At 56.1% G+C, this 54,462-nt stretch carries 57 protein-coding genes and 2 tRNA genes (2 of these 59 only partly in view); 26 read left to right on the top strand and 33 right to left on the bottom strand.

The genetic code is table 11. The features are described from left to right. Both AAC622_RS10405 and AAC622_RS10400 read right to left on the bottom strand, forming a co-directional pair. Positions 1-988: the 5' portion of a tetratricopeptide repeat protein gene (locus tag AAC622_RS10405; RefSeq protein WP_340262294.1), read on the bottom strand. 704 nt of this gene lie to the left of the window's left edge; only the first 988 of its 1,692 coding nucleotides appear in the window; the start codon lies at positions 986-988; its stop codon lies beyond the left edge, outside the window. A 110-nt stretch (positions 989-1,098) separates the two neighbouring features. Further along, entirely contained in the window at positions 1,099-2,751 is a 1,653-nt protein-coding gene (locus AAC622_RS10400) for an electron transfer flavoprotein-ubiquinone oxidoreductase (protein WP_340262291.1), read from the bottom strand. Positions 2,752-2,932: 181 nt separating this feature from the next. On the opposite strand from AAC622_RS10400, the gene AAC622_RS10395 reads away from it, so the two are divergent. After that, on the top strand, positions 2,933-3,250 hold the full coding sequence (locus tag AAC622_RS10395; RefSeq protein ID WP_340262289.1) for a DUF2834 domain-containing protein: 318 nt from the start codon (positions 2,933-2,935) through the stop codon (positions 3,248-3,250). Between the two features lie 3 nt (positions 3,251-3,253). Here the strand turns inward: AAC622_RS10395 and AAC622_RS10390 are convergent, their stop codons facing one another. After that, positions 3,254-4,240, bottom strand: a complete 987-nt coding sequence (locus tag AAC622_RS10390; RefSeq protein ID WP_340262286.1) for a quinone oxidoreductase family protein — start codon at positions 4,238-4,240, stop codon at positions 3,254-3,256. 137 nt (positions 4,241-4,377) lie between these two features. Here AAC622_RS10390 and lysA point away from each other — a divergent pair, with 137 nt between their 5' ends. Together lysA and AAC622_RS10380 are read left to right on the top strand one after the other, a co-directional pair. Further along, positions 4,378-5,643, top strand: a complete 1,266-nt coding sequence (gene lysA, locus AAC622_RS10385) for a diaminopimelate decarboxylase (protein WP_340262283.1) — start codon at positions 4,378-4,380, stop codon at positions 5,641-5,643. 39 nt (positions 5,644-5,682) lie between these two features. After that, complete coding sequence (locus AAC622_RS10380; protein ID WP_340262280.1) at positions 5,683-8,127, top strand: DUF4175 domain-containing protein; 2,445 nt, start codon at positions 5,683-5,685, stop codon at positions 8,125-8,127. On the opposite strand, the gene AAC622_RS10375 is transcribed toward AAC622_RS10380, so the two are convergent. Next, the gene (locus AAC622_RS10375; protein WP_340262277.1) at positions 8,121-8,831 is read right to left on the bottom strand and encodes a zinc-ribbon domain-containing protein; all 711 of its coding nucleotides are present in this window, start codon (positions 8,829-8,831) and stop codon (positions 8,121-8,123) included. The genes AAC622_RS10380 and AAC622_RS10375 overlap by 7 nt on opposite strands. A gap of 182 nt (positions 8,832-9,013) precedes the next feature. Here AAC622_RS10375 and AAC622_RS10370 point away from each other — a divergent pair, with 182 nt between their 5' ends. Then, positions 9,014-9,196: a hypothetical protein gene (locus AAC622_RS10370; RefSeq protein WP_340262275.1), complete on the top strand. Its 183-nt coding sequence runs from the start codon at positions 9,014-9,016 to the stop codon at positions 9,194-9,196. After that, a complete protein-coding gene (locus AAC622_RS10365; protein ID WP_340262273.1) occupies positions 9,193-9,906 on the top strand; it encodes a lysophospholipid acyltransferase family protein in 714 nt (237 codons plus the stop codon). Before AAC622_RS10370 ends, AAC622_RS10365 begins: the two co-directional genes overlap by 4 nt. On the opposite strand, the gene AAC622_RS10360 is transcribed toward AAC622_RS10365, so the two are convergent. Together AAC622_RS10360 and AAC622_RS10355 are read right to left on the bottom strand one after the other, a co-directional pair. Continuing rightward, positions 9,903-10,862: an acetyl-CoA carboxylase carboxyltransferase subunit alpha gene (locus AAC622_RS10360; protein ID WP_340262271.1), complete on the bottom strand. Its 960-nt coding sequence runs from the start codon at positions 10,860-10,862 to the stop codon at positions 9,903-9,905. The genes AAC622_RS10365 and AAC622_RS10360 overlap by 4 nt on opposite strands. Positions 10,863-10,964: 102 nt before the next feature. Beyond that, positions 10,965-11,924, bottom strand: coding sequence for an L-malyl-CoA/beta-methylmalyl-CoA lyase (locus tag AAC622_RS10355; RefSeq protein ID WP_340262268.1), 960 nt, complete (start codon positions 11,922-11,924; stop codon positions 10,965-10,967). A 212-nt stretch (positions 11,925-12,136) separates the two neighbouring features. Between AAC622_RS10355 and AAC622_RS10350 the strand changes: the two genes are divergently transcribed. Beyond that, complete coding sequence (locus AAC622_RS10350) at positions 12,137-13,033, top strand: DMT family transporter (protein WP_340262266.1); 897 nt, start codon at positions 12,137-12,139, stop codon at positions 13,031-13,033. Here AAC622_RS10350 and AAC622_RS10345 read toward each other — a convergent pair whose 3' ends face one another. Beyond that, positions 13,034-14,203: a MalY/PatB family protein gene (locus tag AAC622_RS10345; protein ID WP_340262264.1), complete on the bottom strand. Its 1,170-nt coding sequence runs from the start codon at positions 14,201-14,203 to the stop codon at positions 13,034-13,036. Between the two features lie 238 nt (positions 14,204-14,441). Between AAC622_RS10345 and def the strand changes: the two genes are divergently transcribed. Next, on the top strand, positions 14,442-14,966 hold the full coding sequence (gene def, locus AAC622_RS10340) for a peptide deformylase (protein WP_317657294.1): 525 nt from the start codon (positions 14,442-14,444) through the stop codon (positions 14,964-14,966). A 2-nt stretch (positions 14,967-14,968) separates the two neighbouring features. Next, positions 14,969-15,886: a methionyl-tRNA formyltransferase gene (gene fmt, locus AAC622_RS10335; RefSeq protein ID WP_340262262.1), complete on the top strand. Its 918-nt coding sequence runs from the start codon at positions 14,969-14,971 to the stop codon at positions 15,884-15,886. Here fmt and rnhA read toward each other — a convergent pair whose 3' ends face one another. Beyond that, the gene (gene rnhA / locus AAC622_RS10330; protein ID WP_340262259.1) at positions 15,887-16,336 is read right to left on the bottom strand and encodes a ribonuclease HI; all 450 of its coding nucleotides are present in this window, start codon (positions 16,334-16,336) and stop codon (positions 15,887-15,889) included. Next, the gene (locus tag AAC622_RS10325; RefSeq protein WP_340262257.1) at positions 16,329-16,793 is read right to left on the bottom strand and encodes a DUF3429 domain-containing protein; all 465 of its coding nucleotides are present in this window, start codon (positions 16,791-16,793) and stop codon (positions 16,329-16,331) included. The genes rnhA and AAC622_RS10325 overlap by 8 nt, the downstream gene beginning before the upstream one ends. A 241-nt stretch (positions 16,794-17,034) precedes the next feature. Between AAC622_RS10325 and mscL the strand changes: the two genes are divergently transcribed. Together mscL and AAC622_RS10315 are read left to right on the top strand one after the other, a co-directional pair. Continuing rightward, positions 17,035-17,460 (top strand): large conductance mechanosensitive channel protein MscL, encoded by a 426-nt coding sequence (gene mscL / locus AAC622_RS10320; protein ID WP_317656822.1) that lies wholly within the window; start codon positions 17,035-17,037, stop codon positions 17,458-17,460. A 64-nt stretch (positions 17,461-17,524) separates the two neighbouring features. Continuing rightward, positions 17,525-17,989, top strand: a complete 465-nt coding sequence (locus AAC622_RS10315) for an Lrp/AsnC family transcriptional regulator (RefSeq protein ID WP_340262255.1) — start codon at positions 17,525-17,527, stop codon at positions 17,987-17,989. Here the strand turns inward: AAC622_RS10315 and AAC622_RS10310 are convergent. Together AAC622_RS10310 and AAC622_RS10305 are read right to left on the bottom strand one after the other, a co-directional pair. Then, entirely contained in the window at positions 17,986-18,318 is a 333-nt protein-coding gene (locus AAC622_RS10310) for an AzlD domain-containing protein (RefSeq protein ID WP_340262253.1), read from the bottom strand. The two genes, AAC622_RS10315 and AAC622_RS10310, sit on opposite strands and share 4 nt — an antisense overlap. After that, complete coding sequence (locus AAC622_RS10305; protein ID WP_340262251.1) at positions 18,315-19,034, bottom strand: AzlC family ABC transporter permease; 720 nt, start codon at positions 19,032-19,034, stop codon at positions 18,315-18,317. The genes AAC622_RS10310 and AAC622_RS10305 overlap by 4 nt, the downstream gene beginning before the upstream one ends. 66 nt (positions 19,035-19,100) lie before the next feature. On the opposite strand from AAC622_RS10305, the gene mobA reads away from it, so the two are divergent. Together mobA and AAC622_RS10295 are read left to right on the top strand one after the other, a co-directional pair. Further along, entirely contained in the window at positions 19,101-19,703 is a 603-nt protein-coding gene (mobA, locus tag AAC622_RS10300; protein WP_340262249.1) for a molybdenum cofactor guanylyltransferase MobA, read from the top strand. Further along, the gene (locus tag AAC622_RS10295) at positions 19,700-20,575 is read left to right on the top strand and encodes a molybdopterin guanine dinucleotide synthesis (protein ID WP_340262247.1); all 876 of its coding nucleotides are present in this window, start codon (positions 19,700-19,702) and stop codon (positions 20,573-20,575) included. The genes mobA and AAC622_RS10295 overlap by 4 nt, the downstream gene beginning before the upstream one ends. Here the strand turns inward: AAC622_RS10295 and AAC622_RS10290 are convergent. The 4 genes from AAC622_RS10290 to argH form a co-directional block, all read right to left on the bottom strand. Then, entirely contained in the window at positions 20,572-21,633 is a 1,062-nt protein-coding gene (locus AAC622_RS10290) for a hypothetical protein (protein WP_340262245.1), read from the bottom strand. The two genes, AAC622_RS10295 and AAC622_RS10290, sit on opposite strands and share 4 nt — an antisense overlap. Next, positions 21,633-22,103 carry a transcription elongation factor GreA gene (gene greA / locus AAC622_RS10285; RefSeq protein ID WP_317656815.1) on the bottom strand — a complete coding sequence of 157 codons (471 nt, stop codon included), beginning with the start codon at positions 22,101-22,103 and terminating at the stop codon, positions 21,633-21,635. The genes AAC622_RS10290 and greA overlap by 1 nt, the downstream gene beginning before the upstream one ends. A 157-nt stretch (positions 22,104-22,260) precedes the next feature. Continuing rightward, entirely contained in the window at positions 22,261-22,386 is a 126-nt protein-coding gene (locus AAC622_RS10280) for a hypothetical protein (protein ID WP_340262243.1), read from the bottom strand. Further along, entirely contained in the window at positions 22,386-23,777 is a 1,392-nt protein-coding gene (gene argH, locus AAC622_RS10275; protein WP_340262241.1) for an argininosuccinate lyase, read from the bottom strand. The genes AAC622_RS10280 and argH overlap by 1 nt, the downstream gene beginning before the upstream one ends. Before the next feature lie 41 nt (positions 23,778-23,818). On the opposite strand from argH, the gene AAC622_RS10270 reads away from it, so the two are divergent. Beyond that, entirely contained in the window at positions 23,819-24,379 is a 561-nt protein-coding gene (locus tag AAC622_RS10270) for a TlpA disulfide reductase family protein (protein WP_340262239.1), read from the top strand. Here the strand turns inward: AAC622_RS10270 and mtaB are convergent. The 4 genes from mtaB to AAC622_RS10250 form a co-directional block, all read right to left on the bottom strand. Next, entirely contained in the window at positions 24,376-25,635 is a 1,260-nt protein-coding gene (gene mtaB / locus AAC622_RS10265; RefSeq protein ID WP_340262237.1) for a tRNA (N(6)-L-threonylcarbamoyladenosine(37)-C(2))-methylthiotransferase MtaB, read from the bottom strand. The two genes, AAC622_RS10270 and mtaB, sit on opposite strands and share 4 nt — an antisense overlap. Further along, positions 25,632-26,477 (bottom strand): diaminopimelate epimerase, encoded by an 846-nt coding sequence (dapF, locus tag AAC622_RS10260; RefSeq protein ID WP_340262235.1) that lies wholly within the window; start codon positions 26,475-26,477, stop codon positions 25,632-25,634. The genes mtaB and dapF overlap by 4 nt, the downstream gene beginning before the upstream one ends. A 53-nt stretch (positions 26,478-26,530) precedes the next feature. Then, positions 26,531-27,004 (bottom strand): acyloxyacyl hydrolase, encoded by a 474-nt coding sequence (locus AAC622_RS10255; protein ID WP_340262233.1) that lies wholly within the window; start codon positions 27,002-27,004, stop codon positions 26,531-26,533. A 92-nt stretch (positions 27,005-27,096) separates the two neighbouring features. Then, positions 27,097-27,954: a porin gene (locus tag AAC622_RS10250; protein ID WP_340262231.1), complete on the bottom strand. Its 858-nt coding sequence runs from the start codon at positions 27,952-27,954 to the stop codon at positions 27,097-27,099. 306 nt (positions 27,955-28,260) lie between these two features. On the opposite strand from AAC622_RS10250, the gene AAC622_RS10245 reads away from it, so the two are divergent. The 3 genes from AAC622_RS10245 to holA all read left to right on the top strand — a co-directional run bounded on the left by AAC622_RS10245 (position 28,261) and on the right by holA (position 32,457). Then, a complete protein-coding gene (locus tag AAC622_RS10245; RefSeq protein WP_340262229.1) occupies positions 28,261-28,749 on the top strand; it encodes a DUF3576 domain-containing protein in 489 nt (162 codons plus the stop codon). 109 nt (positions 28,750-28,858) lie between these two features. Next, the gene (leuS, locus tag AAC622_RS10240) at positions 28,859-31,417 is read left to right on the top strand and encodes a leucine--tRNA ligase (RefSeq protein ID WP_340262226.1); all 2,559 of its coding nucleotides are present in this window, start codon (positions 28,859-28,861) and stop codon (positions 31,415-31,417) included. Between the two features lie 14 nt (positions 31,418-31,431). After that, positions 31,432-32,457, top strand: coding sequence for a DNA polymerase III subunit delta (gene holA, locus AAC622_RS10235; RefSeq protein ID WP_340262224.1), 1,026 nt, complete (start codon positions 31,432-31,434; stop codon positions 32,455-32,457). Here the strand turns inward: holA and AAC622_RS10230 are convergent. Genes AAC622_RS10230 through AAC622_RS10220 form a run of 3 tightly spaced genes read right to left on the bottom strand, consistent with a single transcriptional unit; the run spans position 32,454 to position 35,090 of the window. After that, positions 32,454-33,650 carry a TIGR03862 family flavoprotein gene (locus tag AAC622_RS10230; RefSeq protein WP_340262222.1) on the bottom strand — a complete coding sequence of 399 codons (1,197 nt, stop codon included), beginning with the start codon at positions 33,648-33,650 and terminating at the stop codon, positions 32,454-32,456. The two genes, holA and AAC622_RS10230, sit on opposite strands and share 4 nt — an antisense overlap. Next, complete coding sequence (locus AAC622_RS10225; RefSeq protein ID WP_340262220.1) at positions 33,647-34,303, bottom strand: enoyl-CoA hydratase/isomerase family protein; 657 nt, start codon at positions 34,301-34,303, stop codon at positions 33,647-33,649. The genes AAC622_RS10230 and AAC622_RS10225 overlap by 4 nt, the downstream gene beginning before the upstream one ends. Positions 34,304-34,322: 19 nt before the next feature. Further along, positions 34,323-35,090, bottom strand: a complete 768-nt coding sequence (locus tag AAC622_RS10220; protein ID WP_340262218.1) for an SDR family oxidoreductase — start codon at positions 35,088-35,090, stop codon at positions 34,323-34,325. Positions 35,091-35,240: 150 nt separating this feature from the next. Between AAC622_RS10220 and AAC622_RS10215 the strand changes: the two genes are divergently transcribed. The 6 genes from AAC622_RS10215 (at position 35,241) to lpxK (ending at position 41,445) form a co-directional block, all read left to right on the top strand. Beyond that, positions 35,241-36,596, top strand: coding sequence for a hypothetical protein (locus tag AAC622_RS10215; RefSeq protein WP_340262217.1), 1,356 nt, complete (start codon positions 35,241-35,243; stop codon positions 36,594-36,596). 89 nt (positions 36,597-36,685) lie between these two features. Further along, on the top strand, positions 36,686-38,050 hold the full coding sequence (locus AAC622_RS10210) for a TldD/PmbA family protein (protein ID WP_340262215.1): 1,365 nt from the start codon (positions 36,686-36,688) through the stop codon (positions 38,048-38,050). Then, a complete protein-coding gene (locus AAC622_RS10205; RefSeq protein ID WP_340262213.1) occupies positions 38,037-38,849 on the top strand; it encodes a 3'(2'),5'-bisphosphate nucleotidase CysQ in 813 nt (270 codons plus the stop codon). Before AAC622_RS10210 ends, AAC622_RS10205 begins: the two co-directional genes overlap by 14 nt. Before the next feature lie 56 nt (positions 38,850-38,905). Then, positions 38,906-39,142 (top strand): DUF4170 domain-containing protein, encoded by a 237-nt coding sequence (locus tag AAC622_RS10200; protein ID WP_317656784.1) that lies wholly within the window; start codon positions 38,906-38,908, stop codon positions 39,140-39,142. Between the two features lie 13 nt (positions 39,143-39,155). After that, a complete protein-coding gene (locus AAC622_RS10195; RefSeq protein ID WP_340262211.1) occupies positions 39,156-40,466 on the top strand; it encodes a 3-deoxy-D-manno-octulosonic acid transferase in 1,311 nt (436 codons plus the stop codon). Beyond that, positions 40,453-41,445: a tetraacyldisaccharide 4'-kinase gene (gene lpxK / locus AAC622_RS10190; RefSeq protein WP_340262208.1), complete on the top strand. Its 993-nt coding sequence runs from the start codon at positions 40,453-40,455 to the stop codon at positions 41,443-41,445. Before AAC622_RS10195 ends, lpxK begins: the two co-directional genes overlap by 14 nt. Here lpxK and AAC622_RS10185 read toward each other — a convergent pair. The 3 genes from AAC622_RS10185 to AAC622_RS10175 are packed head-to-tail and all read right to left on the bottom strand — an operon-like array spanning position 41,417 to position 43,732. Further along, entirely contained in the window at positions 41,417-42,562 is a 1,146-nt protein-coding gene (locus AAC622_RS10185; RefSeq protein WP_340262205.1) for a CaiB/BaiF CoA transferase family protein, read from the bottom strand. The two genes, lpxK and AAC622_RS10185, sit on opposite strands and share 29 nt — an antisense overlap. Beyond that, positions 42,559-43,182: a DsbA family protein gene (locus tag AAC622_RS10180; RefSeq protein ID WP_340262202.1), complete on the bottom strand. Its 624-nt coding sequence runs from the start codon at positions 43,180-43,182 to the stop codon at positions 42,559-42,561. The genes AAC622_RS10185 and AAC622_RS10180 overlap by 4 nt, the downstream gene beginning before the upstream one ends. 19 nt (positions 43,183-43,201) lie before the next feature. Continuing rightward, on the bottom strand, positions 43,202-43,732 hold the full coding sequence (locus AAC622_RS10175; RefSeq protein WP_340262199.1) for a DUF721 domain-containing protein: 531 nt from the start codon (positions 43,730-43,732) through the stop codon (positions 43,202-43,204). 66 nt (positions 43,733-43,798) lie between these two features. Between AAC622_RS10175 and mutY the strand changes: the two genes are divergently transcribed. Both mutY and AAC622_RS10165 read left to right on the top strand, forming a co-directional pair. Further along, a complete protein-coding gene (gene mutY / locus AAC622_RS10170; RefSeq protein WP_340262197.1) occupies positions 43,799-44,899 on the top strand; it encodes an A/G-specific adenine glycosylase in 1,101 nt (366 codons plus the stop codon). A 96-nt stretch (positions 44,900-44,995) separates the two neighbouring features. Further along, the gene (locus AAC622_RS10165; RefSeq protein WP_340262195.1) at positions 44,996-46,111 is read left to right on the top strand and encodes an alkane 1-monooxygenase; all 1,116 of its coding nucleotides are present in this window, start codon (positions 44,996-44,998) and stop codon (positions 46,109-46,111) included. Between the two features lie 95 nt (positions 46,112-46,206). Here the strand turns inward: AAC622_RS10165 and AAC622_RS10160 are convergent, their stop codons facing one another. From AAC622_RS10160 to AAC622_RS10145, 4 genes are all read right to left on the bottom strand, one after another. Further along, positions 46,207-47,313, bottom strand: a complete 1,107-nt coding sequence (locus tag AAC622_RS10160) for a site-specific DNA-methyltransferase (protein ID WP_340262192.1) — start codon at positions 47,311-47,313, stop codon at positions 46,207-46,209. A gap of 100 nt (positions 47,314-47,413) precedes the next feature. Continuing rightward, positions 47,414-48,046, bottom strand: coding sequence for a ribonuclease HII (locus AAC622_RS10155; RefSeq protein ID WP_340262190.1), 633 nt, complete (start codon positions 48,044-48,046; stop codon positions 47,414-47,416). A gap of 10 nt (positions 48,047-48,056) precedes the next feature. Next, complete coding sequence (locus AAC622_RS10150) at positions 48,057-49,298, bottom strand: Coenzyme F420 hydrogenase/dehydrogenase, beta subunit C-terminal domain (RefSeq protein ID WP_340263041.1); 1,242 nt, start codon at positions 49,296-49,298, stop codon at positions 48,057-48,059. 81 nt (positions 49,299-49,379) lie between these two features. Further along, positions 49,380-49,456 (bottom strand) — tRNA-Arg (locus AAC622_RS10145). 160 nt (positions 49,457-49,616) lie between these two features. Between AAC622_RS10145 and AAC622_RS10140 the strand changes: the two genes are divergently transcribed. After that, positions 49,617-50,606 (top strand): LacI family DNA-binding transcriptional regulator, encoded by a 990-nt coding sequence (locus AAC622_RS10140; protein WP_340263039.1) that lies wholly within the window; start codon positions 49,617-49,619, stop codon positions 50,604-50,606. A 6-nt stretch (positions 50,607-50,612) separates the two neighbouring features. On the opposite strand, the gene AAC622_RS10135 is transcribed toward AAC622_RS10140, so the two are convergent. Both AAC622_RS10135 and AAC622_RS10130 read right to left on the bottom strand, forming a co-directional pair. Then, on the bottom strand, positions 50,613-52,025 hold the full coding sequence (locus tag AAC622_RS10135; protein WP_340262187.1) for an L-serine ammonia-lyase: 1,413 nt from the start codon (positions 52,023-52,025) through the stop codon (positions 50,613-50,615). Positions 52,026-52,409: 384 nt separating this feature from the next. Next, positions 52,410-52,484: transfer RNA gene (locus tag AAC622_RS10130), tRNA-Lys, on the bottom strand. A gap of 254 nt (positions 52,485-52,738) precedes the next feature. Here AAC622_RS10130 and AAC622_RS10125 point away from each other — a divergent pair. Continuing rightward, positions 52,739-53,398, top strand: coding sequence for a YggS family pyridoxal phosphate-dependent enzyme (locus tag AAC622_RS10125; protein WP_340263037.1), 660 nt, complete (start codon positions 52,739-52,741; stop codon positions 53,396-53,398). On the opposite strand, the gene AAC622_RS10120 is transcribed toward AAC622_RS10125, so the two are convergent. Together AAC622_RS10120 and ribA are read right to left on the bottom strand one after the other, a co-directional pair. Then, positions 53,389-53,856, bottom strand: a complete 468-nt coding sequence (locus tag AAC622_RS10120; RefSeq protein WP_340263035.1) for a L,D-transpeptidase family protein — start codon at positions 53,854-53,856, stop codon at positions 53,389-53,391. The two genes, AAC622_RS10125 and AAC622_RS10120, sit on opposite strands and share 10 nt — an antisense overlap. Before the next feature lie 50 nt (positions 53,857-53,906). Further along, a protein-coding gene (gene ribA / locus AAC622_RS10115; protein WP_340262184.1) for a GTP cyclohydrolase II crosses the window boundary here: on the bottom strand, positions 53,907-54,462 show its 3' portion. The gene runs 542 nt beyond the window's last position; only the last 556 of its 1,098 coding nucleotides appear in the window; its start codon lies beyond the right edge, outside the window; its stop codon occupies positions 53,907-53,909.

Below are 54,462 nucleotides of genomic sequence, written 5' to 3'. Positions count from 1 at the left end.
GGGCTAAGGGGTGATCTGCAGGCACGGCACCATAGATCTCAACCGCCAGCTCGAACTGGCCCGTTTCCACCAACAGATCACTGCTTAAAAGCGCAGCCTCCAGATTATTGGGGTCGATGTGATAGGCCGCTCGTGCGTAAATCAGCGGCAGGGTCGGCCCGCTCTCGCGCCCTAAGGCCTCGGCCAATGTGAAGAAAACCTCCGCCAAACCTTGCTGCGGGGTGACCACAAAATCATAGCTCCGGGTTGGATTGGTCGCGATGTCATCCCGCAGGGCCGCAAGGCTGAGATCACGATTTTGGGACAAGACGTCGTCCAACATCGCCACAGCGTCATCCGCGCGGTCAAGTTGCACCAAGGTTTGCGCATAGGCCCGCAGGATGCGTGATCCTGCTGCGCCCAGATTGAATTCCACGCCCTCATAAATCTGTGCGGCACCCTCGAAATCGCCGACCGCACCACGGGCGAGGGCCAAGTGGTAATAGGCGAGATCGGCAAGGCCCTGATCCCCCGCAAGCCCATTAAAACTGTCGCTTGCGAGATCCATTTGGCCCTGTGCAAGGTAAAGCCAGCCCGCAATCAGATCATCCACCAATAGACCCGCGCCCCGCTCAGCGCGGATGCGGGTGAATGCGGCCTCAACATCGCCTCTCTGCAAAAGGTCGACCAAGATCGCCAAATCTGCCAATTCACGGCTTGGATTGTCGTCCTTGATGGTGGTTGAAATCTCGGCGGCTCGTGACCAATCTCCCAAGGCCGCATGGGAAAGGATCGCATTGATGGCCAAATCCCCGTTCGTGCGATCTAAGGCCAGCAATTGATCCAGATAATTCGCTGCAACCCGATAGTTGCTTTCGTTCAGAGCATGCCGCGCAGCGAGATAGGCCCCCGCGCTTGTGTCACGGTTCACAATCTGCGCCTCGGCCTTGTGTATTTGCCCGCCGAAAGACAGGGCAAGGATCAAGGCTGAGGCTGTCAGGTGACGCATAGGGTGGCTCCCGTTTATATGTGACTGAGATTAGGGGCTTGATCGGATGAAAACAATGGCGCGACACCCGATAAAGATGCCGCGCCCTGCTGAATTAATCCGATTTTCAATCACATATTCGGGTAATTTGGCCCATCCCCACCTTGCGGTGTGACCCAAGTGATATTTTGCGAGGGGTCTTTGATGTCGCATGTTTTGCAATGCACGCAGTTTTGGAAATTGATCACAAAGCGCGCGTCTTTACCCGCTTCCTCCACAACTTCGTAAACCCCTGCGGGGCAGTAGCGTTGTGCAGGTTCGGCATATTCGGGCAGATTAATTGAAATCGGCACGGAGGCATCCGCAAGACGCAGATGCGCGGGTTGGCTTTCTTCGTGATTGGTCATTGAGAAACTGACATTGGTCAGGCGGTCAAAGGACAAAACCCCATCTGGTTTTGGATAATCGATTGGCGCGAAATCCTTGGCTTTGCCCGTTGCGGCGGCATCGGTTTCGCCGTGACGCATTGTGCCAAAAAGATTGAACCCCGTCAGGTTCGCAACCCACATGTCCAAACCACCAAAGCTCAGGCCGCCCAAAAGGCCAAATTTTGACCAGAGCGGTTTGACGTTGCGCACGCGCTTTAGGTCTTTGCCAATCGGGCCATCGGTGAGTGCCGTGGCGTAATCGTCCAGCCTGTCACTTGAGCGGCCCGCCTTGATCGCGCTATGCGCCGCTTCGGCGGCCGCAATGCCCGAGAGCATTGCGTTATGGTTGCCCTTGATACGCGGCACGTTCACAAGGCCCACGCCACAGCCCAAAATCGCAACACCTGGCGCGACAGGGTTTGGCATAGATTGATAGCCGCCTTCGGAAATCGCGCGCGCGCCATAGGCAACACGTTTTCCACCCTTCAACAACTCAGCAATCATCGGATGATGTTTGAAGCGTTGGAATTCCATGTAGGGGTAGAGATGCGGGTTCTCATAGTTCAAATGCACCACGAAACCCACATAAACTTGATTGTTATCAAGATGATATACAAAGCTGCCGCCGCCTGCATTATTCCCAAGCGGCCAACCCATCGTATGGGTCACAGTCCCCTCGCGGTGCTTAGCGGGGTCAATTTCCCAAATCTCTTTCATCCCAAGGCCGAATTTCTGCGGTTCTTTGCCCTCGGAAAGGGCGAATTTTGAAATGACCTCTTTGGTCAGCGAGCCGCGCACGCCTTCGCCCAAGAAGACATATTTGCCGTGCAGTTCCATACCCGGTTCAAAGCCGTCTGAAGGGGTGCCATCCGCATTCAGACCAAACACGCCCGCAACGACCCCTTTAACAGACCCGTCATCCGCATAAACCAATTCAGAACAGGCCATGCCCGGGAAAATCTCAACGCCCAAGCCTTCGGCCTGCTCGGCCAACCAACGGCAGACATTGCCCATCGAAACGATGTAATTGCCGTGATTGTTCATCAAGGGTGGCATCAGCATATTGGGCAGACGAATGCCGCCCGCTTCGCCGAGCATGTAGAAATTATCTTCGTGCACAGGCACGGTAACAGGCGCACCTTTGGCTTTCCAATCAGGGATCAGCGCGTCAAGCCCTGCGGGGTCAAGCACCGCACCTGACAGAATATGCGCCCCAACCTCTGACCCTTTTTCAAGCACGACCACACTGAGATCGGGGTCAAGTTGCTTGAGACGGATCGCGGCAGATAGGCCTGATGGGCCTGCGCCAACGATGACGACATCATATTCTACGGATTCGCGTTCTATATCCGCCATGGGTCTCGTTCCTTCCGACAGTCGGGTGGTCTGGGCGTAAATTGTCAGGAACAGGTAGCGCGATCTGGGTCAGGGGGTCAATTGATACGCGACAATATATTGTCGCGTTACGACTGAATAATTTGCAAAACTTGCGCGCGTGCTATCTGCTGCGCAGAAGATGGGCAAAAGGGGAAGCCGAATGTCGAAACTGCGAATGATCTACCTAGGCTTGGCTATTTTGGGAACGATTTTGCCAATGCAATATTTCCTGCCTTGGTTGGCCGCGAATGACTGGTCGATTATGGCGATGGTGGATGCGTGGCACGCCAATGATGCTTCATCGGGTTTGGTCTGGGATTTGACCATTGCCGCTGTCACCCTGACCGTTTGGATATTGTTTGAGGGGATTGCGCGGCGCGATTGGGTGTCGCTTTTGGCAATCCCCGCTATTTACGGGATCGGGGTCAGCTGCGGCCTGCCGCTTTATTTGTTCTTGCGCTCCCGCCACGAAGTCTGAGGCTTAATCCAACGTCAGGATGGTTGATCCTGTGGTGGCCCGCGCTTCTAGCGCATCATGGGCTTTGGAAATCTCCTCAAGCGCAAATCGCTGATCAATGCGGATTGTCACGTCCCCTGCCGTGACTTTTTCGAACAACTCGCGCGCCATGGTTTGGCAGGTATCGTGATCCGCGATATGGGTGAACAATGTGGGGCGTGTGATCTTGAGCGATCCTTTGCCCGCCAATGTCGCCAGGGATACGGGCGGCACAGGGCCCGAGGCATTGCCGAAGGATATCATCATCCCCAAGGGTCGCAAGCAGTCAAGCGAGCCTTCAAATGTGGCGGCGCCTATGGAATCCATCACAACATCAACGCCTGTCCCACCAGTGATCTCGCGGGTGCGTGCGGTGAAGTCCTCGGTGCTGTAGTTGATGCAATGGGTCGCGCCATGTGCAAGCGCCAGCGCACATTTTGCGTCAGACCCTGCAGTTCCAATCAATTCGATCCCTTCGGAACGCGCCCATTGGCAGGCAATCAAACCAACACCGCCTGCCGCCGCGTGGAACAACACCCGATCCCCGCGCTTGATCTCGGTGGTGCGGCGAAACAGGTAATGCGCGGTCAGACCTTTCAGCATCATTGCCGCGCCCTCCTCGAAGGAAATCGCATCTGGCAGAAGGCAGACTTGCGCGGCAGGCATGACGCGGGCCTCGGCATAGGCCCCGGGCGGTTGCGCCGCATAGGCCACGCGGTCGCCTTCTTTGAGATGGGTTACACCTGCGCCAACCGCCTCGACAATCCCTGCGGCTTCCATACCCAAAGCACGGGGCAGCGCCATTGGATACAGGCCAGAGCGTTGATAAACATCAATGAAATTCAGCCCAACGGCTTTGTGGCGGATTTTAACCTCGCCCGCCTGTGGGTCACCCACGGGCCGTTCAACCAATTTCAAGACCTCAGATCCACCATGTGCCTCGATGATGATGGTTTTTGCCTGATCGCTCATATGCGTTTCCCTTTGGAGAAATATCGTTGCACGGAACCTAGGGCGCAGACCCCTACCTGTCCAGAGAGGGTTTGAAACCGCGCGCAAGGGTGATAAGCGCGAGGCGCACCCAAAAGATGCCGTGCGGAGGTCGAGCAATGGATCATTTTCTTTATAAGAACGGCGAGCTTTATGCCGAGGATGTTGCCGTGCGCGAAATCGCCGCTCAGGTTGGCACGCCGTTCTACCTCTATTCTACCGCCACGCTGACCCGCCATTATAGTTTGTTCAAAGACGCGCTTGCAGGCTTGGACAATCTTGTTTGTTTCGCCGTGAAATCCAACTCAAACCAAGCGGTATTGCGCCATTTGGGCAATTTGGGCGCAGGTATGGATGTTGTGTCTGGCGGCGAATACGCCCGCGCACGTGCTGCGGGTGTTGATGGATCGAAAATCGTGTTTTCTGGCGTGGGTAAGACCCGCGCAGAGATGCGCACCGTTCTCGAAGGTGGCATTCGGCAATTCAACGTGGAATCGGAGCCTGAATTGGCGGTTTTGTCCGAGGTCGCACAAAGCCTTGGCGTGACGGCACCGATTACCATTCGTGTTAATCCCGATGTTGATGCGAAAACGCACGAAAAGATCGCCACAGGCAAATCTGAAAATAAATTTGGTATCCCCATCGCCCGCGCCCGTGAGGTCTACGCCTATGCGGCAAGCCTGCCTGCGATAGATGTGATCGGGGTTGATGTGCATATTGGCAGCCAGCTTACCGACCTTGCCCCGTTCGAGTTGGCCTATAACAAAGTGGCCGATTTAACGCGCGCTTTACGTGCAGACGGGCACAATATTCGCCGTCTAGATTTGGGGGGTGGGTTGGGTATCCCCTATGAGCGGTCAAATTCTGCGCTGCCTTTGCCCGTTGAATACGGAGATTTGATCAAGCGCTGTGTTGGGGATTTGGGTGTTGAGGTTGAAATCGAACCTGGCCGCTTGATTTCAGGAAATGCAGGGATTTTGGTGTCCGAGGTGATCTATGTGAAATCGGGCGAGGGGCGCGATTTCTTGATCTTGGATGCGGCAATGAATGATCTGATCCGCCCTGCGATGTATGGCGCGTGGCATGACATCATCCCCGTGATTGAGGCAGAAGCCGCCGCCGAGCAGCGCCCCTATGACGTGGTTGGCCCTGTCTGCGAGACAGGCGACACATTCGCCAAAGCCCGCAATCTGCCGAAACTTGCCGCGGGGGATCTTGTGGCCTTTCGGTCGGCAGGGGCCTATGGCGCGGTTATGTCGAGCGAGTATAACACGCGGCCTCTGATCCCAGAGGTTTTGGTGAAAGACGATCAATTCAGCGTCATCCGCAAACGTCCAGAGTTTGACGAAATCATCAACCGCGATATCGTTCCTGAATGGATATAATGCCAGAACCCGCCTGATTGGGTTGGAATCAGGCCGCAGATGATGGGGCTGATGGACGAGATCGACAAAACCGCACAGGTGATACAGCAGATCCGCTGGCCTCTGCGCCTGACATGGGCCGCCATGATCTGGGAGCGCGGCTTGGGTGCCTTTTGGCCGTTTTTGTCCCTTGTTGCGCTGTGCTATGCGGTTTGGGTTTTCGCGGGGGCGGCTCTTTTGCACGCTGCGATTTGGATTGTTTTGGCGGGCTTACTTGTCACAACGCTGTGGCGCGGGGTTGCCGCATTTCAATGGCCCCGCCGTGATGCAGCCCTTGCATGGCTTGACCACAGCCACCCTCATCGCCCGATTAGCGCATATTTGGATGAGATATCGGTCGGCCGTGGTCAAATCCGCACTGCGGCCCTGTGGGAGGCGCATTTGGCGCGGATGCAGCGTGATCTTGCGGGGCTTGAGGCGATTAAACCTGATCCACACTTGGCCCGCCGTGATCCTTATGCGCTGCGCTTAATTGCGCTGACCGCTTTGGCGATGGCGCTGATTTTTGGCAACGCCGCGCGTGAGGTGCAACCGTCTCAAGGATCAGAGATTGCTGCAGGCCCCAGTTGGGAAGCATGGGTTGAGCCGCCGCGTTACACAGGGCTGCCCACGCTTTACCTGCAGGATTTACCACATGCGGATGCAAGCGCGATTGAAGTTGTCACGGGCACGCGTCTGATTTTGCGCATATATGACAGTGCAGATGCGATGGAGGTCAACCATAGCTTTGGCGATCAGGCAGGTGCTTTAGCCGATGATCTGATCATCTCGCAATCAGGGGATGTCGCGATTGGTGACGCAGCATGGCGTTTTATCGTGACCCCTGATGCGCCCCCAAGCGTCACGATATTAGGGGCGCCGCAGCTTGAGGCACCTGATCAAACGGCGATTGCCTATCGCGCGGAAGATGATTTTGCGATTTTAGGCGGGGCGGCCACCCTATTGCTTGATCTAGAGGCTGTGACGCGGCGCTATGGGTTGAGCGTTCCGCCTGAACCCCGCGATGATTTGGTTTTTGATTTGCCGATGCCGTTTTCGGGGGATCGGGCGGCTTTTTCGGAAACCTTGATCGAAGATCTCTCCAAATCTGTTTTGGCGAACTTACCCGTGACCCTCACTGTCACAGTTGAAGATGGTTTGGGCCAAACGGGTCGGGCGACCTTGCAGGTGGCACGTTTGCCATCCCGAAGGTTTTTTGACCCGCTCGCGGCGAGCCTCATTGAACAGCGCCGTGACCTTTTGTGGTCGGTTGAAAATGCGCCGCGCGTGGCGCAGGTTTTGCGCGCCATCACCTATGCACCGCAGACCTATTTAGAGGATGAGGCAACCTATTTGCCCCTGCGCAGTGTTATTCGCCGCATAGAGGCGGCCCCTGCGCCCCTGGCTCGTGAAACCCGTAATGAATTGGCGGAAATCCTCTGGCAGGTGGCGGTAGATCTCGAGGAGATTGATTTAGATGATGCTTTGGCGGCCCTTCGCCAAGCGCAAGAACGCTTATCCGAGGCGATGCGGCGCGGGGCCAGTGACGAAGAGATCGCTCAGCTGATGGAAGATTTACAGCGTGCCATGGATGATTACATCCGTGAATTGGCGCAATCTGCCGAACCCAGTGACACCCCCACGGACAGCCCCGATCAAGGACAAGAGGGGATGGAGTTGTCGATGAATGATCTGTCCCAGATGATGGATCAAATTCAGGAGTTGATGGAGCAAGGGCGCATGGCCGAGGCGCAGGCGATGCTGGATGCCTTGTCACAAATGCTTGAAAATATGGAAGTGACCCAAGGGCAGGGGCAGGGTTCCGCGGGCGAACGCGCGATGGAAGATCTGCGCGACACGTTGCGTGAACAGCAGGGTTTGGCGGATGACAGTTTTCGGTCTTTCCAAGATAGTTTTGGTCAGGGCGAGCCTTCTGACCAAGATGAGGAACAATCCCTTGCCGATCGCCAAGAGGCATTGCGCGACAGCTTGCGCGAGCAGGCAGAAAACTTGCCGGGCCAAGGGCGTGAAGAAGGCCAAGCGGCGCGGGATCGCTTAGACGAGGCGGAACGCGCGATGCGTGATGCGGCGCGCGCTTTGGAAGAGGGCGATATGGCGGGTGCTTTAGATCGTCAGGCGGACGCTATGGATGCATTGCGCGAGGGTATGGATCAGTTGGGGCGCGCTTTTGCCGATGAGGGCGGCACCCCACGCGAGGATGATGCGCCGCAGATGGGTGAGACGCAGCAAGGTGGGCAGCAGCAAGGATCTGCGCGCCCATTGACCGACCCGCTTGGGCGCGCCACAGGGGGCGAAGGGGCAGGTGTGGCAGGCGGGCCATTGTCCCGCCAAGAGGCCGCGCGGCGTGCAGAGGAATTGCTTGAGGAACTGCGCCGCCGCTCGGGTGAAACCACGCGCCCAGATCAAGAGCGTGATTATCTCAGACGTTTGATTGAGCCTTACTGAGTGAAAGAGGCGATCAAGGCTGTAATCTGTGCCTGAAGCGCAGGCAAAGTTTCGCGCAGCCAGTCTAGGATTTGGTCACGCAGTGCATCTACACCGTTGGCATATTGGGTTAGATAAGGCGCGGCGGTGGGCACAGCTTCGCCCAACTGGGCGGCATTGCTGTAAACCCCTATTGCAATCATGCCCAATCCCAAGCTCAGCAATAGACCTGCATTGCGACCCTTGCGGCGTGCTGCGTCAGGTGCCGTTGCTTGGCTTGCGCTTTGCTGTTTCGGCGCGGGGCGTGGCGCAGCCTTTTGCGGCTGAAGCGAGGCGTTGATTTCCTCAATATCTGGCAACAGCGTTGCGCGATCTTTGGTTTGCGGTTCTGGAGTTCGCGGCTCTGGCGCGGCGGTATTGGTCGGCGCAGGGTCATGCAGCGCCATTTCATCCTGCCGCTCCAAACCTTCGGCTTCTTCGCGGCGCAGGCGCTCTTCGCGCTCCGCCTCTTCGCGCAGGAGTGCCCGCAAGCTTGGGTCAAGCTCACGGCGTGGGGCCTCTGGCGCGGGGCTTGCAGGTTCTGCGCTCAACGGGTCAACCGCAACCGCACCAGACTGGAACCAATTGGTCGAACAATTGGAACATTGCACATCCCGCCCTTCAGCAGGGATTAGCGCGTCATCAATCTCGTAACGCGCGCCGCAATTTGGACAAGTTAGGCGCATATGGGTGGTATAATCCCTTTGAGTTCAATCTTTGCACGGGGACCGCGTAACGCCTCTATATGGCGGCATTCTTCCCCATTTAGCAATGCTGCATGGGCAATCCAAGGCCGTGATGCGCAAGTATTTGTTGCAGTGCGATTGCAACAGAACACAGCATCGGGCATCAAAGGAAGGTGCTGGCTGTGCTTGGGATAGGCGCGCTGTTGGTTTTTCCAAATCAAGCAAGCGCGCAAAGCTTTATGGTGGGTCTCAGCTTTTCGGGTCTTGAGTGGTTCTTGCCCTTGATTATTCCCGTGATGATCGCTTTTGTGTCTTTCCAAGCGACCAAGGCTGCGGCCTTCCGAACTTTGCGAGGCATGCCATGATCCAATGGGTAAGATCCCTGATCTTTGTTGGTCAGATGTATCTGATGATCCCGTTTGTCGCGCTGGCCTTCGCCCCATGGGCGATTGTCTCGCGCCAAGGCGCTGTGGCAGGCGTGCGGTTTTATGCGCGTTATGTGCGGTGGACGGCGGCGCTATTGGTTGGTCTGCGCTCAGAGGTGCGGGGGGATGTGCCTCAGGGTGAGGTGATTGTGGCCTCAAAGCATCAAAGCTTTTTTGATATTATCATCCTGACCTCGGTGCTTCCGCGCCCGCGATTCATCATGAAGAAATCCCTCAAAAACGCGCCTTTTTTGGGCTGGTATGCAGCGCGGCTTGGCTGTGTCGCGGTTGACCGCGGCAAGCGGGGGCAGGCCATTCAAGCTATGGTCGATGGTGTGCTGGCGGGCATGGGCGATGAGGGGCAGTTGATCATATTCCCGCAAGGCACCCGCGTGGCCCCACGTGTCAGTAAGCCCTATAAGGTTGGGGTGGGCGTATTGGTTGAACGCACAAAAATGCCATGTGTGCCTGCGGCCACCAATGTCGGCCTGTTCTGGCCTCGCATCGGCATTGCACGCAAATCTGGTCTTGCGGTGGTTGAGTTTTTGCCACTGATCCCCGCAGGGCAAGATGTGCAGCAGGTGATGGCGCATCTCGAACGCGAAATTGAGGCCGCCTCAGATGCACTGATGGATGAAACGGGGCTTTAAGCCGCCAAGCCCTTCGAGCCCAAATCAAGGTATTTCTTGCGCCGTGCAGAAATGAGCTTTTTGCGATCCATGCCCTTTGTTGCGGAAAGCATTGCCTCGATGGTCTGACCAACTGCCGCGATGGTTGCCACCTTGTCGCGCTGCGCGCCGCCCATTGGTTCGGGGATGATGCGGTCGCAGACGCCCAATTTTTGCAAATCCTGTGCAGTTAGGCGCAAGGCCACTGCGGCTTCGCGCATCCGTTCGGCGTCTTTCCAGAGGATTGAGGCGCAGCCCTCGGGGCTGATGACCGAGTAAATCGAATGTTCCAACATGGCGAGGTGATCTGCGGTGGCAAAGGCCACGGCACCGCCTGATCCGCCTTCGCCAATAATCACGCTGATCAAAGGCACACCAATTTCGAGGCATTTCTGCGTTGACCGCGCAATGGCCTCAGATTGGCCGCGTTCCTCAGCCCCTTTTCCAGGATAGGCGCCAGGGGTGTCGACCAAAGTAACAACCGGCAGGCCAAATCGATCAGCCATATCCATCAAACGCACGGCTTTGCGATAGCCTTCGGGCCGCGCCATGCCAAAGTTATGTTCAATGCGTGATTTGGTGTCATTGCCCTTTTCGTGACCAATCACCACAACGGGGCGATCATTGAATCGTGCAATCCCCCCCATCACGGCGTGGTCATCGGCAAAGTTCCGATCCCCGGCAAGCGGGGTATATTCGGTGAACAGCGCGTTGATGTAATCGCGGCAATGTGGCCTGTCGGGGTGACGCGCAACTTGGCATTTGCGCCAAGGGGTGAGGTTTTTATAGAGATCCTTCAGGATATCTTTCGCCTTTTTATCCAGCGCTTTTGCCTCTGCCTCGACATCCATTTCAGAATTGCCACGCGCCATTGCGCGCAACTCTTCTGCCTTGCCTTCAATCTCGGCCAAGGGTTTTTCGAAATCGAGATAGTTCATCACACCTCCGCAGGGCATGGCCGCGTATGCGGCATGGGTCGTTACTGGCTTATGCCTATATGGCTAAGCCTGACCAAAGATGCAACGAACAAGCGCGCTTGATTAGCCTTGAGCGATCATCTGTGCTTGTTTGACAATCACCTCAGCCTGTTTGATCGAAGCGATATCGACCAAGCGGCCCTTATAGACAGTCGCCCCTGCGCCGCTGCGCTTAGCGTCTTCCATAGCGGCCAGAATTTCCTGCGCTTCGGTCACCGCTGCCTCTGACGGGGTGAACACCTCATTGGCGAGTGCGATTTGCTTGGGATGGATGGCCCATTTTCCAACCATACCCAAAGTGGCCGAGCGGCGGGCCTGCGCGCGATAGCCTTCATCATCCGAGAAATCGCCAAATGGCCCATCTACGGGCAAGACGCCATAGGTGCGGCAGGCGGCGACAATCGTGGTCTGTGCCCAATGCCATGGATCAGAATAATGCCGCGCCCCATCGTGCAGCATATAGTAATTTTCCTGCGTGCCGCCGATGCCCGTGGTCTGCATGCCCATTGAGGCCGCGAAATCCGCAGCCCCTAGGCTCATGGCGACAAGGCGGGGCGATGCGGCGGCGATTTCTTCAACATGGGCAATGCCTGCCGCAGATTCGATAATGACCTCGAAATTTATCCGCTTTTGGCGGCCTTTGGCGGCTTCAATCGCTGAAACAAGCGCATCGACCGTGTAAATATCAGCGGCATTTCCCACCTTTGGGATCATGATCTGATCCAGACGGTCGGACGCGTTTTCCAGCAGATCAACCACATCCCGATACCAATAGGGCGTATCAAGCCCGTTGATCCGCACGCTGAGGGTCTTTTTGCCCCAATCAACTGCACCGATGGCCTCGATCACATTCGCGCGGGCCGCTTCTTTGTCACTGGGGGCAACGGAGTCTTCGAGATCTAAGTTGATGACATCCGCTGCTGAGGCCGCCATTTTCTCAAAAAGTTTCACATTCGAGCCAGGCCCGAAAAGCTGACAACGGTTTGGGCGGGCCACAGGTTGGGGCTGGAGGCGGAAGCTCATCAGATGTTCCTTCGGCGGATGATGCGCTAGGGTCGCGCAAGGAAGTTTCGTTTTTTGCTGATCTTTGGGTATGATATTACGCGGAGTTTCGCAAGTGCTGCACTGCGGCAAAATAGAAATTTCTGGAAACTAGACCCCGTTTACCACCGTGCCGTTGCCGCTGATCCCGATCAGGCCTATAGCGGCGAAGTAAAGATTTTGCGGAGCCACCTATGAAACAGCATCCTGCATATGGCTTATTGCTTGCACTGACGGGCGCGTTGATCATCGCGCCTGATACTTTGTTGATGCGCTTGTCTGGTATGGGCGGGTTCGAGATGTTGGGCTGGCGCGGCACGGCGATGGGTTTGGTGCTGATTGCGGCTTGGCTTATAGCCGCGCGTGGGCGGCATCTTGTTGAAGTGTCAGTCCTTGCCACGGGCGCAGGCGCTTTGTTGGTTTTGTGTCAGGCGCTGAATGGGGCGCTTTTCAGCGTGGCTATCGCGGTGGCCCCCGTCACTGTGGTATTGATGGGCGTTGCAACCGTCCCGATTTTCTCGGCGGTGCTGTCTCATTTGATGTTGGGCGAGCCTACGACCCGCGCCACATGGTTTACGATTGGGGCGGTTCTTTTCGGGATTGCTCTGGCGATATTCGGCAAATCTGATGCATACCTGCCCTTTGATTTAGCCACGCTTTGGGGCGGCTTGATGGGCCTGTCTATGGGTGGGTTTCTGGCCATGACCTTTGTTCTGATCCGCAAACACCATCAATTGCCGATTTTACTCGGTATGGGACTTGGGGCTTTTGTGTCGGGCATGGTGGGGTGGGCCTTTGGCGTGCCAAGCGGGGCAAGCAGCTTTGATGTGTTTTTGATTTTGGTGACGGGCGCGGTGATTTTGCCTGCCAGTTTCTTCCTACTTACGCTGGCAAACCGATATACGGCATCGGCCAATGTCAGCCTTTTGATGCTGTTAGAAACCGTGCTTGGCCCGATCCTTGTCTGGGTTGGCGTGGGCGAGGCACCGACCCCTTTGATGATGGTGGGCGGTGCGATTGTGGTCGCCTCACTGGCAACATATTTGCTGCATATGCGCTTTGCGCGGGGGCGTGCGGCCCGCGCTGCGTGACTATTGCAAATCAGCAAAAGCCTTTTGCATCCGCGCAACCGCCTCTTCAATCTGCGCACGGGGCATGGCGAGATTAAATCGCAGGAATGGCGCGCCACCCAAGCCGAAGCTTGACCCGTAATTGGTGGCGATCCGCGCGTCCCCTTCCACACGGGCTATGGATTCTTCATGGCTCATGCCAGTTCCCGAAAAGTCGACCCATGACAAATAGGTCGCCTCTAATTTCATGGGCTTTAGGCCTGCAATTTTGGCGATGCCTGCATCAAAGGTTTCTGCGTTTTTTGCGAGATAGGCGCAAAGTGCATCGACCCATTCTGCACCTTCGGGGCTATAGGCCGCCTCGGCCATTGCGAGGCCAAAGGAATTGGCCGAAATCCCCAAAGCGCCCATGCGCGCGGCAAAGCGTTTGCGCAGCTCCGCGTCAGGGATGATCACATTGCCCGAATGGCCACCCGCAATGTTAAAGGTCTTGGTGGTCGCGGTCATCATCACCAAACGATCCATGATCCCGTCAATTTTCGCCATTGGCGTATGGGTATGGCCTGGCATGATCAGGTCATGGTGGATTTCATCTGAAACCAAGATCAGATCATGTCTCCGCGCGAAATCGGCAATTGCCTGCAATTCTTCAACAGTCCAAACCCTGCCGCCTGGATTATGGGGGGAGCAGAGGATCAACATTTTTTCGCGCCCTGTCATCGCCACATCCCATGTGGGAATGTCGAGGTGATATTTGCCTTCAATCAGTGCAAGCGGGCATTCGACCACCTGACGATTGGCGGCGCGGATCACGCGGGCAAAGGCATGATAGACGGGTGTCATTAGAACCACGCCATCCCCCTCTTGCGTATAGGTATCCACGCAAAGGGCCGTTCCGTTGACCAGACCATGGGTGGTGAAGATCCAGCCGGGCTCAATCTCCCAACCGTGGCGGTTTGCCATCCACCATCCAATGGCGGCGCGATAGGCGCGTTCATCGCCGTAATAGCCGTAAATGCCATGATCGAGCATGTTTTGCAGCGCGGCTTGCACAGATTGAGGGGGACGGAAATCCATATCTGCCACCCACATGGACAACCCATCTTCTGAGCCAATCCCGTAAATTGACGACATCATATCCCATTTCATTGAATGGGTGTTTTGGCGATTGATGATTTCGTCAAAGTTCATCGGTGTTATCCATTCTTTCGCTGCATGTGCTGCGCGTTCTTTGATACATCACATAAATGGAAATATGTTCCAAATAAATAAAATTTAATAGAATAATGTCTTTATATTTAGCATATTATTAGAATATTCGTTCTGCATTTATAGGATTTCTCACATGAGCCTATCAGGCGCGCCTGTCCTGCGCAAATCCCAGTCGCGCTGGTTGCGCGGATCGCAGAATTCGCTTATGGCACAGGCCATGATTTACCCAATATTAATCCATCCTGATCCTCGTCTGAAAAAGGTCGCACAAGATGTGCCCGACCTCTCGGATGAGTTGCGCGCTCTTGCAGATGATATGCTCAAGACGATGTATCACGCGCCCGGTATTGGTCTGGCTGCGCCACAGATTGGGATTGATCAGCGCGTGATCGTGATGGATTGCGTCAAAGAGGAAGGGGCAACACCCCGCCCGACCGCGATGTTCAACCCCAAGATCGTGGAATCCTCGGATGAAAAAAACATCCACGAGGAAGGCTGTTTGTCGATCCCAGATGTTTATGCTGATGTCGAGCGTCCGCGCGATGTGACCGTGGAATGGTTGGATCGCGATGGCGTTTTGCAGCGCGAGACATTTACGGGGCTATGGGCCACTTGCGTGCAGCATGAGATTGACCATCTCGATGGGGTTCTCTTTATCGATTATCTCAAGCCCTTGAAGCGGCAATTGATCACCCGAAAGATGCAAAAGCTCAAGCGCGACATCGCGCGCGATAAGGTGTAGCTTTGCGCATTGTTTTCATGGGCTCGCCTGAATTTTCTCGTGCGCCTTTGCGCGCCTTGATTGCGGCGGGGCATGAGATTGCTGCTGTCTATTGTCAGCCCCCCCGTCCCGCAGGGCGCGGCAAGAAACCCCGCGCGACCCCTATTCAGGCCTTGGCCGAAGATCTTCACGTGCCGGTGCGCCATCCCAAAACCTTGCGCAATGCCGAGGCACAGGCCGAATTCACGGCATGGGCTGCCGATATTGCCGTGGTTGTGGCTTATGGTTTGATCTTGCCTCAGGCGGTGCTTGATGCGACGCGCTTGGGCTGTGTGAATATCCATGCTTCGCTTTTGCCGCGTTGGCGTGGCGCGGCCCCTATTCATCGTGCGATTATGGCGGGGGATGATGAGACAGGCATTTCTATTATGCAAATGGAGGGGGGGCTTGATACGGGGCCAGTTTTATTGACCCGCACCCTGCCAATCGGCGCGGAGGATACCACCGCCGCGCTGCATGATCGTCTTTCGCAGCTTGGCGCTGAGGCGATTGTTTCCGCGCTTGCCGATTTTGACAGTCTCACCCCTGTTCCGCAGCCGCAAGAGGGCGTGACCTATGCCGAAAAGATCGACAAGGCCGAGGCTGCCATAGACTGGTCGAATGATGCCGCAGAGATTGACCGCCAAATTCGCGGCCTTTCACCCTTTCCTGGTGCATGGACAACGCATTCGGGGCGGCGGTTGAAATTCCTTGCCTGTCGAAGGGCGCAGGCGCGGCCCGATGGGGCTGCGGCAGGGTCGGTCATTGATGGCCTGACAATCGCGTGCGGCACGGGCGCGATTGAGATCACCGAACTGCAACCCGAGGGCAAGCCGCGCATGGCCGCGGCCGATTTCTTGCGTGGCACAGATCTGCCTGCAGGGACAATTTTGGGCTTGTGATTATTTGAAGGGGGCCATGCCCGCACGGGCCAAGGCATCCGCGCGTTCGTTCTCGGGATGGCCTGCATGGCCCTTGACCCATGTCCACGTTACCTGATGGCGCGCTGCCGCCTCATCCAAACGCCGCCAAAGGTCTTCGTTTTTGACAGGCTTTTTTGTGGCGGTGCGCCAATTATTGCGTTTCCAACTGCGCAGCCATTCGGTGATGCCGCCTTTGACATAGGCGCTGTCTGTCACCACGGTGATCGTGCTTGGACGGTCCAGCGCCTCAAGTGCGTTAATCGCGGCTAAAAGCTCCATTCGATTATTGGTGGTGTCTGCTTCACCGCCTTTGAGCTCGCGTTCCTTGACAATGGCATCGCCAGCCTTGGCCTGCAGCAGCGCACCCCATCCACCAGGGCCAGGGTTGCCTGAACAGGCCCCATCCGTATAGGCAAATAGCTCAGGCATAGAGCACGCCCAGTGTTAGGCACAAAATGACAAGGCTGCTCAAAAGCCCGCGCAATCGCAGCCACCAATTCGGTGCAAGGCCCGCACGCATCGCCCATGCATCAAGGGGCAAAAGCGCCAAGAAGCCCATGATCAGAATGGGCAAAGCCTGATGGGTTGGGCCAAATCCAAGCAAAAACGCCAACAATGCGGGGATCGTGGATGCCGCAAGGCCATATCCCATCATCTGCGGTGATGGCGCATGCACAGCAAAGCCCCATATGACCCCCGCCATAAAACACAGGATCACGATCCCATAATTGCGCAGCAGTATATCGGGTGCGAAATTCGGCAGAAGCCAGTCGCCAAGGGGAGCGGCGGAAGGGATCACTAAGCACAGCGCGGCATAGGCAAAGGGCAAAACCCCCGCCAAGCCTAAATATAATGCCGCCTTTGGTATGTGATCCCTGCTGCTCATATCTTAGCTTGTCCCGCATCTTTGCGCAGCGCGCAAGCGCATTTGGGCCATCTATGGCTGAGCATTCGATTGCCAGTGGCGGGCATCGCGCAGCTTTTGGAATTCTTTGAAACTTTGCACAAACCCCATTGTTCCATCGGCGCCGCTGTCTCTAATCTGACCCTATCTGCCGTACGCTAATGCGGCGGCATGATGGGTTCAAAAACGGAGAGGGCGCTCTGCGCCCAAGAAGGGGAAAGATATGTTTGCAGAATTCAAAAGCTTCATTGCCCGTGGCAATGTTATGGATATGGCTGTGGGGATTATCATCGGGGCAGCCTTTACCGCGATTGTAACGTCACTCGTGGGCGACTTGATCAATCCATTGATCGCTATTTTTACGGGCGGGATTGATTTCTCGGGTTGGTTCTACGCCTTAGACGGAAATGACTATGCCTCGCTTGCCGTGGCGCTCGAAGCAGGTGCGCCTGTTTTTGCGATTGGGAAATTTGTGATGGCGGTCATCAATTTCTTGATCGTAGCTTTTGTGGTTTTCATGCTGGTGCGTTTGGTCAACCGCATCAAATCTATGACAGAAGCAGAGAAGGAAGAAGCCGCTTCAGCCCCTGCAGGCCCAAGCGAATTGGACATTCTGATTGAAATCCGTGATGCTCTGGCCAAAAAGTAAGCACGAATAAAACATGCGTCCCCGTCACCATGGCGGGGCGCAAGCTGTTTTAGCGAGAGATGATATGGATTTTGAGTTGGACATCACAGATCGCAAAATCTTGGAAGTTTTGCAAAAGAACGGCCGCATCACCAATGCGGAGCTATCCGAACAGGTGAATTTGTCCGCCTCGTCCTGTCATCGGCGGATCACGCGCTTGGAGCAGGAGGGGATCATCCGAGATTATGTCGCCTTGGTGGATCACCGTGCGATTGGTCGGATGACAACCGTCTTTGTGGAAATTAGCCTGTCAGGACAGGCGGACGAGGTTTTGCAAGCCTTTGAGCAGGCTGTGAAGCGGGTGCCAGATGTGTTGGAATGCCATCTTATGGCAGGCAGCGCGGATTATCTTCTAAAGGTGGTGGCACGCGACAGCGAAGATTTCGCCCGCGTTCATCGCGAATATCTGGCCCGTTTGCCGGGGGTGTCGAAGATGCAATCCAGCTTTGCTCTGAAAAACGTATTTTCAACAACTGCCTTGCCGATTTAGCCGAGGAAATAACCCACGCCGTACAGCGTGGCCATGCCCGCAAAGACAGCTGCGATGGCATTTTTGCGCCAGACCCCCAAGCTCAAGGCCACGATTGCCGCACTCAATCGGGGGGCATCTAGCGCGCCGCCTGTGGCTTGCGGCCATAGCACCAAGGGCGTGATCAATGCGGGCAGGATCGCCACGGGCGTATAGCGCAAATGGCGCAAGACCCATTCTGGTAGATCGCGGTTACCCAAAATCCCCAAAAAAGACAGCCGCACAAGATAAGTGCCGCAGCCAAGCGCAGCGATGATCAGCCAGACCGTGGTTTCGGAATAGGCGCTCATGTCAGCTTCGCCTTTGCAAGGCTCATGCGCCGTTCCACCTCTGCGCCAACGTTCATGGCGGAGATCCCTGCGACCATCAACCAAAGGTTATAGGGCATCCAATTTAGCAAGACCGCCATAATCACCGAGGTCATTGCCGCCGCGATATGCGCAAGTGTGCGCAAGGCTGGGGCCACCAATGCAAGAAAGGTGATCGGAACTGCGAAATCGAGTGCAAATTCAGGTGGTATGGTTGCTCCTAAGACTGCGCCTGCATAGGTCGCGCTATACCACAGGGGGCAGATCGGGGTCGCAAGTCCGAAGAAATAGACCACTTTCCATCTGACCGAGCGTTCAGGCTGTGCCTCATAGGTTTGCATGGCCATTGCATAGGTTTGGTCGACCAACATGTAGGATAACAGCGCGCGCTGCCACAAAGGCGCGGCCCCTAAATGCGGGGTGATCGAGGCTGAATACATCGCCATGCGCAGATTAACAGCCAAAGCAGAGGCCAAAACCACCAGGACGGGTGCATTTTCCGTCATCAACTGCAGCGCGGTGAATTGGGCTGAACCCGCAATGACAAGGAAAGAAAATCCCATGACTTGCGACAGGGGCAGACCCGCTTCTGTGCCAAGAACCCCAAATAACAGACCAAATGGCAGGAGCACCAACAGGAACGGCAATCCACCAATGATCCCAGAGAGATAGGCCGAGTCTGACGGGGTTTTGCGCATCTTGCACCATTGTCGTTTCTGCTCATGCGATCTAGCCTTGATGGGCGAAGGATGCAATCTGCGCGGATGGATAAGGGCAAAGCAATGATCTGTGGCGTGATCTTGGCAGGCGGGGAAGCGCGCCGTATGCGCGGGCAAGACAAGGGACGGCTGCTGCTGCGGGGCCAAAGCCTCTATGCGCATGTTATTGCGCGCGCGCGCCCGCAGGTGGATCATTTGATCCTCTCCGCCAATGGCGACCCCGCGCTTTATGCGGATCTTGGGCTTGATGTGGTTGCTGATGGCGCATTCGCCGCGATGGGGCCACTTGGCGGCGTTTTGGCGGCCTTGCGCGCAGCCAAGATGCTTGGGGCGCAGCGGGTGATGAGCTTTGCCTCGGACAGCCCCTTTTTTCCAAGCGATATCGTGGCGCACTTATGCGCCGCACAAGGGCGTGACGCATTGGTTTTTGCTGAGGATCAAAGCGGGGGCATACATCCAACATTTGCGCTTTGGGATGTGGATTTGGCCGATCCATTGGCAGCAGAATTGCGGGGGGGTGGCCGCAAAATGCGCGATGTCATGGCGCGATTGGGCGGGGTTTCTGCCCCTCTCGATGCACTTGAACAGGCGTTTTTCAACATCAATACAAAGGCTGATTTGGAACAGGCCGCTGAGATGACCTTATGAGCGCGGGACCCTTTGATCATATCGTGGTGGTCGATTGGTCGGCACGAGCCACCCCAAGCCCCAAAGCCCCCACGAAGGACGCGATTTTCATTGCGCATTCTGCGCATGGTGCAACGCCACAGGTGAGCTATTATCGCACGCGCGCTGATGCGATGGTCGTGCTTGAGCAGGTGATGACAGACGCCCTTTTGCGGGATGAACGTATCTTGGCGACCTTTGACTTTTCCTTCGCCTATCCTGCGGGCTTTGCACAGCATCTGACAGGCAAGGCCGATGCGCTATCGGTTTGGCCGCTTTTTGCACAGATGGTTAAGGACGAACCAGATAATGCGAATAATCGGTTCGATGTGGCCCGCGCGCTTAATCGCCGTTTTCCAGGGGTTGGCCCCTTTTGGTGCGTGCCCAAAACACAGGCCTGCCCTGATCTGCCCGCGCGCGACCTGCGCCACGGACATCATCTGCCAGAACGCCGCAAAGTTGAATTGGCCTATGGCAAAATGCAGCCGGGTTGGAAGCTTTACACCACGGGATCTGTGGGATCACAGGCGATCCTTGGGATCGCAAGATTGCAGTCCTTACGCGGGCGGTTTGGGTCTGCGCTTGCCGTGGCGCCTTATGACGGGATCGAGCGGCCTATTGTTTTGGCAGAATGTTGGCCGTCTTTGATGGCGAAAGAGATCACAGATTATGCTTTAGCGGGTGAAATCCCAGATGCCGCGCAGGTGCGGGTGATTGCAGCGGGTTTGGCCGCTTTGGCCCCTGATGATCTTGCAAAAATGCTTGTCGATGGTGATGCCGAGGAGGGCGGTGTTTTGGGTGCGGGGCATGAGGCGCTGTTGCGCTCTGCGATCCATGCGGCCTTGGGGCCTTAGTCAAAAATCCCAGTCACACGCCCGAGCAACATAAAGGCCCGTGCGCTGCGGGTGGCACTGAGTTTGACAATATCTTCATCGGTTGCAGCCTGCTCGAACTGACAGAAAACGCGATCAAATTCGCGCAAATACTGATGAACAGCTTCGCGGAAGGCTGTGTCTTGCCGCATCCGACCAGTGGAAAGTGCGATGGAAGACCAATCTCGAATACCGCCAAGCGATGCAATCACGCGGCCCCGCTCGCCTTTCGCGAATTTGCGCCAAATCTCAGGGCGGGCGCGGTCTGGATTGAGATCATCCATGAAAATCCCGTCTTGCGAGAGCAGGGTCAACACATCTTGTGCAGCGCGGATCAAAGGGCGGGTTGCAGGGTCTTCTAGGGCCGCGCGAAGGGCGCGAAAGCCCTCCTTGTCCTGATCATTATTCGGGAAATGGAGCGCACGAATAAAGTCAGCGGGCGTGACCGGATGGTTCAAGGCGGGCTCGGCTGCGATAAGCGATAAATCCGATTTTGGCCGATCTGGGGCAGGGGGCGGACTTAGGGGCACAGCCGCCCGCAGGTCATGGTCTTGCAGGCGCAAAGATGTAAAACTTACGAGCTTTGTATCGGTGGCCAATTGTGCCTCTGCCAAAGCCTCTATGCGGTTTTGTGTCTCTCGCAAATCAGCAGGCACAGCCCCGCCGTGAAGCGCGTCCTCAATATTATTAAGCCTCAGCCGCAGATCTTGGGCCTGAAGACGCAGGCTTTGCGTGATGCGCAGGAGGCTTAGGACAATCCATAACAAAACAAGCGGCAAGATTGCCCCAACCGCAACCATGACCCCGCTCAGCATCTCGGCCATATTCGGGGTGTCACCGCCAAAGCCCAGCGCCGTGAGGCTGAGTGCCCCAATCCAAAGAAAGGCCAAGGCCAGCGCGATGCCTTCGCGCAGTCCAAAGGACATCGCGCCATCGGCGCATTGAAGAAAACCAACCGCACGGCCTACCCAAATCTGCTTGTCCCGCGTGAAGCGATGCGCAAGCATCAATCTGGGGTGAGGCAATGCTGCGGGGATCATCACACGTAGGTCACCTTCGTGATCTCGTAATCCTTGCTGCCGCCGGGCGTTTTGACCTCTACGCTATCGCCTTCATCTTTACCGATTAAAGCGCGGGCCAAGGGCGATTTGATATTGAGCAAACCTTTTTCAATATCGGCCTCAGATTCGCCGACAATCTGGTAGGTTTTTTCTTCCTCAGTATCTTCATCAATCAACACAACCGTGGCGCCGAATTTAATCGGGCCAGACAGGGTCTTGGGGTCGATGACCTGTGCAAGGCCCAAAATCCCCTCTAATTCCTTAATGCGGCCTTCGATGAAGGACTGTTTTTCGCGGGCCGAGTGATATTCGGCATTCTCCGACAAATCCCCATGCTCGCGCGCTTCAGCAATCGCCTTGATGACAGAAGGGCGCTCAACACTACGCAGATGCTTCAGCTCGGCATCAAGGGCGCTATACCCTGTCGGGGTCATCGGTATTTTTTCCATTGGAACTCGGGGCCTCAAACTTAGGTCTTGGAATGGTCAATCGTCTTAAAATGAGCAGTCTGACCCCAGACGTTAGGGGCTCTTTGCCCTAGTTTCAACGGGCAAGACGCAGAACGCCACACGCGGTGCAAGAAAATGACCCAAACGCCACGCAGGCTTAGTAGGTCACTGCGTTTTCGTTTGGCGGCTCAGGCGGGCCATCTGCGCCGCAGGCGGCCAAAGTTCCACCCAAAGTCAGGGCCAATAGCCCCAGCTTAATCCATGATGCAAAAGAGCGCCCCATCACGCCAACCTTTCTTTCCATCGTGCAATTTGCAGGCGCACCTGATCGGGTGCGGTGCCGCCATAGGATTGACGCGAGGCAACCGAGTTGTGAACCCCCAAAACATCAAACACGGCCGCAGTGATGTTGGATTGCACTGTTTGCATATCCGCAAGGTTGAGATCAGGTAAATCACAGCCCCGATCTTCGGCCATTTTGACAAGCGCGCCTGTTACATGATGCGCTTCACGGAATGGCAGACCCAATTCGCGCACCAACCAATCGGCGAGATCAGTTGCGGTTGAAAAGCCAGATGCGGCGGCGCGCTCTAGTGCGTCTTTATTGGCGCTCATGTTGCCCAGCATCCCCGCCATTGCGGCCATTGCGATCATGAGGTTGTCGGCGGCATCAAAGACTTGCTCTTTGTCTTCCTGCATATCCTTGGAATAGGCCAAGGGCAGACCTTTCATGACCGTCATCAAGGCCACATTCGCCCCCATGATCCGCCCGATTTTGGCGCGGATTAATTCCGCCGCATCAGGGTTTTTCTTTTGCGGCATGATGGAGGAGCCTGTTGAAAACCGATCCGACAGGGTCACAAAGCGGAATTGTGCCGAAGACCAGATCACCAATTCCTCAGCCAAGCGCGACAGATGCATCGCGCAAATGGCGGCCGCCCCGAGATAGTCTAGGGCGAAATCGCGATCTGAAACCGCATCCAAGGAATTCGCCATAGGCCGATCGAAACCTAGGGCTTCTGCAGTCATGTGGCGGTCAATTGGAAAAGATGTGCCTGCGAGGGCGGCCGCACCAAGCGGGCATTCATTCATCCGCGCGCGCGCATCTTGAAAACGCGATAAATCGCGGGCGAACATCTCGACATAGGCCATCATGTGATGCCCCCATGTTACGGGCTGCGCGGTTTGAAGATGGGTAAAGCCAGGCATTACCCAATCAGCGCCCGCTTCGGCCTGCGCCAATGCCGCGCGGATCAAGGCCTGCAGCCCCTCAATGGCCGCATCCATTTGATCCCGCACCCATAGGCGAAAATCGGTAGCGACCTGATCATTGCGTGACCGCGCCGTATGGAGACGTCCTGCGGGCTCACCAATCAGGGTTTTAAGCCGCGCTTCGATATTCATGTGAATATCTTCAAGGGCGGTGGAAAATTCGAATGTGCCGCTCTCAATTTCTGACAAGATCGTGAGCAGGCCTTCCCTGATCGTCTCGGCATCTTTACTGCTGATGATGCCTTGGGCGGCGAGCATAGCAGCATGGGCGCGTGAGCCAGTGACATCTTGCGCGCTGAGCCTTTGGTCAAAACCGATGGATGCGTTAATCGCCTCCATCAAAGCATCTGGCCCTGCGGCGAAGCGACCGCCCCACATTGCGTTTGAAGATTTCTGTGCCATGTTCTGTTTTATCCGCCGATCAAAGAAAGGATGCCGCTAGGATGCTCCCGCGCCGTATCATTGCCCTGCTCTACATTGCCTTGGGTTTCTGTGCAAATGCCGCCTTTGCGCAAGATCTTTCGCAGCTGCCCCGTGATGGGGATATGCGCGGTCTGGTAATCGCCTCAGAGCCTGTGCCTGTGTCGGATTTGCCTTTTGTTGATGAGGGTGAAGTTGAAGGGCGCTTGAGCGATTATCGCGGGAAATATGTGGTTCTCAATTTTTGGGCCACTTGGTGCGCGCCCTGCCGTGAAGAAATGCCAAGCCTAGAGGCATTGCAACGTCAGTTTGGCTCAGATCAGTTGGAAGTGGTCACGCTCGCCACGGGGCGCAATTCCCCGCAGGCGATCCGAAGGTTTTTTGAGGAAATTGGCGTAGAACATCTGCCGATGTTTCGTGACATCAAGCAACAGATCGCGCGCCAAATGTCGGTGATTGGCTTGCCGATTACGCTGGTGATTGATCCCGAAGGACGCGAGATTGCGCGGCTGATGGGAGATGCCCATTGGGACAGCCCCGAGGCGTTTGCCTTTTTCGAGGCACTTTTGGCGGAAGCAATCTAGGCTAAAAGCCGTCCGTCTTTGTGGCCTGAAATTGTGGCAGTGATGATCTGACCTGTTTCTTGCGCCTCATTGAGGCTGACTTCAGTGAAGTCTTCGGTGCGGCCAAGATGGGGATTTTCCATCAAAATCTGATGGGTTTTGCCAATCTCGCCCGATAAATGTTGGGCGAGGGCCCGATCCCCAGCGGCGCGCAGTCGTGCCGCGCGGTCTTTGATTGTGGCGCTTTGCAATTGTGGCATCCGCGCCGCTGGCGTGCCTTGGCGCGGTGAGAACGGAAACACATGGAGCCAGGTTAGCCCGCACTCCTCAACCAATTTGAGGGAATTTTCGAAATGTGCTTCGGTTTCTGTCGGGAAACCTGCAATGATATCTGCGCCAAATTTGATCTCAGGCCGCAGGCGGCGCGCCTCCTCGCAAAAGGCAATGGCATCTTCGCGCGCATGGCGGCGCTTCATACGCTTGAGGATCAAATTATCGCCATGTTGAAGGCTCAGATGCAGATGAGGCATCAGGCGGGGTTCGTTGGCGATGACCTCCATCAACATTGGATCAGCTTCGATGGAGTCGATAGAGGAAATCCGCAGGCGCGCCAGATCAGGAACAAGTTTCAAGATACGCATGACCAAATCGCCCAAATGGGGGGCTTGCGGGAGATCCGCCCCCCATGAGGTCAGATCAACCCCCGTGAGCACCACCTCTAAATAGCCGCGGTCGACCAAGCGTTTGATTTGATCCACCACTACACCCGCGGGCACGGAGCGTGAGTTGCCGCGCCCAAATGGGATAATGCAAAAGGTGCAGCGATGATCACAGCCATTTTGAACCTGCACATAGGCGCGCGCGCGGGTGCCAAAGCCGTCAATCAGATGCTCGGCTGTTTCGCGCAAGGACATGATGTCATCGACCATGACCTTTTCGGTTTGGCCGATGAAATCAGGGCCGCTGAGCTTGGCCCATGTTGCAGGTTCCATCTTTTCGCGATTGCCAATGATGAGGTCAACTTCGCCCATTGCGGCAAAGGTTTCGGGCTCGGTTTGTGCGGCGCAGCCCGTCACCACGATCCGCGCGCTTGGATTGTCGCGCTTCACCTTGCGGATTTCTTGGCGCGCTTTGCGCACGGCCTCGGCCGTTACGGCGCAGGTGTTAATGATCACCGCATCCCTGAGGCCCGCTGCGGTGGCGATATCGGTCATCGCTTCGGTTTCATAGGCATTGAGCCGACACCCAAGCGTTCGAAATTCAGGTGGCTTTGTCATGGGTTTTGCAGGCGACTTATGAAATCTTCGGTCAATTCAGCGGTGAATACATGGGCCGTTGGCCCTGTCATCCAAACGCCATCCTCGCGCCACTCAATCCAAATATCACCGCCATCAAGGGTCAGTTTTACCGCCCGACCTGTCAGACCCCGCCGCGCCGCTGCAACCGCCACCGCGCAAGAGGATGAGCCAGAGGCGAGGGTGATGCCGGTTCCTCGTTCCCAGACCCGCATCCTGAGATGGTCTGGTCCAAGGAGTGAGGCGAATTGCACATTGGTGCGCGCGGGGAACAGCGGATGATGTTCGACTTCTGGGCCGCGGGCGGACAAATCCACCGCTTCGGCATCTTCAACAAAGAAGCTGCAATGAGGGTTGCCCATGCCTGTCCCAACAGGATCACCTTCGAGGGGCAGATGCAGCGTGTCCATTGCTTCGGCTAAGGGGATATCCTGCCACTCCAACAACGGAGGGCCCATATTAACGCTGGTCAGGCCATGGCCGCGATCCTGTGCAATCAGAATTCCACGTTCTGTGCGCAGGCGGATATGGTTAAGGCCCTGTGCCGCCATTTCATAGGCAGCGATGCAGCGTGTGGCATTGCCACAGGTTGCAGAAAGTGATCCATCAGCATTGTAAAAGATCAGTGCTAAATCCGCCTCGTGATCGTTTTTGATCAAGGCCAATTGGTCAAACCCCACCCCGCGATGACGATCTGCAAGTGATCGCGCCAAATCCGTCGTCACGGTGACCTCGCGCTTGCGCGCGTCCATGACGACGAAATCATTGCCGAGCCCGTGCATTTTCATGAAGGGAAGGCCGATATATGTGTGCAGTTCAGACATGGATGCGCCTATAGCGCAAGCGCGCGACGAATGGGACTCGAATTTTTTTCTGTTTAATGTCGGATCGATAGACGGATCATCGCCATGTCAGTCCCCGGGTTCCATCTCTCGATACTGCCGTTCGACCAGTGGCTCAGCGCAAATGAAATTGCATAATTATCCGAAATATTCATTCCAACGCCAAGTGTGGAACGAAAGTGCAAGTTGCCGCCTAAGTCTGTAGCTCCCTGGCTGTAGTATCCCGGCATGAAGCTGCCTTCGAGAAACATTCTATCGCTGAGTGAGTACTCACCACTAACACCAAATCCGATCCAGCTATCATTGTCAGATTCATTATGTATGGCCCCGGCCCAACCTGCGGAAAATTCAGGCTTCGTAACTAAGGTATCCGTCCAATGATACTCAATGACCCCACCATATCCGCCGCGATGAATGTCACGCACAGCACCAAGCACAGTAGTATCTGCATATGCTATGCTGGAAGCGGCAAGAAGGCCCGTAAGAGCAGCGATTAAGTGATTGTACATGCGTCAACTCACTTCTTTGAAAATAAGGATTTTCATAAATAGAAAAGAGCGAGCCCAAGCTCGCTCTTCCCAATGCAAGTAATCCAGTTGGATTAGAATGCTACGTTGAAACCGAGATCGGTAACAGTGTTGGAGTCAACACGGCCAACGCCACCTGCGAGTGATACGCCGCCGCCGAGGCTGGTTTTGAAGCCAACGCCGAAGTCAGACTTATCTGCAGCTGCATCAGTAGAGCCATAAACTGCGGTAACAGTTGTGGCGGCATCCATCGCGTAGGACGCAGAGAAGCCGGTCGCAGAGTTGGTGCTGTTGTCAGCAAAGAAACCAGCAAGATTGATGCCACCTACAGAGTAGGTCAGGCCGAGAGACGTGCGAGAATCATTTGTTGTCGCGCTGTCATCAACGTCGTAACCCAAGGTTATACCGAGACCGCTGTTGCTGAAGCCCAACAAAATGCCGTAGTCACCGTCAGATGCCGCACCAGCTGCAGTTGTGCCCATCGCGTAAGAAACTGTAACACTCATGTCATTAAATGTTGTGGTGTATACAATATCTGCAGTGCCGAGTGCACGGATAGCTTCCACATCATCATCGATGCCAATTCCGTCAAAGCCCACGTCAGCCAAACCATGGCCGTCAGCAGCAGCTGACACGTCGCCTACTGTGATTTTGCCAAATGGACCAGAAATATAGGTCTCTTGATCGCTAACAGAACCAGCAGTTGCGCCAGTTTGATCGTCGATGTCAAAGGATGCGCCAATTGTGTAACCAGCATCTGTGGTTGTAGACGCAACAACGTTGATGTCGATTTCGTTGTGGATGTAAGCATCAGTACCGTTTGCGCCAGAGTCCTTGAAGCCAAAGTCTGCGGAGCCGGTCAGAGCGATGTCTGCAGATGCGATGCCTGCGGAGGCAACGAGAGCAGAAGTAGCTAGGAGAACCTTTTTCATGGTTTATTCCTCAATTACTGTTTTTTCTATTAACGTCACCGTGCAGTTCGTCTGCACAATGTACCCGGCTGTCTTCGCCCACTCTTAATACGATTACAACGAAATGAGGCATTTACAGACAATCTTGCGTAAGTGGTGATGCAGAGATGCAACACTGTCCTGGAGGGTCTGTAAAAATTCGAGGGATCAAGGGTATTGCTGCGAAGTCTTTGCTCAGTTACGAAGAGCGACATAAGCTTTATTACGCGCCATGGCTTCTGAGCTATACAGATGCGCCGTACCATATCAAAGTAGAGGCAATGTAAAATGGCGGTATGGACCTTCGGACGATCAGGTTTTTTGGCTCTCACCTTAACGGTCCTAAGCGCATGTAGCTTAGTCACCGGACCAGTCAGCACCGATGACGGCGAAGTCGTTGAAAATGCGACAGTTGCAGAGCAAGAAAATCGGCGAGAAACGATATGGGATATGTTTGAGAACGTTGACGATCCAAACGTAACGGTCGAAGTGAACCGCTTCATTTGGATTGCCAGCCTCGAGGTGCTCGATTTCCTTCCGATAGAATCAGCTGACCCATTCTCCGGCATCATCGATTTTGGCTATGGCACCCCCCCAGGTGGTGGCACGGCCTATCGTGCAACGGTCTATGTCAGCGACCCTGCATTGGATGCGCGTGCGCTGCGCGTTGCATTGGCCACGCGTGGTGGCCCTGTCAGCCGCGAAACCACGCGACAGATTGAAGATGCGATCTTGACCCGCGCCCGCCAATTGCGCATCCGCGACTCAAGCCTGTAATCACGCGGCGAATTCACGCCATACCTCTAGACCTCTTCAGGCGGGCGGCATAAACACGCGCTCGACTATACCCGTTTGGCCCGAAAGCCCCATGTTTCAGGAGTTCGCAATGTCGCGCTACGATCCGTCCCAGATTGAAGAGAAATGGCAGCAGGCATGGGATACGGCCGCAATCTTTAAGGCAAAGCACGACCCTGCGCGTGAAAAATATTATGTACTTGAGATGTTCCCTTACCCATCGGGGCGCATCCATATCGGTCATGTGCGCAATTACACCATGGGTGATGTGATCGCACGCTTCAAATCCTCCACTGGATTTAATGTGCTGCATCCTATGGGGTGGGATGCCTTTGGGATGCCTGCCGAAAATGCCGCAATGGAAAATGGTGGCCACCCTGCCGATTGGACATATCAAAACATCGATACAATGCGCGGCCAGATGAAACCCTTGGGCCTGTCGATTGATTGGGATCGGGAATTTGCCACCTGTGATCCTGAATATTACGGACAGCAACAAGCGCTGTTTCTCGATATGCTAGAGCAGGGCTTGGTCTATCGCAAAAACGCGGTGGTGAATTGGGATCCGGTCGATATGACGGTTCTTGCCAATGAACAGGTCATCGATGGCAAAGGCTGGCGTTCGGGTGCTGACGTAGAACGGCGCGAGTTGACGCAATGGTTCTTTAAAATTTCCGACATGGCCGATGATTTGCTTGGCGCGCTGGATAGTTTAGACGATTGGCCCGAAAAAGTGCGCCTGATGCAAGCGAATTGGATCGGAAAATCCCGCGGGCTGCAATTTGGCTTTGAGCTAACTGCACCTGCGCATGGTCACAGCACGATTGATGTTTACACCACCCGCCCTGATACGCTGATGGGGGCTAGTTTTGTGGGTATCTCCCCCGATCATCCCTTGGCCAAAGCACTCGAAGCAGAAAACGCCGAGATTGCCGCATTCTGCCAAGACTGCCGCAAAGGTGGAACAACTGCCGAAGCCTTGGAAAAGGCCGAGAAAAAGGGCCGTGATACGGGCCTGCGTGTGCGCCACCCGCTTGATCCGTCCTGGGAATTGCCTGTTTGGATCGCGAATTTCATTTTGATGGATTATGGCACGGGCGCAATTTTCGGCTGCCCCGCACATGACCAGCGCGATTTTGAATTTGCGCGCAAGTTCGATCTGCCGATCACCCCCGTTTTTGTGGCCGAGGACGCGGAAGAAGCCCCCTTGGCCGAAGCCTTCGTGCCAACCAAAGCCGAGCGTGTGCGCTATACTCGCGGCTTTGGAGGCGAGGCGGTGCAAACAGGTGACACCGCAGTGGATGCCGCAATTGATCTCGCTGAGGCGAGGGGTTGGGGCCAAGGCGTGACCAAGTTCCGACTGCGCGACTGGGGTTTAAGCCGCCAACGTTATTGGGGCTGTCCAATCCCTGTGGTGCATTGTGCCACCTGTGGGGTTGTGCCTGAGAAAAAGGAAAACCTGCCCATCGAACTGCCGCGCGATGTCAGTTTCGACATTCCGGGCAACCCGCTGGATCGTCACCCGACTTGGCGCGACTGCAGCTGCCCTAGCTGCGGTGCGCCTGCGCAGCGTGAAACCGACACGATGGACACATTCGTGGACAGTTCGTGGTATTACGCCCGCTTCACCGCGCCGCGCGCGGCAACACCCACCGATGCCGCCGAGGCCGAATATTGGATGAATGTAGATCAATATATCGGCGGGATTGAGCACGCGATTTTGCACCTTCTTTATTCGCGCTTCTTCGCGCGCGCGATGCAAAAGACGGGGCATTTGCCCGCAAAATGCGCCGAGCCGTTCAATGCACTGTTCACCCAAGGCATGGTGACCCATGCGATCTATCAAACCCGCGATCAAAATGGTCGCCCCGTCTATCACTTCCCCGAAGAAGTCGAGCTGCGCGAGGGCAAAGGTTTCCTAAAGAATGGCCGGGAGGTTGAGATCATCCCTTCCGCCAAAATGTCGAAATCGAAACGCAACGTGGTCGATCCTGTGGCGATCATAGCCCAATACGGCGCCGATACCGCGCGGTGGTTTGTCCTCTCTGACAGCCCGCCCGAGCGTGATGTGGAATGGACGGCTGCGGGAGCCGAAGCCGCGTTTAAACATTTGGGCCGTGTCTGGGCCTTGAGCGAAAAAATCGCGGATATGCCGAAAGATGTGGCAGGTTCAGGCGATCAAGACCTACTGCGCGCCATGCATCGCGCCATTGTTGATGTGACAAGCGGCATTGAAAGCTTTGGCTTTAATGCGGCGATCGCCAAACTTTATGCCTTTACCAACACTTTGGCGAAATCGAACGCCTCGGCCGCCGCACAGCGTGAGGCGATCCTGATCTTGGCGCAGCTCATGTCACCAATGACACCACATTTGGCCGAAGATATTTGGGCGCGCCAGGGCGGGTCTGGTTTGGTAGCTACCGCACCGTGGCCCAAAGCCGATGAGGCGATGTTGGTGTCCGATACCGTCACCTTACCCATCCAGATCAACGGCAAACGCCGCTCGGAACTGACCGTTGCGAAAGATATGCCGCAACAAGAGGTTGAAAAATTGGTTCTGGCGGATGAGGCTGTGGCAAAGGTGCTTGAAGGTCGCGCGCCCCGCAAGCTGATTGTTGTGCCAGGGCGGATTGTGAATGTCGTTATTTAAGGCAATGTAACCCGATGAAGCTTTCCAACTCCGAGGCGGCGCGGTTTATCACCCGCCCCGATACAGGGGCGGCAGGCGTTCTGATTTATGGGGCAGATGCGATGCGGGTGGCAATTAAGCGACAAGACTTGCTTGCCAAGCTTTTGGGGCCAGATGCCGAAAGTGAAATGCGCCTTACCCGTATGATGGGGGCATCTTTGCGCAGTGATCCTGCGGCTCTTTTGGACGCGATTAAGGCGACAGGGTTCTTTCCAGGCCCGCGCGCCGTCTTTGTCGAAGATGCAACAGATGCCGCCGCCGCCGCGATCACAAGCGCCATAAACGAATGGGGCGCAGGTGACGCCCAAATCATTGTAACAGCGGGGCAACTGACACCACGCTCGGCGCTAAGAAAATTGTTTGAAACTCAAAAATCGGCTTTTTGTATCGCCGTTTATGATGATCCGCCCAGTCAGGCTGAGGTCGAGGCCGAATTGAAAAAGGCGGGGCTATCTGCAATCGCGCAAGATGCCTCTCGTGACTTGGTCGCCCTCGCCCGCGCGCTTGATCCTGGCGATTTCAGGCAGCTCTTGGAAAAGCTGGCCCTCTATAAACTGGGCGATGAGAGCCCTCTCTCTTCGGCGGAGGTTGCTGCATTGGCGCCTGCCACGATTGATGCGGAGATTGACGAAATCTTACACGCCGCTGCCGAAGGCGCCCATGCGCGTGTCGGCGCCCTGATGGCACGGCTTGGTGGTCAGGGGGTCACGGCGGTTGCACTTTGTATCGCGGCCTTGCGCCATTTTCGCACGCTGCATATGGCCGCCTGTCATCCACAGGGGCCAGCGGCGGGGTTTTCTCCGAAAACAGGGGTCTTTGGCCCGCGCAGGGATCGCATGGTCAAACAAGCGCAGGCTTGGGGCATTACACGCCTTGAGGATGCGGTGCAAAGCCTGATCGAGACGGATTTGACCCTCCGCTCAAGTTCACAAGCCCCGCAATTGGCAGTGATGGAGCGCAGTCTCATCCGCTTGGCCATGATGCCGCGCAACGCCCGCTAGGCTGCTGCACGCGCCGCCCAAAGGCCCGTGGCAAAACAGGCTGTCAGCAAATAGCCACCCGTAGGCGCATCCCAATCGACCATCTCGCCGATACAATAGACATTTGGTAGGGCGCGAAGCTGCAAAGTATCGTCTAGCGCAGACCATGCGACCCCGCCCGAACTAGAGATTGCGCGATCCAATCCAAACGGACCGCTATGGGGGATGGGCAAGGCTTTGATGCGCTCTGCCAACGCTTTCGGCTCAGTGGGCAGGGATTTGCACATTTCGAACAAAACTGCGCGCTTTGCCCCGTCTATCCCAAGGGATTTGCGCAGGATATTCGACAAACTGTCTTTACGCCTGCGCCCTTTTTTAAGACGCGCTGCAACATCGTCCAGACTGCGGTCAGGGCAGAGGTCAAGGCTGAGCATCGCCCCCTCTCGCATCTCGCGCGAGAGGGCGTAAACCCCGCCGCCCTCAATGCCTTTGGCGGTGATCACGATCTCACCCGCCACAGATTTTTCGCCCGCGCGCAAGATCAAGGATTTGAGCGGATGACCAAAATGCGGGCGCATATGGTCTGACCAGTTGATATGAAACCCCATATTCATTGGCTGAAACGGAACCGTTTCGACCCCGCGCGCGCTCAGATATTCAAGCCATTCGCCGCGCCCGCCTAAATTCGGCCAACTCGCGCCCCCAAGGGCCAAGAATGTTGTGGTGGCTGTGATCTCACGCGGCCCTTCTGCTGTAGAAAAGCGAAACGCCCCGTCTGGCCCCCATCCATCCCATGTGAAATTGCGCCAAATCTCCACGCCTTGCCCGCCCAGGCGCTGCAACCAGGCGCGCAGCATGGGTGAGGCTTTCATCGCCTTGGGGAACACACGCCGTGAGCTGCCTGTAAAGATCGGCTGCCCTAACGTATCGCGGGTAAAGCGTATAACTTCTTCAGGGCCAAAGGCGCGGATCATCGGCGCAAGCGGCGCAGCCGATGGCCCATAGGCCGCAAGAAACGCCTCAAGCGGTTCATCCATTGTGAGGTTCAACCCTGATTTTCCCGCCATGAGAAACTTACGCGCAGGGGAGGCTTTGCCCTCCATCAAAACAACCCGCCGCCCAGTATGAGCCAAATAATCGGCAGCCATTAGCGCGCTCGGCCCCGCGCCGATGATCATCACGTCCAATGTGATAGGGTCGCGTCCGCCCGTCATGCCGTGCCGTCAGGGATCATCGCCTTGACGGCGCGCAGCACCTCGGCTTTGCCCGAAATCGCGGCTTCGGCCATATGTTGCGCCTCCTGCCAAAGCGCCTCTTGTGGCACGATCTTGTCAATCAGCCCAAAGGACAGGGCCTCTTTTGCGTTAAATTTTGCGCCTGACAGCAGCAGCAATTTTGTGCGCGCAGGGCCTATGAGCGCAGTCAGACGTTTGGGGTCTGAGGGCTGCGGCAAAAACCCAAGTTTTGCGACAGGGTAAAAAAATGAGGCGCGATCAACGCTGAGGCGCAGATCACAGGCCAATGCCATCCCCATAGCGCCGCCTGCCAATGTGCCATTCAGAGCCGCAATCGTCAGGCAAGGCAGCGCGGCAATCGCGCCTGACAACGCCTCCCAGAGGGGCGAGGTAGCCAGACCCGCGCGGGCCGCGTCCAAATCCGCACCTGCACAAAAGACCTTTTCGCCCGCCCCCGTAATAACCAACGCGCGCAAGTTGGGATGCGCCTGTGCCTGTTTGGCGATGCTGACCAAGGTGGCAAGCATATCTTCGGTCAGGGCATTCGCTTTGTCGGGACGATCAAGCGTCACGCGCCACAGCGGTGCTTGGCTTTGAGGCAAGCTTTCTGGGAAACTCTCTAACCTGATCATCGCAAAATTCCTTTTCGCCTCACACAAGCCCCAATTTACTCCGCAAAGTGGGATCGCGCAGGCTGATATCTTGGCCCAGATGCCCATCCGCTTCGGATGTGGTCATCCACAAGAGAGCGCGCGCCACCCAATGCGGCGCGATATGGTCAGCCCAATCAATCTGCGACACGGGGTTCATCCCACTTGCCCGAATATCGCGTTGCATCTGCGTGGCGACAGTCCCCGGTGACAGCCCAAGCGCACGGATACCTGCATCACGATATTCCAAATCAAGGCTTTGTGTCAGCATCGCCACAGCCGCCTTTGACGCACAATAGGCACTCCACCCCTCATACGCATTTTTCGCAGCCCCTGACGAAATATTGATGACTGTGCCTGCACCGCGCGCCACCATATCGGGCAAACAGGCCTGTGTGGTTGCAAATAACCCTGTGACATTCACCCGCATCAGATTATCCCACGCCTGCAAATCTGCCTCCCCCATCCGGGCGATGGGCGCAATCAGCGCGCCATTGTTGATCAAGATATCAATGTGGCCAAGCTCGGCTTTGATCTCGTCAAAGAGCGGGGCAATCTTGCCTATCTCACTTAAGTCACAGGGATAGGCCCGCGCCCCTTCACCGATTGAGTTTGCCACGTTTTTTAGATCCGCTCCTGAGCGCGCCAATAATGCAACTTTTGCGCCTGACTGCGCAAAGAGCGCGGCAGTGTCTGCCCCAATCCCACGGCTTGCGCCTGTGATTACAACGGTTTTTCCCGATAGGTCGGTTTCAAAAAGATGAGACATGATCGCGGGGCTTTCTATTTCTTGGGCAGGCGGATCGGCGCTTGACCTTAAGCGCAGGGGGCGAAACATTGGGACATACTTTCGGTGTCGCCGTTGGGCCTGTGAATGTCAAAGATGAATTCAAAATATATTTGGCGTCCAGCTCTATCTATGGCTTTTGTCCTGTCCTCTCTGCCTGCCTTTGCACAAAGCCTCGCGCCCGTTGACATGGCGCTTGAGACGTTCCGCGAAATCGCCGCAGATGCAGGGCATGAGTTTCGCTTTGACGCGCCACAGGTAATCGGCACACAGGTGTTGGTAGAGAGCCTGCAAATTATCGAAGCGGATGATCCGCATTCGGCCGTATATACAAGCATGAGAACGGCCCGCGCTTTTTTTGCCCTAAACGCGGAAGGTGATGTGGTGATCACACTGCCTGAGACGATTGTGATCGCGCTGACCCCTACAGAACGGCCCGCGCGGGATCTGATGGTGGATCTGCCTGCATTGCCTGAGGTGACGGTGCAAAGTGCAAACGGCATCACGCTAACGTGGGATGCAGAAGCAGAAGAATTGGCCTTTCAGGCTTTGGGCGGCGTGTTGATCCAAGCGGGTGAATTTGCCCTACGCAGCACCACTTTTGAAGGACAATCTGTATTTTCAGCAACACCGATTGCGCATCGTTTTGGCCTTGGCACAGTGCAAGGCGGAATCGGGGACGGGGCTTTGGCCCAATTCGCGCTTGAGGGGGCTGCGCTTGACCTTGACGGCTGGGGCGAGACAGCTTCACTTGGGTTTGAGGCGGCCAATGGACTGGTGGCCAGCAATCCGATTTCTGCTTTTGCAAAGCCGATGGGGCTGGATCAAGCAGGGCGGCTTGGCTTCGCGCTTGGGGCGGGTAATCTCGGCTACAGGGAAACAGACGAAAGTCTTAGCGCAAGCCTCAGCACCGATAGCGTGCTTTTGGGGGCCGAATTTGGCGAAGAAATCCCCATTTTGTGGCGCATTGGGCCAAGCCGCTTGGCCGCTAATCTGCCATTATTGAACAGCGAGGGCGGGCCGTTTGCCATCACAGTGTCAGTGGCAGATGCCATGCCCGAACCCCCCGTTTGGGATTGGATAGATCGCGCAGGTCTTTTGCCCCGCGAAACTGGTGCGATTGAGCTCGATCTTGCAGGTGGTCTGGGGCCTGCCCCCGAAACTGGGATCCGTCTGCCTTTGTCATTGGCGCGGCTGCAAATTAACAGGGCCACCCTCACGGGTGCAGGCCTTGATTTCCGTGCGACAGGTGGGCTTGATCTGACATCTGGCGCAGGGCCATCGCGGGTGGATATCAGCGCGCGCGGGCTTTTCACCTTTCTGGAGGCGATGACCCAGTCAGGCCATCTTGATCCAAGCCAATTTGCGATGATCGCAGGCGCAATTGATCTTTTCGCCACCCGAACCGAAGGCCAAGATCAGCTTGAAAGCGCAATTGATCTGACCCAAGAGGGAAAGATCATGATTGACGGAATGCCTTTGCAATAAAGGTTAAGGGTTCTTGCGCTGCGTCCTTGCAGCGCTTAGGTCACGCATAGCCCCTGACGGGCTGTTTTGGCCAGAAAGGATGCTTTGCGATGACAGACAGCCCTTCGAACACAGCGGCGCTGCGGGATCTGGCGGAACAGATTTTGGACATTGCCAAATCTGCGGGTGCGGATGCGGCAGATGCGATGGTGGTGCAAGGGGTCTCGCAAACAGTGAGCTTGCGCAATGGCGCGTTAGAGCAGGCAGAACGATCCGAGGGCACGGAAATGGGCCTTCGTGTCATGGTGAGCCAACGGCAGGCTTGTGTTTCGGCAGCAGATTTACGCCCAGACACGCTGCGTGACATGGCCGCGCGCGCGGTGACTATGGCGCGGCTTGCCCCCGAAGACCCAACCGTTGGCTTGGCCGATCCTGCGCAACTCAGCTCAATGCGCGATGCATCAGGTCTTGAGTTAAGCGATGACGGCGCGGCACCTCTGCCCGCCGAGATGGAGGATGAAGCCCGCCGCGCCGAGGCTGCGGCCCGCGCCGTTGCCAAAGTCACCCAAATTCAGTCCTCAAATGCAGGCTACAGCCACCGCACGATCTTTCTTGCGGGCAGCAACGGGTTTGCCGGCGGCTACGCCCGCAGTGATTATGGCCTCTCCTGCGTGGCAATTTCAGGCGAAGGCACAGGCATGGAGCGGGATTACTACGGGGATGGCCGCATTTTCCGCAGTGATCTGATTAGTCCAGAAGAAATAGGGCGCGAAGCTGGGATGCGTGCTGCTGCGCGCGCAGGGGCGCGAAAGCCAAAAACAGGGAAATATCCCGTTTTCTTTGATGAACGTGTCTCCTCAACCCTCATCGGTCACATCTTGGCCGCGATCAATGGCAGCGCGATTGCACGCGGGTCGAGTTGGTTGCGCGATGCATTGGGTGAGGCGGTTTTGCCTGTTGGGTTTGATCTGCTGGAAGACCCTTTGCGCAAGCGTGCAGGCGGCTCGCGCCCCTTTGACGCCGAAGGTTTGGCGGCACAAAAGCGCGCCTTCATACAAGATGGCAAGCTGGCCTCATGGGTGCTTGATCTGGCGACTGCGCGAAAATTGGGTCTGGAAAGCACCGCCAATGCCGCGCGCGGACTCACTAGCCCGCCTTCGCCAAGCGTTGGGAATCTCGCCTTGGTCGGGCCAAAGGTCGAACGTGAGACGCTGTTGCGTGAGATGGGAACGGGGCTATTGGTGACATCCTTGATCGGCAGTTCCATCAACCCAACCACAGGCGATTATTCGCGTGGCGCGTCAGGGTTTTGGGTTGAAAACGGCGAAATCACCTATGCGGTCAATGAATGCACCATTGCAGGAAATTTGCGCGACATGCTTGGCACGATCCGTGCAGCAAATGATGCGCGCCAGCATCTGTCGCGGGTTATCCCCTCGCTTCTGGTAGAGGAGATGACGCTTGCAGGGGCCTGAGCGGCAAGATTGCGATGATCTGACCCTATTGGTAGAAGCGGCCCGTGCCGCAGGCGAGATTGCCCTGCGCTATTGGCAAAATGACCCCAAGGCTTGGGAAAAATCCGAAGGGGCAGGCCCCGTCACAGAAGCGGATTTGGAAATCGACAAGATGTTGGCGCGCGATCTTCAGGCCGGGCGTCCCAGTTACGGGTGGTTGTCGGAAGAAAGCCAAGATGACCCTGCCCGTCTGGCCGCGAAGCGGGGTTTCATCGTTGATCCCATCGATGGCACCCGCGCCTTTATGGATGGCTCTGGTGATTTCTCGCATGCATTGGCCGTTGTGGAAGATGGGCTCGTGCGTGCGGCGGTGGTCTATCTGCCTGCTGTCGGCAGGCTTTATGCCGCTGCGCGCGATGGGGGGGCGCTGTGCAATGAGACACCCTTGCGCATTTCAGGTCATGCCGAAGAAGCGGGCGCGCGCATTCTGACCACCAAGGTCAATTTTGAACCGCGCTATTGGCCACATGGCGCGCCACCTGTGAGCCGCCATTTTCGATCCTCTCTCGCCTATCGTTTGGCCCTTGTGGGCGAAGGGCGCTATGATGGAATGCTGACCTTTCGCCCAACTTGGGAATGGGACAGCGCCGCAGGCAGTCTTATTGCCGCCGAGGCAGGTGCCAAGGTCTGCGACCGGGAGGGGCAGGCTTTGCGCTTTAACCGCCCCGACCCGCGAAGTGCGGGCGTTTTTGCAGGATCATGCGCCTTGGTGGATAAATTCATGGCGCGGCTTTTGGGTCAAACTGGCTTGACCGCCTGAGCCAAAACCTTAGGGTGCGCGCAGGTTTTCAAGGCTTCTTGTTAAGGAAATAATCTATGGCACAGCGTCTGCATTTGGTGTTTGGGGGCGAATTGGTCGACCCGGCCCGCACGGAGTTTCGCGATGTGAACGATATTCATATCGTGGGAATTTTCCCTGATTATGACAGCGCCTATAACGCATGGAAATCTGAAGCGCAGCGCACAGTAGACAATGCGCATATGCGCTACTTCATCGCCCATTTGCATCGCCTGCGCGATGAGGAGCAGGCCAATTCCGCGCAAAGCGAGTAAGGGATTGCATCGGATGCGGTCACGCTCCTTGCTGCTTTGGCTTTATCTTCTGTTTTCGCGTCATGCCACGGGTTTGGCGGAACGGATTTTGACGGGCCGTTTGGCGCGCGGCAAAGAGGACGCGGCGCGTATCAATGAGCGGCGCGGTATTGCCAGTCAAGCGCGGCCCGATGGGCCATTGATCTGGTTTCATGCGGCCTCTGTCGGCGAGGCGCTTTCCCTTCTTGAGCTGATCCGCCGCATCCGTGAAGAGCGCGAAGACCTCACGATTCTGGTTACGACAGGCACCGTGACATCTGCGGCCGTAATGGGGCGGCGTTTGCCTGCTGATGTAATCTATCAATTCGTGCCTTTGGATATTATAGGTTTTGTTCAATCTTTTCTGAACCATTGGCAGCCAGACCTCGCCATCTGGACAGAGTCCGAATTGTGGCCTGCCATGATCGTTGAGACGCATCGGCAAGGATGCCCGATGATGTTGCTCAATGCGCGCATCTCGCAAGGGTCAGCGCGCAATTGGCGGTGGTTGGGCGGAATGGCCCGCGCGCTGCTGTCGCGCTTTGATTTGGTGCAAGCGCAAGATGATCTGACCGCCTCTCGATTGCGGGGGTTGGGCTTGTTGCCATCTCGCATCGAAGTGACAGGCACCCTCAAGGAAGGTGCGGCGGCGCTTCCCCATGATGAGGCGCAGCGCCAAGATCTCTCGCAGCGCCTTGGCACCCGTCCCGCATGGGTGGCGGCTTCCACCCATGCGGGCGAAGAGGACTTGGTCTTGGCCGCGCATCGGGCCGTGTTGCGGTCAACCCCGCGGGCCATTCTGTTCCTCGTGCCACGCCATCCTGAGCGCGGCGCAGATATTGCGAAACTATTAGAAAGCGATGGCTGGACATTTGCGCAGCGCAGTACAGGCGCTCTGCCTGATCGCGACACCCAAGTGTATCTTGCCGATAGTTTGGGCGAGTTGGGCCTTTGGTATCGGCTTGCCCCGATTTCCTTTTTGGGGGGCTCTTTGGTTGATATCGGGGGGCATAATCCATTTGAACCTGCGGCCCTTGGGTCCGCCATTCTCTATGGGCCATATGTCAGCAATTTCACCGATATTTTTGATCGCTTGCAGGCGGTCGATGCCGCGCGGCAGGTGCGCGATTCCGAAAGCCTCGCCCGTGCAGTGGATGAGTTGATGAACCCAGAACGGGCAGCCGCTATGGCCAATGCCGCATGGGAAGTATCCTCAACAGGGGCTGCGGTGACGGATCGTGCCCTCAATGCTATCCTAGAGCGGTTGGAACAACGCGAAGCGGATCAGCGCAATGCAAGCACCTAGATTTTGGTATCGCGCGCAGCCTAATGCAGTGGCCTATGCCTTGCGCCCACTGAGCGCGCTTTATACGGCAGGCACGGCGCGCAAATTGGCAACAGGCGCTCGGGCGAAACTTGGCGTGCCTGTGGTCTGTGTTGGCAATTTGACCGCAGGCGGAACTGGGAAAACGCCCACAGTGATTGCCATTTGGGAAATCCTAGCAGGGCTTGGCGCCACCCCCCACATTCTCAGCCGTGGGTATGGTGGAACACTCACCCAAACAACACGCGTAGACCCGACCCGTCACAGCGCAGCTGACTGTGGTGATGAACCCTTGCTTTTGTCAGCTTTTGCGCCTGTATGGGTGGGCCAAGATCGTCTGCAAAGTGCCAAATCGGCCATTGCGGCGGGGGCCGATATTTTGATCCTTGATGACGGGTTTCAAAATGCAAGTCTGGCTTATGATCTGTCCTTGATTGTGGTGGATGCCGCGCGTGGATTTGGCAATAGTCTGGTCATCCCCGCAGGCCCGCTGCGTGAGCCGATTGCAACAGGCCTCGCGCGTGCAGATTTTGTTCTATCCATTGGCGAGGCAGATCAGCAGGCGGCGTTTTCAATGCGCCATCCAGACCTTCCTTGCCCCCATCTTACGGGCCATCTGGCGCCGTTAAATATGGGGATGTCCTTCCAAGATATGCCCGTTTTGGCCTTTGCAGGGATCGGTCATCCTGAAAAGTTCTTTGCCACATTGCGCAAAATGGGTGCGCGTATATTGCGGGCTGAGGCCCTCAGCGACCACCAACCTTTAAGCGATGCCTTGATGGCGCGGATTTTGCGTGAAGCACAAAGCCTTGGGGCGCAGCCTGTCACAACCGAAAAAGATGCGGTGCGCCTGCCTGATGCGCTGCGGCGTGAGGTGTTGACGGTGCCCGTGCGCCTGCGACTAGACCAAGACCACGCTTTGCGGGATCGCCTTAGCGGGATTTTTTCGAAAAGCCCGTGATACCATCATCCTCGCCCAATTTCGGCGCGGGACGTTCAAGCGCCAAATCAGCCCCCGAAAAATGAAAAGGCGGCCGCGTGCTTGGCACGCCCTCAAGATCAAGGCGAAACCTGCGCGCCACGGCCTGCGGATCGGCGAAGGTTTCTGCAAGTGAATTGATCGGCCCCGCAGGCACAGATTTCACTTCGCACGCCTCTAATAGGGCAGATTTGCTGAGGCTGCGCGTCGTAGGTTCAAGCGCGGCGTTTAGGCTGTCGCGGTTCTTCACACGATCTGCATTGGTGCGATATCGCGGATCCTGTCCCAACTCCGCACAGTCCAAAATCTCGCATAGTTTTTGGAATTGCCCATCATTGCCAACCGCAATGATGATCCAGCCATCCGCGCATGGAAAGGTTTGATAAGGCGCGAGATTGGGATGGGCATTGCCCATACGATTGGGGGCTTGCCCCGTTGCCAAATAATTCATTGCTTGATTGGCCATCATCGCGGTCGCGGCATCAAAAAGCGCCATATCAATATGCTGCCCTTGGCCTGTGCGCGCGCGCATATGCAACGCAGCCAAAATGGCGTTTGAGGCATAAAGACCAGTGACAATATCCGTGACGGCAACGCCAACCTTTTGGGGATGATCCTCGGGGTCGCCTGTAACAGACATCAGCCCAGACATGCCTTGGATGATGTAATCATAGCCCGCGCGATGCGCATATGGCCCATTTTGGCCGAACCCCGTGATCGAGCAATAAATCAATGCAGGGTTTTCGCGGGCCAGACTTGGGTAATCGAGGCCAAATTTGGCCAAGCCACCAAGTTTGAAATTCTCAATCAAAACATCCGCTTCGCGCGCCAAAGCAATCATGCGGTCGCGGTCTTTGGCAGATTTAAAGTCCGCGATGATGGATTTTTTGCCGCGATTGGTTCCATGAAAATAAGCCGCGCTTTCATCTCCCTCACGAGAGATAAAGGGCGGGCCCCAATGGCGCGTGTCATCACCATCGGGGCTTTCGACCTTGATCACTTCGGCGCCCAAATCTGCCAAAACCTGCCCCGCCCATGGCCCCGCCAAAATGCGGGCAAGCTCTAGAACTTTGACACCTGCAAGGGGGGTTCTGTTCATTGGTTGCGGGCAAGCGCGTTTTCGATCCGCGACGCGATGTCCTCATAGGCCATATTGCCATACAGCGTGCCGTCAATGACCAAGGCGGGGGTGCCCTCAATCGGATATTCTACGCGATTGGCTTCGTAATTATCGATCATGGCCTGCGCGGTTTCGGCATCCTGCATGCAGGCGTCCAATTCTGCATCCGTCAAACCCGCAGAAAGACCTATGCGCCGCAGATTGCCCGCGATGGTCGCAGCATCACCTTGGGTCCATTCCCTCTGCGTGCGGTAAACAATATCGGCCACGCCAAAATAGCGCATTTCGCCTGCGCAACGCGCCACCATGGCCGCCCACAAACCTGGGCGGTCAAAGTAAACTTCACGATAAACCAATCGCACTTTGCCTGTTTCAATGTAATCGCGCTTTAGCTGAGGCAAAACTTGTAGGTGAAAAGTGGCGCAATGCGGACAGGTGAATGAGGCATATTCGATCAGCTCGACAGGCGCATTAGGATCACCAAGAGCAAAATCCACAATCTCAGGGGCGGCGCTTGCGTCTTGAGCCATGCCAAATCTGGGAAGGGCGGATACAAAAGCCGCTGCGGATGCTGCGATCAAGGCCTGTCTGCGATCCATAATATTCTCTCTCTGTAAATTAGGATGTCTGTTTTCTTATGACGCGCTGCGCCAGACGTTCAAGAGCATCGCGCAACCCCTCATCGGTGATGTGCGCTGCTGCGGCCTTGGCCTTGGCGTTCACGATTTCTATTGCCTCTTGGGGCAATTCTGGCCGGGGGCGTGGTGCGATGAAGTCACGCGCAAGGCTCTGTCCCGCCGTTTGTGTCAAGGATATTTTGGACACAGCATTATAACCATAAGCCGCGTTTACCTTTGTTCTGATATCTTCTTTGCGCATCTCAAGAATTGGGGCATGCGCCCCGCTCGTCAAAAGCACTAAGGTGGCCCCAAACCCATCACGCCCATGCGAAAGTTTTACAGGGCGCGCGATATCTGCAAACTCAGGCCCCATGATCTCCCGCCACTGGGTGATCAGCCGTGCCTCAGCGAAACCACGCCGCTCTGCGGGGCTTTTTATTTGCGCCATAACAAGCTTAGCCGCGGGTTCAAACCCACGGTTACGGCGGCTTGCCTCTTTGGGCGGGATATGATCGCTTGCTTTTCTCATCTGTGGGTCAATTTAGGGGGTATGAGACAGATTGACCAATCAAAACCGAAGACAGGGTGATAAAGCTTGTGTGACGAGATTGAAATAACGGATGACCTCTCGCGTGACTTGTTGGCGTGGTATGATGACCATGCGCGCGATATGCCGTGGCGGGTCGGGCCCGCGGCGCGCAAATCAGGGGAGCGTCCAAACCCATACCATGTGTGGTTGTCTGAGGTGATGCTACAGCAAACAACCGTGGCAGCTGTGCGTGACTACTTTACCAAGTTCATCTCTCTCTGGCCTCGGATTGAGGATCTTGCAGCAGCGGAAGATGCGGATGTCATGGCGGCTTGGGCGGGGCTTGGCTATTATGCAAGGGCGCGCAACCTGCTCAAATGCGCGCGCGTGGTTACTGATCAACACGCGGGGATATTCCCGACAACCGAAGATGCGCTTTTGACGCTTCCCGGAATTGGCCCTTACACCGCCGCTGCGATCGCGGCGATTGCCTTTGACCGCCGCGCAGTCGTCATGGATGGCAATGTAGAGCGTGTCATGGCGCGCCTCTTCGCAGTGGAAACCCCGCTGCCCCGTGCAAAGCCTGAGTTGAAAGCCCATGCCGCCGCCCTCACCCCTGCACAGCGGACGGGGGATTACGGGCAAGCCGTCATGGATTTGGGTGCTACGATTTGCACACCACGCAGCCCCGCCTGTGGCATTTGCCCGATCATGACTGAATGTGCCTCCCACAAAGCGGGCATTGCGGCGGAATTGCCGCGAAAGGAGCCAAAACAGCCCAAACCAACGCGGGTTGGTCATATTTACTTAGCCTTTCGGCCCGATGGTGCGGTTTTGGTCGAGCAACGCCCCGAAACGGGTCTTTTGGGGGGGATGCTTGGCTTTGTCACCAGCCCTTGGGCGGGGGTAGATGATCCCGCGGCGCCGATCGTGGAGGCGCTTGCGCCTCCCATTGAGGGCGAATGGCACGACACGGGCCAAGAGGTGCGCCATACCTTTACCCATTTCCATCTGCGCCTGCGTGTGCATCTGTGCCATGCCTCTGAAAACGCGAGCCCGCAGCAAGGTTATTTCCTGCCCCGCGCCAAGTTCCGCGTTGCGGACATGCCAACAGTGATGCGCAAAGCGTTTGACCTTTGCCGCATCGACACGCGGCCTTCACCCTGAGCATAATTATATATTTTAATATATAATATTTCTCTATATCTACATTCAGGATGACAGCATGAGCTGTGAGGTAGACGCATGTTCAGGTAAAATTATTTGGCATCGCTTCGTGATGTAGCCCCGTTTTGGGTCTCGCTTCTGCTCATCCCTCTTTTGGTCGCAGTCAGCCAATGGGGCGGGTGGAGCATCCTTTTGGTGCTTGCGGCCACATGGTGGTTGTTTCCGCTGTTGGATCAAGTATTCGGCCGCGATCCAACTAACCCTGATGAGGCCGCGCGCCTCAACTCTCTGTTTTGGTATCGCGCAATCACCTTGATCTGGGCACCGTCACAATTCGGATTGGTCTTTGGGTTGATTGCATATCTCGCCACCAATCCTGCACATCTGACGCTTACCGAGCAATTCGGGTTGGCGGCCTCTTTGGGTGTTGTCACGGGAATGGTTGGCATCAATTACAGCCATGAATTGATGCACCGCCCCGCGCGGTTGGAACGTGGCTTGGCCGATATCCTACTGGCGATGACGCTTTATTCGCATTTCAAAACCGAACATCTTTTGGTGCATCATATCCATGTGGCCACCCCGCGTGACCCTGCTTCTGCGCAATATAATGAGGGGTTTCACCGCTTTTTCCCCCGTGTTTTGATCCAGTCGTTCAAATCTGCATGGCGGGCCGAAGCGCAGCGCCTCGAAAAGCGCAGGCTTGCACTATGGCATAGAAGCAATCCGTTCTGGCGTTACGGGGGATTGCAGGCAGGCATGATGGGATTGGCCTATGCCATTGGCAGGAAATGGGGCCTTGCTTTCTTCGCTGTGCAGGCCTTTGTTGCGGTGTTCCATTTGGAAATCACAAATTACATCGAACATTACGGCCTCACGCGGGCCTACAAAGGCGCGGGGAAATATGAACATGTCAAACCCCGCCATTCGTGGAATGCGGATCATCGGGCCACGAATTGGTTGCTGATCAACTTGCAGCGTCACTCAGACCATCATTATCGTCCAGATCGGGCCTATTCGCTGTTACAAACCTATGATCACGATGCCGCGCCGCAACTGCCTTATGGCTATCCTGTAATGGGGATTTTGGCCCTCTGCCCGCCTTTGTGGCGGCGGGTTATGAACCCCAAGGTGCGCGCTTGGCGCAAGCAACATTCTCCGCAAGTCAAGGATTGGACGCCCTATTCGAAAGGGCTGCTTCAAACGGAATAAAAAACCCCCGCCTGATGGGCGAGGGTAAGGTGCGTGCCCCCGAGGCAAAAGCCACAGGCACGAGCGGTATATCGAAAGCTGTCTTGGAGGTGGCGTTACTCGCCCAACTCGGAACGCAATTGTTGACGAAGGTGATCAATCGGCACGGTTTTCCCGTCACGGCGGAAATGCCAATATGTCCACCCGTTGCACGAAGGTGCGCCTTCAAGTTTCGCCCCCACTTGGTGGATCGACCCTTTGGTGTCTAAAGCGACAAGCGTGCCATCGGCGCGAATTTTTGCACGATGGCGGCCATTACCGCTGTGCAATTCCTCACCAGGCCGCAGCAAGCCCCGCTCGACCAATTGACCGAAGGGAATACGCGGTTCCGATCTTTTGCTGAGGCTGGTTTCAAGCGCATCACTGTCAAAACGGCGCGTGTTGGCGATACGCTTTTCGGCGATTTCGCGATACTCTTCCTCACGCTCGATGCCGATGAAATCGCGCCCCAATTTCTTTGCAACGGCGCCCGTTGTCCCAGTGCCAAAGAAAGGATCAAGAACTACGTCGCCTGGATTTGTTGAGGCAATCAAAATGCGGTGCAGCAGCGATTCAGGCTTTTGCGTTGGATGTGCCTTTTCGCCCCGCGAGTTCTTCAAACGCTCACCGCCATTACAAATCGGCAAAAGCCAATCAGAGCGCATTTGAATCCCCTCATTTAGGGATTTGAGCGCCTCATAATTGAACGTGTATTTCGCTGCTTCAGATTTCGAAGCCCAGATCATCGTCTCATGGGCATTTGTCAAACGCTTGCCGCGGAAATTGGGCATCGGATTGGATTTGCGCCAAACAACATCATTCAGCAACCAATAGCCTTGGTTTTGCAGTTCGGCCCCCACGCGGAAAATGTTGTGATACGAGCCAATCACCCAAATCGCGCCATTCGGCTTGAGGATACGGCGCGCCGCAGCGAGCCAGGTTTGCGTGAATTCGTCATAGGCACGGAAGCTGTCGAATTGATCCCAATGATCATCCACCGCATCTACAAGCGAATTGTCGGGGCGATGCAAATCACCCTTGAGCTGAAGGTTGTAAGGCGGGTCGGCGAAAATCAGATCGACCGAACCTTCAGGAAGGCTGTTCATCACATCAATGCAATCACCAGCCAATATCTGGTTAAGCGGCAGGGCATGCGCCCCCGCGGGATTGGTTTTCGTCTTCATCACTGCCTCTGACTTTTAATCGTCACGGCGCCATTTTTTGACGCTCATCTTGAGGCCTAAGATGAGTCGAAACCGATTCGCCGTCAATTTATTTTTTGAATCAACGACTTACAAGATGATGTTGATACAAGATATTGTGGACGGGCTTGAATGAACGTCTATGATGCGGGGTCACCCCAATATCTTGAAGGGCTTGAAGGTGGGCTTTTGAGGGGTAGCCCGCGTTTTTCTCCCAGCCGTAGCCCGCAAACTGTTGCGATAATGTCACCATCAGCCGATCCCGTGTTACCTTGGCCATGATAGAAGCCGCCGAAATCGAAACAGAACGGGCATCACCTTTGATGATTGCAGTGGCAGGGCTGGGCAAATCAGGGGGAATGGCATTGCCGTCAATCAGCGCATGATCTGGACAGCGGGAGAGACCAAGCACCGCACGGCGCATGGCCAAAAAAGTGGCGTTGCGAATATTCAGCTCATCAATCTCGGCAACGCTCGCCTCTGCGATACTGACCTCGGCCCGCGCGGCGATCTCATCAAACAGCGCCTCGCGCCGCTTTTGGCTGAGCGTTTTGGAATCATGCAAACCTTCGGGAATATCGCTTGGGTTTAGGATAACTGCTGCGGCCATAACAGGCCCCGCCAATGGGCCGCGCCCCACCTCATCCACGCCCGCAACAAGGCCGCCGATCTGCGTCTCAAAACTGAAATCTGGCGCAAGATTGGGTTTGGTCATAGTCGCGAGATTACGGATTACCATCCTCGCGCGCAATCTCGGATGGATTGGGCCCAACCCCATAGCGCGCAGCAAGGCTCCAGACATGGGCGGGAACCATATTCTTCATCTTGGCAGGATGACTGCGGCGCAAATGTAAGATGGTTTCAATCGCCTTCATCTCGACCCGCGCGCGGGCAAATTCCAAGCCACGCGGCCCAAGACGAGGCTGCAGATAGGCCACCAATGGCCGCAGCCAGTTGGGCATCCGCCGCAGGGGCAAACCGCCCGCCGCGCGCTCCGTATTGGCCAAAAAGCCTTTGACCGCGCTTGTGCGGTCCCCCTTATCGGTCAAGGGCGACAGGCAGAGCCGATCTTTGATGCCATCAAGCATCTCTGCGCCACGGGCATTGCGCACCAAGATCCATTGCGCCCCATCGCCGCCCATATAGCCCACCGTGATATCGGCCAAGCGGTTCGTGTAATCGACACAGGTCTTGCAGGTCATTGGAAAGAAATCCGCAGGCAATTGCGAGATTGGCAATTTCAAAAAAGGCACGAAACGGGGCGGGCGCCCATCTGAAAAGCGTAGCTCGACTGAATAATCCGCGCGAAACTCAAGATAACTGATGCTATTTGGCTTGGCATCAAGCAGCGCAAGGAAATCATGAAATCGCGCGGTTGTGGTGTTGTCCGAACAGGGCGTGCCGATGACATAAAGCCGCTCGAACCCATACTCGGCCTCAAGCGCACGCAGGGCATAGGTCTGACAGGGGATGCCGATAAAGGCCAAGCGCGTGATTCCGCGCGCCTTTGCGAGTTCTAACAAGGCCACGCTTGGGGCAAAGCCCATGCGCATCCCGCGGCAGGCGGATAAGTCGTCTGGTTCGGTGACCAACACAGGCACAGGGCGCCATTGATCGTCTGGGTCAGGCGCCACTGTGATGACCGCCTCAATCGCCCCCGCCCGTAATAAGGTTTCCGCGAGCGCCGTGGTAATGCCCGTCCACTGCGCGCCTTCGGCCGCTGGGGTCAGCCTTGCGCGATACATCGCTTCGGTCACACCAAAAAACGCTTCCTCATGACGCGCAGGGTCACTGATACGCCCATGAATGCGGGCTTCGGCGTACGGATAATCTGGGGCGATAAACTGACAGGCCCGCCCGCAGGCGCGATCATCAGACATGCGACTGACCCCGCAATCGGTGCAAAGCCCCGCACGCGGCCCTTTACCAAGTTTAGGCGCGAGTGTTCCCCGCTGCGCATCCAACATGATCTTGGTCAACTTTCCTTTGGTCCAAGATCAATGATCAGACGCGACAGCCAGACTGTCAATCAAAATAGACAGATTGGATGGTGACCCCGACAGGACTCGAACCTGTAACCTATCCCTTAGGAGGGGATTGCTCTATCCAGTTGAGCCACGGGGCCATGTCTGCTTTTTTGCTGGAATTTGCTATGGCGCGCAAGTCGATCCAAAAAACCGAACGCTTGGCAAATGGGGATGGTTCGGCGTATCAATAGGAACCAGACGACCGAAGACAGGATACCAGACGTGCGCGGACGCAATCCCTTTGATGGCAAACCCCAGATGACTTTGCGCGATGTAGCTGAGGCAGCGGGGGTTTCGGAAATGACCGTCAGCCGCGTCTTGCGCAATCGGGGGGATGTCTCTGAGCGCACGCGCAGCAAGGTTTTTGAAGCCGCCCGCGCCTTGGGATATGTGCCCAATAAAATCGCGGGCGCTTTGGCATCAAACCGCGTCAATCTGGTTGGCGTGGTGATCCCATCTCTATCCAACATGGTCTTCCCTGATGTCCTTACAGGCATTGGTGAAGGTCTGCATGAAACGGATTTGCAGCCCGTTGTTGGCACCTCAAATTATGATTTAGGGCAGGAAGAAAAAGTCATTTTCGAAATGCTGTCATGGCGGCCATCTGGTCTGATCGTAGCGGGGTTGGAACATACAGATGCCGCGCGGAAGATGATGGAGAATGCGGGGATTCCTGTTGTCGAGGTGATGGACATTGACGGCCCAAGTGTGGCGGCCCGCGTAGGCATCTCACATGTGGCGGCAGGTCGCGCCATGGCCGAAGAAATCCTTGCCCGTGGCTATCGCAAAATTGGGTATCTGGGTTCTAGCTCTTTGCGCGATTTTCGATCGCAAAAGCGGCAGCAGGGCTTTGAGGATGCGCTGAAGGAGGCGGGTCTCTCCTTGGCGGATAAGATTTTTTATGCAGGCCCCTCGGGTTTTGGCACAGGCCGCGCGATGACCGAAGATTTGCTAAGCCGCAGCCCTGATCTTGATTTCCTCTATTATAATACGGATATGAACGCGGCGGGCGGCCTGCTTTATCTGTTGGAAAAGGGGTATGATATTCCCAATCAAATTGGCATTGCGGGGTTCAATTCGTTTGCTATTTTGGACGGGCTGCCCTTGCGCATCGCCACCATGGACAGCCGCCGCGCAGATATTGGACGTGAGGCGGCCAAAATCATTGCAGGGCGCGCGCTTTCGGGGGCCGATATCGGATTGTCGCCAGAATTCTTGGCGGGTGACACCGTGCGTCAGCGTGGCTGACCCGCCTCAGCATTCAGGCAGATTGACGGCCAAGCCCCCAAGCGAAGTTTCTTTATATTTCAGGTTCATATCATGGCCCGTTTGCCGCATGGCTTCGATACAATTATCAAGCGGCATGAAATGGGTGCCATCGCCCCGCAGCGCCAATGAAGCGGCCGATACAGCCTTGATCGCACCGAGGCCGTTGCGTTCGATGCAGGGCACCTGAACCAATCCTGCCACGGGGTCACAGGTCATGCCTAAGTGATGTTCAAGCGCGATTTCAGCAGCGTTTTCAATCTGTTCGTTGGTGCCACCAAGTGCCGCGCAAAGCCCCGCTGCGGCCATGGCTGCGGCTGATCCGACCTCGCCCTGACAGCCAACTTCGGCCCCAGAGATCGAGGCATTATGCTTGATCAACCCGCCAATTGCCGCCGCGACCATCAAGAAATCCAACCCGCCCTTTGCGGTCGCGCCGATGCAATGGGTTAGATAATAATGCAAAACTGCTGGAACCACGCCTGCCGCCCCATTGGTGGGGGCGGTAACCACTCGGCCCCCTGCCGCGTTTTCTTCGTTCACGGCCATTGCATAGACCGAAAGCCAATCGTTGATTGTATGGGGTTGGGTGATGTTGCGCCCCGCCTCGGCCTGTAACTGATCATGGATCGCCTTTGCCCGGCGCTTGACCCGCAAACCGCCGGGCAATTCACCCTCCATCCGCAAGCCGCGCTCAATGCAGGACAGCATCGCATCTCGGATTGCCTCAAGGCGCTTTTGCACCTCGGCGCGCGGCGCGCCGTGGCATTCATTCTCCCATTTCATCTGCGCAATAGATTTCTGCGCCTTTGCCCCCATAATCAACATTTCTTCAGCTGTGCCAAAGGGATAGGGGTATCCTGCATCCGCCTTTTGGGCGGCGAGTGAATTCTTGCGGGCGGCTTTGGCCGCTTGTAATTCTTTCGCGGTCATTACGAAACCGCCACCGATGGAGTAAAAGACTTCCTCCATATAGAGCGCCCCGTTGGCGTCATAAGCGCGGAGGATCATACCATTGGCATGCCCCACTAGGGCGGGGCCATAGTCAAAGATGATATCTTCCTCTGGGTTGAGGCGCAGTTGCGGCAGCCCGTCAGGGGTAACATGCCCTGCTGATTTGATCGCTGCAATGGCGCTATCCGCCTGGTCTGGGTCAAGTTTATCGGGGCGAAACCCAGCAAGGCCCAAAATTACAGCGCGGTCAGTGGCGTGACCTTTGCCAGTAAAGGCAAGCGATCCGTGCAAATGACATGACAAGGCCGCCACCTCACCGGCGCCAGGCTCTCGAGTGCCATGGCGCAGGCGGTCGAGAAATTGCGCGGCGGCATTCATTGGCCCAATCGTATGGGAGGAGGAGGGGCCAATCCCAATTTTGAAAATATCAAAAACTGACAGAAACATAATGCAATTGCCCCGATCTGCGCTGCGCCTTGGGTCAAGATATGCGATTTTTTAGGATTTCTATGGTGATAAATCCGACTCGTTTCTCACGCTGCGCGACCAATCGCTAAGGCGTGTGATCAGAAATCATGCTCTGCCTGCTCATAGCGCTGCGATGGGGACGTAAGCCTATGAGCGCATCCGCTTTGTCAGAGGCCCAGCCTCTAGCAAGGCAGTGGGCTGCACCTACGGTTTTTGTTTGGAGGCATCAACCTTAAACGGATTGAGAGTGACCAGGCGGGAAATACGCCGGCCAATACACCAATTTTCGTGAGATAAACCGCGCACATTAATGCGGCTGACTGTCTGAGTTGGGGGTAACAGATACGCGTCATATCTGGCTATTGGTGAGCCCGGGAGGATTCGAACCTCCGACCAATTGATTAAAAGTCAACTGCTCTACCACTGAGCTACGGGCCCGCCTGAGGCCCGCGTAATATAAACGAGACTGCCCCCCGTCAAGCCAAAAACCTGAATAATTGTCATTATAATAATCAGCCTACAATTTCGATGCTATTGCGCGGGCGGTTTTGTTCAAATTGGTGTATACTGCGTCTACTGCAATACAGTAGATTTCGGTCTGACATTCAGCTTCTAATCCTCACGAATTATCTGCTAGGGAAAGAGCGGGCTTTGGCCCGCTCTTTTTTCATTTGGTGATGGGTGAGGGTAAAATGGCGCTTGGGGATATTCAGGCAGATGTTGCGCGAATTTTGACCGAAGCGGGGCGCGCGCCTGATGCGGCAAAACTAATCGCTGTCTCGAAAGTCCAGCCAAACGCACGGGTTGAGGCGGTGTTGCAAGCGGGCCATCGCAGTTTCGGTGAAAACCGCGTGCAAGAAGCGCAGGGCAAATGGCCCGATTTCAAAGCCCAATTTGAGGGGGTGGATTTGCACCTGATTGGCCCATTGCAAAGCAATAAGGTGCGCCCCGCGATGGAGCTGTTTGACGCGATCCACACAGTCGACCGCGAAAAACTGGCGCGCCGCATAGCCGATATGGCCCAAGAATTGGGCCACTGTCCCGATCTGTTCATTCAGGTTAACACAGGCGCTGAGCCGCAAAAGGCGGGCATCCTACCTGCCGATGCAGATGCCTTTATCCAAACTGCGCGCGCGATGGATTTGCCGCTGAAAGGTTTGATGTGCATCCCGCCCGTGGACGAGGAGCCAAGCCTGCATTTCGCCCTTTTGGGCAAGATTGCTGCTCGAAACGGGCTTTCGGAATTGTCGATGGGAATGAGCGCAGATTATGAAACAGCGCTGCGGTTAGGGGCCACGCATATTCGTGTGGGCTCTGCCATATTCGGCGCGCGTGTCGCCCCTCACGGATAGCTTTTCGCGTCCCGCACGATCAAACGTGTTTCGTAGGAAATGCGCGCAGTGATCCATCGCAAATCTGCACGGGAGAACGCAACACATCCTTCGGTCGGATAGCCCGCGCGCCGCCATTGGTGGATGAAAATCGCAGAGCCACGCCCTCGTTCTGCATAGGGCCAGTTCCAATCGGTGATCAGCACCAAATCATAAAGCGGGTCTGCGCGCCCCAGTTTCTCGTGGCTGTGCGCGTAGGGCGCACGCACCATGAGGTTATAGTCTTCATCGCGCGGATCATCTGACCACAGATCACGCGGCCCAATTTTGAGGGCCCAATTACAAGGGCGCGCCATGCGGTCTGCGCGATAGAGGCAGCCAACGATGCGGTGAATGCCGACTGGGGTGGCCCCATCGCCCTCGCGCTTGCTGCGGCTCATCCCGCCGCGCCCGATGCTGCAGGGAAAGCGCCGTCCCATAAACTGCGCACCCAGATGGGTGATCACAAGGTCTTCGGAGCGGGGCAGGGTCACAGCAAATGTCCTGATTTCGCGGCCTTGGTCGCCAAGTAATGCGCGTTATGCGCGTTTTGGCCAACATGGAGCGCCACGCGTTCTGTGACCTCTATGCCTGATTGGCGCATCATTTCAACTTTTCGAGGGTTGTTGGTCATCAGGCGCACCGAGGCAAAACCCAATTTTTGTAGCAACTCTGCCCCAAGGCGAAAATCGCGCTCATCATCTTCAAACCCAAGACGATGATTGGCTTCGACTGTGTCGAACCCTTGATCCTGAAGGCTATAGGCGCGCATTTTATTGGCCAGACCAATCCCGCGCCCCTCTTGATTGAGGTAGAGAAGGATACCCGCGCCGTCTTGGCCCATTTGTGCCAATGCCGCGTGAAGTTGGGGGCCGCAGTCACATTTGAGACTGCCCAATACATCGCCCGTAAAGCAGGCAGAGTGTAGACGCGCCAAAACGGGTTCGTCCCGATCAGGGCGACCAATTTCAATGGCGTAATGCTCGGCGCTGCCATCATTGGGCCGAAACACATGAAGGCGCCCCGCCTCAGAGGCAACCATCGGC

The sequence above is a fragment of the Roseobacter sp. HKCCA0882 genome, from assembly GCF_037805225.1.
In the GTDB taxonomy this organism is placed as follows: domain Bacteria; phylum Pseudomonadota; class Alphaproteobacteria; order Rhodobacterales; family Rhodobacteraceae; genus M30B80.
The sequence above is the reverse complement of the archived record's forward strand: the minus strand, read 5'-3'. Positions and strand labels throughout refer to the sequence as shown.

What these genes read in the sequence shown, in the direction of transcription:
- AAC622_RS10295 (WP_340262247.1), top strand. Translation starts at nt 19,700, where the DNA reads ATGAGCGCGGGACCCTTTGATCATATCGTGGTGGTCGATTGGTCGGCA.
- mtaB (WP_340262237.1), bottom strand. Translation starts at nt 25,635, where the DNA reads ATGACAAAGCCACCTGAATTTCGAACGCTTGGGTGTCGGCTCAATGCC.
- AAC622_RS10345 (WP_340262264.1), bottom strand. Translation starts at nt 14,203, where the DNA reads ATGAACTTTGACGAAATCATCAATCGCCAAAACACCCATTCAATGAAA.
- rnhA (WP_340262259.1), bottom strand. Translation starts at nt 16,336, where the DNA reads ATGCCTGAGCTATTTGCCTATACGGATGGGGCCTGTTCAGGCAACCCT.
- def (WP_317657294.1), top strand. Translation starts at nt 14,442, where the DNA reads ATGATTTACCCAATATTAATCCATCCTGATCCTCGTCTGAAAAAGGTC.
- holA (WP_340262224.1), top strand. Translation starts at nt 31,432, where the DNA reads ATGAAGCTTTCCAACTCCGAGGCGGCGCGGTTTATCACCCGCCCCGAT.
- AAC622_RS10395 (WP_340262289.1), top strand. Translation starts at nt 2,933, where the DNA reads ATGTCGAAACTGCGAATGATCTACCTAGGCTTGGCTATTTTGGGAACG.
- AAC622_RS10290 (WP_340262245.1), bottom strand. Translation starts at nt 21,633, where the DNA reads ATGATCCCCGCAGCATTGCCTCACCCCAGATTGATGCTTGCGCATCGC.
- AAC622_RS10220 (WP_340262218.1), bottom strand. Translation starts at nt 35,090, where the DNA reads ATGTCTCATCTTTTTGAAACCGACCTATCGGGAAAAACCGTTGTAATC.
- AAC622_RS10350 (WP_340262266.1), top strand. Translation starts at nt 12,137, where the DNA reads ATGAAACAGCATCCTGCATATGGCTTATTGCTTGCACTGACGGGCGCG.
- AAC622_RS10400 (WP_340262291.1), bottom strand. Translation starts at nt 2,751, where the DNA reads ATGGCGGATATAGAACGCGAATCCGTAGAATATGATGTCGTCATCGTT.
- AAC622_RS10200 (WP_317656784.1), top strand. Translation starts at nt 38,906, where the DNA reads ATGGCACAGCGTCTGCATTTGGTGTTTGGGGGCGAATTGGTCGACCCG.
- AAC622_RS10125 (WP_340263037.1), top strand. Translation starts at nt 52,739, where the DNA reads ATGGCGCTTGGGGATATTCAGGCAGATGTTGCGCGAATTTTGACCGAA.
- AAC622_RS10380 (WP_340262280.1), top strand. Translation starts at nt 5,683, where the DNA reads ATGATGGGGCTGATGGACGAGATCGACAAAACCGCACAGGTGATACAG.
- AAC622_RS10185 (WP_340262205.1), bottom strand. Translation starts at nt 42,562, where the DNA reads ATGAACAGAACCCCCCTTGCAGGTGTCAAAGTTCTAGAGCTTGCCCGC.
- lpxK (WP_340262208.1), top strand. Translation starts at nt 40,453, where the DNA reads ATGCAAGCACCTAGATTTTGGTATCGCGCGCAGCCTAATGCAGTGGCC.
- AAC622_RS10375 (WP_340262277.1), bottom strand. Translation starts at nt 8,831, where the DNA reads ATGCGCCTAACTTGTCCAAATTGCGGCGCGCGTTACGAGATTGATGAC.
- AAC622_RS10180 (WP_340262202.1), bottom strand. Translation starts at nt 43,182, where the DNA reads ATGGATCGCAGACAGGCCTTGATCGCAGCATCCGCAGCGGCTTTTGTA.
- AAC622_RS10280 (WP_340262243.1), bottom strand. Translation starts at nt 22,386, where the DNA reads ATGGGGCGCTCTTTTGCATCATGGATTAAGCTGGGGCTATTGGCCCTG.
- lysA (WP_340262283.1), top strand. Translation starts at nt 4,378, where the DNA reads ATGGATCATTTTCTTTATAAGAACGGCGAGCTTTATGCCGAGGATGTT.
- AAC622_RS10270 (WP_340262239.1), top strand. Translation starts at nt 23,819, where the DNA reads ATGCTCCCGCGCCGTATCATTGCCCTGCTCTACATTGCCTTGGGTTTC.
- AAC622_RS10315 (WP_340262255.1), top strand. Translation starts at nt 17,525, where the DNA reads ATGGATTTTGAGTTGGACATCACAGATCGCAAAATCTTGGAAGTTTTG.
- AAC622_RS10175 (WP_340262199.1), bottom strand. Translation starts at nt 43,732, where the DNA reads ATGAGAAAAGCAAGCGATCATATCCCGCCCAAAGAGGCAAGCCGCCGT.
- AAC622_RS10150 (WP_340263041.1), bottom strand. Translation starts at nt 49,298, where the DNA reads ATGTTGGATGCGCAGCGGGGAACACTCGCGCCTAAACTTGGTAAAGGG.
- AAC622_RS10360 (WP_340262271.1), bottom strand. Translation starts at nt 10,862, where the DNA reads ATGAACTATCTCGATTTCGAAAAACCCTTGGCCGAGATTGAAGGCAAG.
- AAC622_RS10255 (WP_340262233.1), bottom strand. Translation starts at nt 27,004, where the DNA reads ATGTACAATCACTTAATCGCTGCTCTTACGGGCCTTCTTGCCGCTTCC.
- AAC622_RS10155 (WP_340262190.1), bottom strand. Translation starts at nt 48,046, where the DNA reads ATGACCAAACCCAATCTTGCGCCAGATTTCAGTTTTGAGACGCAGATC.
- AAC622_RS10305 (WP_340262251.1), bottom strand. Translation starts at nt 19,034, where the DNA reads ATGCGCAAAACCCCGTCAGACTCGGCCTATCTCTCTGGGATCATTGGT.
- AAC622_RS10140 (WP_340263039.1), top strand. Translation starts at nt 49,617, where the DNA reads ATGACTTTGCGCGATGTAGCTGAGGCAGCGGGGGTTTCGGAAATGACC.
- AAC622_RS10230 (WP_340262222.1), bottom strand. Translation starts at nt 33,650, where the DNA reads ATGACGGGCGGACGCGACCCTATCACATTGGACGTGATGATCATCGGC.
- AAC622_RS10225 (WP_340262220.1), bottom strand. Translation starts at nt 34,303, where the DNA reads ATGATCAGGTTAGAGAGTTTCCCAGAAAGCTTGCCTCAAAGCCAAGCA.
- AAC622_RS10215 (WP_340262217.1), top strand. Translation starts at nt 35,241, where the DNA reads ATGGCTTTTGTCCTGTCCTCTCTGCCTGCCTTTGCACAAAGCCTCGCG.
- AAC622_RS10245 (WP_340262229.1), top strand. Translation starts at nt 28,261, where the DNA reads ATGGCGGTATGGACCTTCGGACGATCAGGTTTTTTGGCTCTCACCTTA.
- AAC622_RS10325 (WP_340262257.1), bottom strand. Translation starts at nt 16,793, where the DNA reads ATGAGCAGCAGGGATCACATACCAAAGGCGGCATTATATTTAGGCTTG.
- AAC622_RS10120 (WP_340263035.1), bottom strand. Translation starts at nt 53,856, where the DNA reads ATGGGACGGCGCTTTCCCTGCAGCATCGGGCGCGGCGGGATGAGCCGC.
- argH (WP_340262241.1), bottom strand. Translation starts at nt 23,777, where the DNA reads ATGGCACAGAAATCTTCAAACGCAATGTGGGGCGGTCGCTTCGCCGCA.
- AAC622_RS10355 (WP_340262268.1), bottom strand. Translation starts at nt 11,924, where the DNA reads ATGAGCTTCCGCCTCCAGCCCCAACCTGTGGCCCGCCCAAACCGTTGT.
- AAC622_RS10195 (WP_340262211.1), top strand. Translation starts at nt 39,156, where the DNA reads ATGCGGTCACGCTCCTTGCTGCTTTGGCTTTATCTTCTGTTTTCGCGT.
- AAC622_RS10390 (WP_340262286.1), bottom strand. Translation starts at nt 4,240, where the DNA reads ATGAGCGATCAGGCAAAAACCATCATCATCGAGGCACATGGTGGATCT.
- AAC622_RS10135 (WP_340262187.1), bottom strand. Translation starts at nt 52,025, where the DNA reads ATGTTTCTGTCAGTTTTTGATATTTTCAAAATTGGGATTGGCCCCTCC.
- AAC622_RS10210 (WP_340262215.1), top strand. Translation starts at nt 36,686, where the DNA reads ATGACAGACAGCCCTTCGAACACAGCGGCGCTGCGGGATCTGGCGGAA.
- dapF (WP_340262235.1), bottom strand. Translation starts at nt 26,477, where the DNA reads ATGTCTGAACTGCACACATATATCGGCCTTCCCTTCATGAAAATGCAC.
- mscL (WP_317656822.1), top strand. Translation starts at nt 17,035, where the DNA reads ATGTTTGCAGAATTCAAAAGCTTCATTGCCCGTGGCAATGTTATGGAT.
- mobA (WP_340262249.1), top strand. Translation starts at nt 19,101, where the DNA reads ATGGATAAGGGCAAAGCAATGATCTGTGGCGTGATCTTGGCAGGCGGG.
- AAC622_RS10250 (WP_340262231.1), bottom strand. Translation starts at nt 27,954, where the DNA reads ATGAAAAAGGTTCTCCTAGCTACTTCTGCTCTCGTTGCCTCCGCAGGC.
- AAC622_RS10365 (WP_340262273.1), top strand. Translation starts at nt 9,193, where the DNA reads ATGATCCAATGGGTAAGATCCCTGATCTTTGTTGGTCAGATGTATCTG.
- AAC622_RS10160 (WP_340262192.1), bottom strand. Translation starts at nt 47,313, where the DNA reads ATGAAGACGAAAACCAATCCCGCGGGGGCGCATGCCCTGCCGCTTAAC.
- leuS (WP_340262226.1), top strand. Translation starts at nt 28,859, where the DNA reads ATGTCGCGCTACGATCCGTCCCAGATTGAAGAGAAATGGCAGCAGGCA.
- greA (WP_317656815.1), bottom strand. Translation starts at nt 22,103, where the DNA reads ATGGAAAAAATACCGATGACCCCGACAGGGTATAGCGCCCTTGATGCC.
- AAC622_RS10310 (WP_340262253.1), bottom strand. Translation starts at nt 18,318, where the DNA reads ATGAGCGCCTATTCCGAAACCACGGTCTGGCTGATCATCGCTGCGCTT.